Origin of the sequence: Paracoccus sp. PAR01 (assembly GCF_014851995.1) — a bacterium.
Taxonomy (GTDB): Bacteria; Pseudomonadota; Alphaproteobacteria; order Rhodobacterales; family Rhodobacteraceae; genus Paracoccus; species Paracoccus litorisediminis.
In genome coordinates, this window is the sequence record NZ_JACVAW010000014.1 from 56,255 (window position 1) to 107,196 (window position 50,942).

A 50,942-nucleotide genomic window follows, 5' to 3' on the forward strand; every position below is an offset into this window, starting at 1 on the left:
ATCGTTGTCGACAGGGTCTTGTTCAACCCGCGGCTTGTTCCGATCTCGGATTCCAGCGGCTGGTCCACCCCGATATCCACCTCGGAATAGCCGATGACGGCACGAGGGTCCCAGATGCCATCGGCCTGGGTGTTTTCATAGGACAGGGCGTAGGTACGCCGATCCGTGTCATAGCGGCGCAGGGGGAACGGTCGGCCGTCACCGACGAAATTCGCGCGATAGGGGCGCAGGGCATCGTCCTGCATGCGCTGGCCGGATAATTCGACGCGGTGCCCGCTTTCGGTCTCATAGGCCATCTTCAGCAGGCCGCTTTGCAGATCCGCCGCCGAGCCGGCGACCGTATCACCGGCGCCGGTTTCGTAATCATCGCCCGTCGCGGCCTTCAGATAGCCCAACCACTCAAGGCCGTCGTGGCGTCCGGCGATCGTGGCCGAGCGGCCAAAGGTCTTGCCATTGTCGGCATAGGACAGGCGGACATTGCCCCCGATGTTCTGATCCTCGGCCAGAATGTCGGCGGCATCGACCGTTTTCATCACCACGGCACCGGCCATCGCGTTCGGGCCGGCATCAGCGGCCGCGACCCCGGCATCGACGCGAACGAACTTCATCAATCCCGGATCGAAGGCATTGGCCGACACATGGTGGAAGATGCGGTTGTTCTGCAGGACGCCATCGACGGTGACCGAAAGGTTCAGCATGTCCACGCCGTTGACGTAGATCTTCTGCGCCACCGGGATCGCGCCGCCGACGGAAACCGATGCAATCCCCGCGAACAGATCCTTGAGATCGCCCATGCGGGCCCGGTCCAGCTCGGCATCCGCAACATATTGGCTGGTACCGCGATCGGCAGCATTCCCGTCATCGTCACGCGCCCGCATGATCAGCGGGTCCAGAACGATAGCACCGCCCGCGGTTAATTGTTGTTCAGAGGTTTCGCTTTGCGCCAATGCGGGCATCGGCAAGGTCGCCAGCAGCAAGACGGCTATCGGAATGCGTTCACGCGCCATTATCAATCTCCTGTAGGTTGATTGGCTTGGAACGCGGTTCGTGGCTATCCACCGCCCCTAACATGGCGAGATAAAACATGCAATTGCATGTTAAGGTGCGACCTGAGCGTCTGCGGGACGCTTCGGCGCACCACATCCGCCCGCTAACTCTCTCTGACCGATGGAACTCTGGGTTTCATCATATGCCTGTCCACGTTCAGATCCGTCACGGCATGGTTTGCTGCGGGGTCGTGCCGGCTTTCATTGTCCAGTGCTGGCCCAGATAGTGCCGTGAACTGTTCATTTATCGGAAAGGGGGGCCTGCCTCGGAGTTTCACTCACATGGCATCTGCCTCGGTTTCGCCTGAACGGAGCGAGCTGCGAAACGGGATGTCACCGTGCGAAGGCACCAGCCCTCGCACGGTTATAGTAGATCAGAAGGCGCGCGACAGGGTCAGCGTCGCTTCGCGGCCTTCGCCTTGCGCACAGCCATAGCCCGCCGCGCTGCAGGTCGCATAATATTCCTCGTCGAACAGGTTGGTGACGTTCAGCGCGACCGAGTAATCATCCCAAGTGTAATGCACGGCCATGTCGGCCAGGACATAGGAGTCGACCTCGCGGCTATTGGCATTGTCGGCCCAGGTCTTGCCGACATAGCGCAGGCCACCACCAAGGCTCAGGCCTTCGGCGGCACCGTTGAAGTCATATTCAGCCCAAATCGAGGCGGAATGCTCGGGGACCATCGCGGGCTCATTGCCCTGATCGCCGTCCTCGGAGCTGAGCACCTTCGCGTCGATATAGCTGTAGCCCGCGATCAGCGAGATCGCCTCGGTCACCTGACCACGCGCTTCAAGCTCAAGTCCGCGATGGCGGACCTCTCCGGTCTGGATCTGGAAGCCCGAATTGACCGGGTCCGAGGTCAGGACATTGCTCTTTTCGATATTGTAGAGCGCCGCCGCCAGTTGCAGTTGCGTACCGGCGGGCTGGTAGCGCAACCCGACCTCAAGCTGCTTGCCCTCGGTCGGCTTGTATTGCTCACCGCCAAAGGTCTGGCCAATATTGACCGTGAAGCTTTCGCCATAGCTGGCATAGGGCACGAAGCCGTTGCCCAGATCCCAGGTCGCGCCCAGCATGCCGGTGGTAGCATTGTCCTTCTGGGCCGAGTCCATGCCCCACAGGCGATCCTCTGTCTCATTCTCGACCCACGAGCGGCGCAGACCAGCCGTCACCGTCACGCCATTGCCGAAGCGGATGTGATCCTGCGCGTAGATGCCCTTTTCGAGGACCTCGGTGCGCGCGTCGTTGAAGGCGCCCGGCTCGGTCACCGGCTGGTCGAAGTTCAGCGCGGAAAGCGCAATGACATAGCCCGGATCGGCATAACCCATGCTGCCATCGCGGATCTGCTTGCTGACATCGATGCCAAAGGTCAGGACATGCTCGGCATCGCCCATGCGGCCGCGATATTCCAGCTGGTTGTCCAAGGCCCAGTAGCGCGCCTTTTCGTCCACGGTGAAGGCCGTGTAGTTCAGGTTTGCCGGCAGCGGCGCACCCGCCGTCAGACCGCTGGAATAGAGGTGGTTGTAATCCGTCGTCTGGCGGGCATAGCGGAAGTTCTGCCGGACCTTCAGACTGTCGTTGAACTCATGCTCGGCCTGCCAGCCAATGCTGGCCTGTTCGGTCTCGAACTTGTTCCAGGGATGCTGGGTGTTCAAGAAGTCAGAAGGCAGCGTTCCGCCCGAGGTGTCATAATCCTCGCCCGCGACGGGGACCATGACGTTGGGCATCATGTTGTCTTTTTGCCAATGGGCAAGGAAGGTGATCGAGGTCTGATCCGTTGGCGCCCAGGTCGTGCTGAAGGCCAGAAGATCGCGATCATCGTCCGAGTTCTTGATCGAATTCGCGCCGTCGCGCGTCAGCCCGGTCAGGCGCCACGACAGGGTCTTGTCGGCATTCACGTCGCCCCAATCCACCGCCAGTTCCACCGTGTCATGCGAGCCATAGGACAGTTTCGCCTCGCCCAGATGGGCGAAGGTCGGGCGTTTGGTGATCATGTTGACCATGCCCGCGGCATCGTTCGAACCGTAAAGCACCGATGCCGGTCCCTTCAGCACGTCGATGCGCTGGATCATGTAGGGATCGACCTTGAAGCCGGAAAAGCTTTGCGCCTTGTTGATCAATCCGTCGCGGAAAAGTCCGTAAACGCCCAGATCGAAGCCACGGATCGAGAATTGGTCGAAACGGTCGTCCATGCCCCAGGGCGAGGCGACGATACCGGGGATATAGGCCAGCGCGTCCTCGATCTGGACCGGGTCGCGATCCTTAAGTTCCTGCTCGGTCACGGTATTGACCGTCATGGGCACTTCGGTCAGCGGCGCGCCGGATTTCAGCCCGGTCGCAGTTGTGCTGACCGTATATCCGACCCCACCCGAAATCGGTGAGCCTTGGCCCTGCAATATGACCGGGTCCAGGGTGACGCTTTCCTGCGCGAAGGCAGGCAGCGCGGTCAGCGCCGTTGCAGAAAGCAGCAGCGCAAGGCGGGGCCGCGGAAATTCCGAGGAGGACAGGAAAAGGGGCATGATGGTCCGGCCGTTTTCTCGCTCCACCCGCCTATATATGGCGCGGTGGTGCGGTGATTGCGTCTGACGGATGCGGATCCGCCGATTGCTGCCGGGGTTGCGTCGGGACGCTGCCTTGGTTTTTCACGCTTCTGTGACCCTTCGCGGGTCAAGTCAAGGCGTCTGCTCCGTCAAGGTCGCCGGATCGCCGTCCGATGCTGCCGCAAGCATCCGGGTCAGAGGCTCCAGCGCCCATTCGATAGACAATGGTGACTGGAAACTCATCGCGCCCATCATCTGGGGACTGGCCCAGATTGCGCGGCCTTCGCGCGCGGCGCGTGTATTCTGCCATGAGGGCAGGGCCTCGATCGCTGCGCGCGAAGGGGCCTCGACCAGCCAGAACAGCACATCCAGATCAAACAGATCGAAACGTTCGGGACTGATCTGGAAGCGATCCGAACCGCCGACCATCTCGTCAAAGACCGGGGGCGACTTGATCCCGAAGCTTGCAAGCAGGCGGTTCGCGCCGTCCATGCTGCGATAGCCGACGATCTGGCCGTTCTGGAAATAGGCCGCCGTACCGGACAGGCCGCGAAACTGCGGATGCGCCGTGACGGCGGCGTCGACCTTGGCGCTGATGCGGTCGATCACGGCTTCGGCCTCGGTCTCGCGTCCGGTCGCCTGCGCGATCAGTCGCAGCTCGGCATCCCAAGGCCCACCCCATAGCGGGTATTCGGCGGGTGGACCCAAGACCGGCGCGATCTGCGAAAGCTGCGCGTAAAGCGCGGCATCCATTGGCGCGAAAGTGGCAAGGATCAGGTCGGGTTGCATTTCCCAGACCCATTCCACGTCGATTTCGAAACCTTTCTGCACCTCGGGCTCGGCCCCGACGGCCTTGCGCTCGTCCTCGGCCCATGGGCCGGTCGCATAGGGATGGTCGCCGAACCAGTCATGCACGCCCACCGGCGCAAGTCCCAGTGCGTATAGGAAATCCTGCTCGTGATAGCCGACCGAGACGATGCGCTGCACCTTGTCGGGGTCGATCGTGGTCTCGCCGAAACCGTGGTGCAGGGTGATTTCCTCGGCCGCTGCAGGCAAGGCAAGGGCGGCAAGGCTGGCAAGGATCGCAAGGGCGCGCGGCATGGTCATTTCCATCGGTTCTGGTGCTGCCTTGCGCCGCCGCGCTGGGTCATTCGGGGCTAACCGCTGCGACAGGCCCGGTCAAGCCGCTTGACCCCGACACGCTGCCCTGCAATCAGGCGCGAAAGGCCAGCCCGTCGCCAGCCGTCGCGAATTTCCCCAACGGAGCCCGCCTTGCGAATTCTGCCCCGCCTCACTGTGCTTTGGCTTGCCGTTCTGGCCGGGCTCTTTGCTGCGCTTTGTCTTGGGGCGCAGGATTATCCGCCGAATGTTCTTTGGGCGGCGCTGACGAATTTCGACCCGACGGACCCGGCGCAGGGCATCATCATGGGCATGCGTCTGCCCCGCGTGCTGGCCGCTCTGGTGATCGGCGCGGCGCTGGCCGTGGCGGGGGTGGTGATGCAGGCCATGGCGCGCAACCCCCTGGCCGATCCGGGCCTGACCGGGGTCAATGCCGGGGCGGCGCTGGCGGTGGTCCTGGGGCTGTTCTGGCTGGGCGCGCTGTCACAAATCGTCGTCGCCGGGCTAGCTTTGGCGGGTGCGGCGCTGGCGGCGGTTCTGGTGCGCTATCTGGCCGGGGGCGGCGACAATACCCTGCGCCTGCCGCTGGCGGGTGCGGCACTGTCGAGCCTGTTCATGGCCCTTGTCGCGCTGATCGTCCTGACCCAACCCGAGGCGCGCAACGCTTACCGTTTCTGGATGGTCGGCTCGCTCGCCATGGCGCAACTGCCCGCGCTGGCGGTCCTTGCGCCCGTCGCAAGTCTAGGCATCGTGATCGCCGCGCTGGTCGCGCGCCAGATCGAGGCGCTGATGCTGGGTGCCGAGATGGGGCTGGCCCTTGGCCTGAATGTCGGGCGGGTCATGGGCTTTGGTCTTGCCGCCGTCGCGCTTTGCGCGGGGGCAAGCGTCGCCATCGCCGGGCCGGTCGGTTTCATCGGACTGATCGCTCCGCATCTGGCGCGGCGCATCTTGCCGCAGGCCAGCCTGACCCAGCAGGTGGCGCTGGCCTGCCCGCTGGGCGCGGGGCTCGCCATCTTTGCCGATCTCTTGGGACGCTGGCTGGTCCGGCCCTCGGAATTGCAGCTTGGCCTGATGCTGGCGATGCTGGGCGCGCCGGTCTTCATGGTCCTGATCCGCCGCATGATCCGCGAGGGCACATGAGGTTTCTCGGGCTGCTCCTGCTTCTGCTGGTCCTTGCTGTCCTGTCACTTTCCGCCGGGCGGGTCTGGCTGGGGCCACCTGCGCTTCTCGACGCGCTCATGGACCCCGAAGGTGCGGGGCGCATGATCTGGAATCTGCGTTTGCCGCGTCTGCTGGTGGGCATGATTGCCGGGGCGGGCTTTGGTCTGGCGGGCCTGACCTTCCAGACCTTATTGAGAAACCCGCTGGCCTCACCCGATGTGATCGGTGTGACGCAGGTTGCGGCCTTTGGCGCGGTGGCGGCGCTTTTTCTGGGCGCCCCGGTGGTCCTTGGTGCCTGGGCCGGAGGTTTGGCAGCGGTCGCGGCGCTGGGTTGGTTGGCCGCCCATCCCCGCCACGGCATCGAGACGCGCGCCGTCGTTCTGCAAGGTCTGGCCCTAGCGATCTTTGCCGCTGCGGGAACCGAGGCATTGATCCTGCGCATGGGCGACAGCAGCGCGGGCATGGCCATGACATGGCTCAGCGGCACGCTGAACGCTGCGGGCTGGGCCGAGGTCCGGCGCGGCATCTGGCTTGCGCCGCTGCTGATGCCGTTGCTGCTGGCGGGGCGGGTGCTGGACCGGTTGGAACTGGGCGATGACCTTGCGCGGGCGCTTGGCCTGCGTGTCGGGCTGCTGCGGGCGGGGCTTGGTCTGATCGCGGCACTTGTCGCGGCCGGGTCGGTCGCGCTTTGCGGGCCGATGGGCTTCGTCGCGCTGGCCGCCGGGCCGGTCGGCAGGCTGGTTGCGGGCGGCCGTCCCAGCCCCCTTGCGGCGATGCTGACCGGGGCGGCTTTCGTGACGCTGGCCGATGTATTGGCCCGCGCATTGGCCCCGGCCGCTTTGTTGCCGACGGGGTTATATACCGCGCTCATCGGTGCGCCGGTGCTGATCCTGACCGTGCGCCGCATGGCGCGGCGTTAAAGCGAAAGGACGAACATGCCCTTCGAGATCCGCGACCTTTCGATCCATCTGGGCGGAATGCCCGTCCTGCATGGGCTGGATTTCACACTGCCGGCGGGCGGGATCACCGGTATTATCGGCGCAAATGGTTCGGGCAAGACCACGATGCTGCGTGCCATGGCCGGGCTTTTGCCGCCCGAGCACGGCTTGGTGCGCCATCAGGGTCAGGACATTCCCACGCTGCCTCCGCGCGCCCGGGCACGTCGCATCGCCATGCTGCCGCAATCGGCGGCGGCCCCGCCCGGCCTGACCGTCCGCCAGCTTGTGGCGCGCGGGCGGACGCCGTGGATGCGACCTTTTCTGCCGATGGGCCCCGCGGATCGTGCGGCGGTCGATCGCGCGCTGCAGGCCGTGGGACTGGTCGATCTGGCCGCCCGGCCCGTAGACAGCCTGTCGGGGGGGCAGCGGCAAAGGGCGTGGATCGCGCTGGTCCTTGCACAGGAATGCGACACGATCCTGCTTGATGAGCCGCTGAATTTCCTCGACCTGCCGCATCAGGCCGAACTGGTCGGGTTGCTGCGGCAGTTGGGAGAGACGCGAAGCGTGGTGATGATCCTGCATGACCTGACCATCGCCGCCCGTGTCTGCGATCAGGTTCTGGCCCTGCGCGAGGGGCGACTGGTCGCCATCGGTCCGCCCGGCACGGTGCTGTCCCCCGAGCCCCTGCGCGAGACCTTCGGCATCGGCTTCGATTGTACCACCCTGTCGGATGGTAAACCCGTGGTTCTGCCCGCGGGCCTATGAGCGCAGGTCAAAGACCCAATGCAGCGCCCGGTTCACCGCGACGGGAAGCAGGGACATATGGGTTTCCCCGGCATAGGTCTCATAAACGGCCGTGACGCCGGGCAATCGGTCCAGATCCTCGGCCATCTTGCGCGCGGCGTCCAAGGTGCGCTCCTCGGCCTTGGCAGCAAGGCGCTTATCTGCATCCTTGGCCCCGCGCTGGAACGGGGCAAGCAGGTCGCCCTCCCATTCCCCGGCGGAAAGATGCACGCGGATCTGTCGCCCCTTGGGATCGAAGGCATCGCGATGGGCCAGAAGGAAACTGTCCTCCCAGGTAATCGAGGGACTCGCCGCGATCCAATGGGTGAAGGCGTCGGGGCGGTTGAACATGAGCCAAAGCGCGAAAAGCCCGCCGAAGGAATGGCCGAAAAGCCCTTGCTGCGCGGGATCGAGCCGGGTGAGGGTTCCCAGAAAGGGGCGAACATCCTCAAGGATGAAGCGCGCCAGTTCGGCCCCGCCGCCGGTCCGGACCTCGGGCGTGCCGGGCCAGAAGGGCGGATAGGTCGCGCCGGGTGGCGGGCCAAGATCCCAGCTGCGACGGAACGGGTCATAGGCGTCCTCGGTCGGATAGCCGATAGCGACAAGCGCGCCCGGACCCAGATTTGTCCCGGAAGGGTAGGGTGCCTGCGCTCGCATCGCGTCGATCGCCGTGGCGATCACCGCATTCCCGTCGGTCATGAAAAGCGTGGGCCAGCCCGCTTCGGGCATCTCTCCGGGCGGTAGCCACAGAAACACGCGCCGGATCGCGCCGCTTGCCGTATCTGCCATATCGAACCAGCGCAGCCCGGCATGGCCCGTGCCCTCGGCGGTGATCGCCGGCAAAGCGGAGAAGGTGTTGCTATCCATGATTTCTCCTTGGGACACCGCAGTTGCGAACAGCCTTAATCCGCACTGACGTCGCGAGGCAACAGGAAGGCTTGCAATTGGCGCGAACGGCCCTTGGACGAAGCCGCCCGGCGTGCCCGAGACATTCTCTGGACACGGCCCCGAAAGGCGTTTTCGGACCTATCCGCTCCACGCGATCGGAGCCGGGGTCAAGTTTTCCAGCTTGAATACCCAGATCGTGGTCCTGCGTTTGTTTTCCGGCATGACCTGCGGGGTCGAGGAGAGTGAGCCGGAGCGTAAAATGTTTCGGGTGATCGTTTCCCCGATAAGCGCGGTATATGCAAATCCGACCAAGCCACGTTCGCTGTGAGTGATCAGTGACAGAGGTGCTGGAAACAATAAGCGCGCACGGCAATGCATGGCTACCTTGGTGACCCGGCCGGTTGCGCAGCGTGAGTCGGTCCGCAATTGCTTCCCTGTATCCGCTCCGGAAGCCAGAAAATCACTATTATAAATAATGAACGCAAATATGGTCCTTATCGGACGTAGGGATCAATTTTCCAATCTGGCGAAAATCCGGGTCCGCGCGAGTGCCGTTGAGGGAATCACAACCATGATGAGAAGATCCCTAATCTCGGCTTGATCGTTTCTTTTTTGTTTGTGGGTATTTTTGGTATGGCTGAGCCACCGGACCAGAGCAATCAGGTATTGCCAAAAGGCATGAAATAGCCGGATCCGGTCCCTCTCGATACCTAGCAATATAAGACCGTCATCACCCCGCTCGACAATATTCCGCCATGGAAAGAGATTACGGATCATACCACAGAGGTAAGCGGTTTTGCGACGGGTGACGGCCAGACACATCAGGATATCCTGACCGAACTTGAGCAGATCGACGTTCAGCGCTTGCTCGCAGCCAACAATATAGATCTCAGGAAGCGCAACTCGGACGGGCTGGCGTCGATGCGCGCCTACGTCCTTGATAAGACGCTGTCACCGGCCAACAGCTATGGCATCCTCATCGCCAAGGTCTCTGTCCATCCCGACGATAACGAGAGCACCAAGAGCCAGAGCATCAGCTATAGCCAGACGACATCGAACCTGGAGCGGCAGACGTCGGTGGCGACGAACGCTGGCGGCGGTGTCCCCGGCATCTTCAAGTTCGACACCTCCTTCACCAATGCGATCGCAACCGCTGAGCGCACAAGAAGCGTCTGGGTCTATTTTCAGGCCAGCCAGAAGATCCCCAAGGCTCGGGTGAGCATCGAGCGCGAGGATATCTCGCTTGATCCGCTTCTGGTGACGAAATTCCGCAAGGCCGCCACCGAGGGCGACGCCGAGGGGCTTCTTGATATCTTGAGGGATTGCGGTCAGTTCGTTCCGACGGTTCTGGTTCTGGGCGGCCGCTTCACACTGCACACCTCAGCCGAATTGGATGACGAATCCGCGTTCAGATCGACCGAAATGAAACTTCAAGCCACTACCGATGCCCGGTTCGAGGTCGAATCTGTACCGGTCAGTGCCGGCGGCAGCGTTGGAGCCGGCATCTGGGACAAATATGAAACCAGCATCGCCAAACAGGCGAAAGAGCTTCATATGGAGATCAGGGGCGGGACGGAATCGCTGCAGTCAACGGAACCCGGAAAGATGGGTGGTATGTGGACGGACAGCGTCGGGCCGTTCCTGCGCTGGCGGACCATCGGCTTTGCACCAAACTCGCTTATCCCGATCACCGATTTCCTGGAAAAGGACCTGAAGGCACAGTGCATTGCGCTGCTGCGTGCTTATTTCTCGAAAAAGCTGCGCTTGGCGCGGACCGGAATCGCCGGTTCGGAAGCGGACGACATCTACGGCCCCGACAATGCCATACTGCGCCGCGTCAAACGGATCACCGACATCGTGGTGGCCACGGAATAAATTTCGATGGTTTCAAATGGGCCTTCGACCTTTACCCACAGGACGGCAAACCGTCTTCGGGTTCGGTCGGCTACGAGGATGGGACCACCCTTGGCAATTGGCGTGGCGAGAAAGACAAGCTTTTCGAGCACAAGCTCGACCCGGACGAATATGTCGTCGAAATCGAGGCGGCTTGTGAGGAGGGTGGCGGCATCCACCGTATCGCCATCCGCACCAACAAGGGCCGGTATCCCAGCTAGGGCGGTTTTTTCGGACGCGACCCTTCGGCACGTCAGATAAAAAAGATCCAAGCGCCACGCGTCATCGGTTTCCACGGCTTCAAGGCCACGCTGGTTCATGGGATGGGCTTTGTTACCTGCGCTTGGGCGACGATACGCACTCGCCTGGTTTTCTGGAAAAGATGGAGCCCATCCTTTTTCCCAATCGAGATTTCGGCGCGATCTGATCGCCTCGGACCAGCAGTTAGGACTCCTAGTCGACGGCCCCGCTTTGAACACCGGGAGAGACGCATGGCTGATGTAACATACTGATTCTACAGGAAGAACACCGGACTGGACGAAGCCCAAGGCATTGTTGCCAATGGATGGCCGGATAAGGTCATCGAGGGGCTGGCGGGCAAAATTCCCCCAGTCAATGACAGGATGCCAGGTATCCCGACGACGTTTCCAAGTCTGTCGAGCGCGATCGTGACCGCGAGCAAGAGCAGCCCGAATAACACCTTGCTGCATTACGAAGTACCCAAGGGCATGGAGCGTTTCATGCGCGGTGCGACCTCTGATCTTGTTCAGGCCGTGGGTACGGACAAGAATATGGGAATTGAGCGCTTGTCGGTCATTGACGACGATCATCTTGAGGTTCGCCACATTCGGCAGAACCTTGGCCGCAATGGTGCGGTCTCCATTTTCGGAATCGACGGCAAGGAGACTTACTGGAGCAAGGTACGGCCTATCCGCCGGAGGAGGCCCCACGGCAGAAGTCCTGGGCTCTGATGGCGACTGTCGAAGCAAAGCTTTACGTCCACAGGCCCACTGCAACGGCGCGGCAGTTTTCCGTTGCCGAGATGGACGCCCTGAGCGGGCTCATTGAGAAGTGCCGGAATGTTCGACCGTGGTTGTGATGGGACGGGGACCCGAAGCGGGGCGTCCTGACGGCAGCGACGGCGCTGCGATTTTTCGACGGTTTGCCCGGCCTCAACGTCAAAAAGGGGAGTAAACGCATGTCGGGAGCGGCGTTCTGGTTCGACAAGAAGATTGACGAATATGAGCGCGCATCGGAATCCGCGAACGGCGTCCCAGCACGTGTGATCCAGATGATGACTGAAACTCAACGTGAGCGCGCGCGTCCCAGCATCCGGCAAATGTACGATGAGACGTTTGACCTGAAGCACATCAAGATGTGGTATGACTACGCGCTTTTTATCCGCGGTACGACCGATGAGATCGTTAAGGTGCTGCAGAAGGATCGTGAGAGCGGGATCAAATATTTCTCGGTTCTCGATGACACTCGTCTCGATATCCGATTTATCCGTCAGAAAGCCGGTGTTTCAACGACCGTCGCTGTCGTCGGGATCGCTGGCAAAGACACATACTGGCCTCCTAACCAAGCGTATGACTTGAATGAGGCCCGGCGCCTCAAGGGCTGGGCGCAGATGGCGGTCTGGGAAAGCAGTGAGGCCTACAGTGACAAGAAAAACAAAGTCGTCAAATTCTCCTGCATCAGCCTTGCTGATACACAGTTGATAGATGTCGTCCGGAATGGCGAAAATATCGAGCCGTGGTTCTGACGAAAGTGAGCCGATTTTAGTCTTTGGCAACCTAATTTCTGAATGTGAGCGATTCTCATGTTCGTTCTCTGAATTATTATCCTCAGGCCATTCGGGATATCGTCTCCTCCGAGTTTTTTGTTGTAGCTCCAGCGATCCTCATTAACATTCTCATATTCGCAGGTCGGGCAACCGCGGCGCTAGCCAGAAAGACAACCACTCCTACGATTACATAGCTTTATCCGAATTATTCCGTATCCGAGGCGCATTTTGACGTGGGTGGGCTGAAGCAGCTCAACAAAAGGGTAGGCGATGCCGAAAGCGGCGAAGCAGTTCACTCCCACGCATCTGAGTTTTCGCGACCTGATGAACGATATTTTCTGCCATCAGGCGTGCGCCGGGAATGTTCGGTCAGTCCATCCTTGCTCGCTCTGGATTCGGGAATGATCGTCCCCTGATTTACGCCAAGTCGTACGCTCGATGCTTTCCGCAGCCCGCAGGAATTCGTTGTGCTCCCTCTGGCGGTTGTCGGCTTCCAAGGGGTTCGCGTTGCGATGAAATTGGTTGGACACTGCCTGTAGTGGCCGCCGCCGCCCGGAAATCCGGCGTCTCCCAAAGTGGATATCACACCAGACGCGCCGCTATGAACCGCCCTGCGCGGGTGTGTTGCCCGCATTCAGCCTCCACCTCTGCCCCGCTTCCCAGAGGCTGAGGCTTTCCACCCCCCTCTTTGGATTAAATCAGACCGTCAGCGACCTCGGCTTCGTCAGGAACGGGTTATGCCCGTGTCAGTTCGTGGTCTTGCAGGTTGTCTTTGCGGGTCGGCTCACGCAGCCCGGCTACGATATTGGAGGGGATTCACATGGTGAATTCCCTCCAACAACTGTGCAGTGCGCCATCAGGACTGGACTCTCAGCACTGCTACTACCCGACAGGGCTATCTCTGATGCTGGCTTGGCGGATGTCTCTTAACCTTCAGCGTAGCGGGATTGAATGCACCGTCAGCCTGCCGCCCCGCCTTTATTCCAGGCGGCATGATATTCGTCGGCCATCCCGCGTAGCGCGCGCCCGATCTGAGCGTATTCATATTCGTTGAGATTGGCGAGCGAGGCCCGGCCCGACGGATGCTGCGTGCCAAAGCCACGCCCCGGCAGCAGCACAATTCCGGTCTTGTCCGCGATGCGGAACAAAAGCTCGTTGGGCGAGAATTTCTGCGTGATCCATTTCGCAAATTCCTCACCGTAAAGCTGCTTCGAGACCTTCTCCAGATCGACCAGCGTGTAGTAATCGACCGAGTTTACGTCATCCGGCATGTCGATGCCCAACTCGGCATAAAGCGCGGCTTGCCTACGGCGGATCACGTTCTTCAGGGCGGTCTTGTAGCTGTCATTCTCATCCATCAGCGCGAATAGCGAGAACAGGACCATCTGCACCTGCTGCGGGGTCGATAGACCCGCAGTGTGGTTCAGCGCCACGGTCCGGCTATCGGCAACAAGGCGGTCGATGAAACGCAGTCCGGGAACGTCGGTCGTGATCGAGGCATAGCGGCGCTCGAGCATGTCCTTGTCCGCCTTGGGCAGCTCCGCCAGCGCCGCGTCCAGCACATTGTGCTGATGCATCGCCACCGCGCCAAGCCGCCAGCCGGTCGCGCCGAAATATTTCGAGAAGGAATAGACCAGAATGGTATTTTTTGGACAGACGGCGAACAGCGACTGGAAGCCGTCGGCGAAGGTTCCGTAGACGTCGTCGGTCAAGATCATCAGATCGGGGCGGTCGTTCTTCACGATCTCGGCGATCCGCTTCAGGCTGCGATTGTCCAGCTTGACCGAAGGCGGGTTCGAGGGGTTGATGCAGAAGAAAATCTTGATCGCCGGGTCCTTCAGCTTGTCCAACTCGGCGTCGGGATATTGCCATCCCGCATCCGGATCGGCGTTGATCGCGACCTCCTCCAGCCCATAGACGTCCAGTTCCGGGATTTCGATATAGGGGGTAAAGACCGGCATCCCGATCGCGACCTTGTCGCCTTTCGTGACAAGCTGGTTCTTTTTCAGCGTGTCGAAGATATAGGTCATGGCCGCCGTGCCGCCCTCGACCGCGAAGACATCCACATCCTGTGCCGAGATCCGGCCCCCAACCATCTCGCGCATCAGATACTGACGGGTAATCTGTTCGCTGATGCGCAACATGCGTGGCGGCACGGGGTAGTTGCAGCCAAGGATGCCCTCGACCATCTCATGCAGGAAGTCTGAGGCGGAAAGCCCCAATTGATCGCGCACATAGCTGAGCGCGCGGCCAAGGAACTCGACCCCCTTCTGGTCCTGATTTTCGGTGATGTAGCGCTCGAAACGGCCTTCGATCCCCTCGATCTGGGGCAGGCCGCCGATGCCCTGCTGCATGTAGGAATACGACAGCTCGGATTCTGCCGCGGCGAAAAGACCCAACCGGAAAAAGGCCCGACGCGGCAGCGTCGCCATGAAGTTCGGGTTGCCCCGGCCCGCATTCAGCATCGACTGGTCGGATTTGCTCGACGCCAGCTTGATCAGCTCATCCTTGAGTTCAAAGGGGCTAAGCTGCGCGAATTGGCTGTAATCGGTCATTTCACATCTCCGTTTCAGGAATCAGACGAATGCCACGACAAGCGGGCCGAGAAGGGTCAGAAATACGTTGGCAAGAGCGTAGGTGATGGCGAAGGGCGTGGTCGGAACGGTGTTCCCGGCCTTTTCCAGAATTTCGCCGAAGGCGGGGTTGGCGCTGCGCGAACCCGACAATGCGCCGGCAAAGATGGCCACATTGTCATAGTGCAGGATGTAGCGTCCGACGAGCATGGTCAGGATCATGGGCAGGATCGTGACCACCACGCCAATCAGGAAGATCGACAGGCCATGCTCGGCGATGGTGTGAACCGCCTGCTGGCCGGATTGCAGGCCGACCACCGCGACAAACCCGGCCAGACCCAGATCGCGCAACAGCGTCGAGGCGGCCAGCGGCAGGTTGCCGACGGTCATGTGGCGGCTGCGATACCAACCGAAGGCGAGGCCCGAAAGCAGTGCGCCGCCTCCGGCCCCCAGGGTCAGAGGGATTGATCCGATGCGGACGACCAGCAGACCGATCAGCAGGCCCACGACCAGCCCGAAGCTGTGAAAGACCCAATCCGTCTTGTCGCTGGGAACGATCGACGGTCCGACCCGGCCTGCGAGCCGCTGGAGATCCTCTTGCACGCCATGCACGGTGATGATGTCGCCGGCCTCGATCACCGTATCGTCCTGCAGCACCAGCCTGCTGCCCCCGCGCGAGGCGCTCAGAACATAGATACCGTGCCGCAGATCATCGTTCCTGACCAGAATGTCCGCGACGCTATGGCCGACGAAGTCCTTGCCTGAAATCTGCACCTCACGCGTGGTCACGACCAGCTCCATCCCGTCGCTATCGGGGATTTCTGGTCCGATGCCGTCCTCCAGCGCGATGACGCTGTTGCGGCGACCGACGACAAGCACCGCATCGCCCTTCTGCAAGGTCAGGCCGGGTTGGGTACCGATGATATTGCCGTTGCGCCGGACGCGCTCAATGGTGAAGGCGCGTTCCGGGGCCGATTTTTCGACGGCTTCGATGGTTTTTCCTGCCGCGCCTTCGACGCGAAAGACACGGCCCACCAGTTCGGGCAGGGCCGGAGCCTCGCCATTGCCATAGATGCGCGCCCCTTTCAGCAGTTCGGCCTCGGCCTTGACGGCATCATCGCGGATCGAGCGCTTCATGAACCATGGCAGGATGTTCACGCAGACGATGATCGCCCCGAATGAGCCGAAGATGTAGGTCACGGCATAGCCGATCGCGACATTCGCCTGCAGGCGCTGGACCTCATCCGCGGCAAGACCCAGTTTCTCGATGGCGGAACCGGCGGTGCCGATGATCGCGGATTGCGTTAGCCCGCCCGCGGCAATGCCCGCCGCCAGACCCTTGTCCAGCGCAAAGATCTTGGCAAGGATCACCACGGTCGCCAGACCGCTGATCGCCAGCACCGCTGCCATCACGATTTCGCGGATCGACTGTCGTCCCAGTGAGCGAAAGAACTGCGGCCCGCTTTCAAAGCCGACCGCATAGATGAACAGCGCAAACAGCACCGACTTGATGCCATTGTCGATGGTGACGCCGAACTGGCTGATCAGCACCGCGACAAGCAACGATCCCGCCACGCCGCCCAGCTGGAATTTTCCGAACTGGAACTTGCCTATCCAATATCCAAGGGCAAGCGACAGGAATAACGCGATTTCGGGCGAGTGGTTGAACACACCGGACAGGAATGTCATGCGAGCTTCCTTTTACTCAATCTGACCATGCCATGCTGACCCGTTCGAAATCGACGCGGGAAGACATGGTTTCGCTTCAGCTTCAGAAATTCAGCAATGCAGTTGGCCACACGAATCCCGTGACCAATTCCGACATTTTGTCTGGCTATCTGGCGCTGTCCAGCGCCAAATAGCCAGATGGCGTGGAATAATTATTCTCTGAAAAAAACATTCTATCAAAGCATTGGCGAAATATGCCTACCAAAATGGAATGCGTCTGCGCGCCATTGGCGCAGGAGTGCCAATCACGAACAGGGGCAGGAGTTGCGGCTACAGGATAGAGAACCCTTGCCGCGGAACGACCACACAAAGCGGCGGAACAGCCGGTGTTCCGCCGTCTGGGATTACGTCAAAGCAGGAAATAGCTCTCGTTCAGATTGACTTGGGCATCGATGACGATTGCAAAATCAGCGACCCTATCGCCGTTTGCATCGCCATAGACGAAGGTGTCGCCGTTCTGTTGTTGATAGCGCAACTGGCCAGCCGTGCCCGAGAACGCAGCCGTCCCCAGCCACGAGAACGCCTGATTATCCGCGACAGTAGTGTTTGCGTCGATCGCCCTCAGGTCAATGCGATCGCCCGCGCCGCCCTGGAAATCGACGATCACGTCACGCCCGGCGATCGCCACGGTCGAGTCAGACAACGCTGCAAAGACGAAGGTGTCAGCGCCGACGCCCCCGGTGAGCATATCCGCGCCAGCGCCGCCATTCAGTTGGTCGTTGCCCGTCCCGCCATTCAGGCGGTCATTGCCCGCTGCGCCCAGCAGAACATCCGCGCCCGCGCCTCCATTCAGGACGTCATTGCCTGCACCGCCGTTCAGGCGGTTTGCGGCCCCGTTTCCGGTCAGCGTGTTGGCCAGCGTGTTGCCGTTTCCATTGATCGCGCCGGTGCCAAGCAGTTGCAGCGCCTCGACATTGGCGGACAGGGTATAACTGACGGTCGAGCGCACGGTGTCGGTACCAGCTGCAGCAGCCTCGACCACGCGATCGCTGGCCGAGTCGACCAGATAGGTGTCGTTGCCGGTGCCGCCGGTCATGACGTCGGCACCTGTCCCGCCATTCAGCGTATCGCTTCCGGCCCCGCCATTCAAAGTGTCATTGCCAGCTTCGCCGCTCAGAAGGTTCGCGGCCCCGTTTCCGGTCAGCGTATTGGCCAGCGCATTGCCCTTTCCGTTGATCGCGCCCGTGCCAAGCAGTTGCAGCGCCTCGACATTGGCGGACAAAGTGTGGCTGACGGTCGAGCGCACGGTGTCGGTGCCCCCTGCCGCGGCCTCGACCACACGGTCGCTGGCTGAATCGACCCAATAGAGGTCGTTTCCGGCACCGCCGGTCATGGCGTCCGCGCCGGTGCCGCCATTCAATGTGTCATTTCCGGCCGCTCCGCTCAGGTTGTCGTTGCCTGTCCCGCCAATGATGCTGTCGTTGCCGCTGGCCCCAGCCAGCGTGTCATTGCCTGCGCCCCCGTTGATCGTGTCGTTGAAGCGCGTTCCGGAATAGGTGTCTGCCCCGGCCGACCCGATGACGTTATGCGCTTCGGCCCAGATGAAATTTTCCAGCCGGGTTGGGTCGGCGCGCCCGCCATCATGCCCGTCGCCACCCATCAACCCGTTTGTGACCTGATGGAAGTTCCCGCGCACCCCCGACGCATTCGAGATGTTCAGTCCTGAAATCTGGATCGAGGTCGAGACATTGGTGATATGTCCCGCCGCATCGCGGGTAAACGTGTCGGTCGTCGAATTGTAGCTGTCGCCCAAGGTCGCCAGTCTGATCGAGGTCATCGTGCCGCTGAGCGTGTGGTTTGTCATGGCGTAGCTAAAATCGTTGCCATCCATGATGATGGCCTGCGTATTGCGCGGGTTTGCGGCCTTGGCCCCCAGAAGCAGCAGCTGGTCGCCGTTATACTGGTTGTTCCCGCCTAGAAACAGCGGGAATCCGGTCAGATCGAAGCGGTTTAAATAGGCGTCGAAGTCGGCGTTGAAATTCACCCCGGTCGAGGCAAGCAAGCGGATCGTCAATGCCATTTCCAGTGTCTCCTTGAGTTCAGATGGGTTGATCAGAAGCGGACGCTAAGCGTGGCATGGGCGTTGAAGCCGGGGCTGGGGTTGGCGTTCAGGTATTGCGTGTAGTCGCGGTCAAGCACGTTGTTCAGCGCCACATTGGCGCTGAAATCGTCATTGATCTGGTACTGGGCAAAGAGGTCGAGCGTTTCATAGCTGTCGCCGACATAGCCTTCGGCGCGGGCGTTTTTCTGCTCGCCGACAAAGGTCGCGCGCGCGCCCATCTGCAGGCGTGCATCCAGCGCCTTGATTCCGGCGGTCGCGGCGATCTGATACGGCGGCACCTTGGGCTGAACCCCGTCTTCCTGAGGGTAAAGCAGCACGTCGTTCAGGTCGTCGCCGCCCCGGCGCTGGCCATCCAGAAGCTGGCCGTTCAGCCCGCCGAAAAAGCGCGAGGAGTCATAGGACAGCTCAAGCTCGGCCCCGCGGATGCGGACCTTGCCGATATTCAGATATTGGATCGCGCCGAACAGCCCGTGCTGGACCAGGTTCTGGTCGATGTAATCGTCGATATCGTTCTGAAAGACCGCGAAACGGGCGCTGATTTCGTCATCATCGCGCAGCAGGCCCTGCAGCTGCGCGTCCAGCCCCGCCTCGATCGTGTGGGCGATTTCGGGGCGCAGATCGGGGTTGGGCAGGAACTCACCGCTGACCGATCCGGGGTGAAAGCCCTCGATCATGCTTTCGGTCAGGGCAGGGGGGCGCATCGCCTCGGCATAGCTCAGGTGGAAGCTGATCCGTTCATCAGGGATGTATCGGACCAAGAATTTGGGCGAAAGCCGGTCGCCCTCGACCCTGTGGCGGTCGTTTTCCAGCTCATAGGCGTCAAAGCGCAGCGCCCCTTCAAGCTCAAACCATGGGTTCAGAGCCACGCGATCCTGAATATAGGCGCCCCAGACGACCCGCGTGCCCGGAGGGGTCAGCTCGTCGCTGGTTCCCACGCGGTCGACCGTGCTGACCCGGTCGCGAAAGACATCGCCTCCGAAAGTCACCTCGTGTTCGACGCCGCCGGTCGAAACATGCGCCGTGTTATGGGCGTCGAGGCCGCTGGTCTCGATCCTGAACGATCGCTCGAACGGGCCGTTCTGAACGGACTGGTCCGCCTCGGTCCGGGTCAGGTAGGTCTTGACGCTGAGGTCCCAGAAGTCCGAGTCGACCGAAGTCCAGCGATAGCCCGCGATGGCTGTATCCACCGTTACATCGGTGTCGCGCAGGATTGACGTGCCGGTCAGGAAGGATGTGTCATAGCGACTGGCGGTAAAGCTCAGTTCATGCCCCTCGGCCGGGCGGAAGCGGGTCTTGAACAGGCCGGAATTCATGGTCTGGCCCGAGGCGACCCTGTCGCCGCCGCCCGAGGTATAGTCGCGCCGGTCAAGATAGGTCCCGCCCAGCAGGAAATCGACGCGATCCTCGGGCCGCATGGCGCCGACAAGGTTCACCGTGGGGCCGGGGCCGTTGGAATCCAGCGAAAAGCGCAGCCTGCCGCCGCGATCAGACCCGTCGGCGATGATGTCATCCGCGTCAATTGTGGTCAGGCTGACGACGCCGCCAATCGCGCCACCGCCATTGACCGTGGCACCGGGGCCGCGCGTGACCTCGACCGATTTGAGCATCTCGGTGTCGGTGTAGAATGAGCCGTTGGCACCGTGCCCGGTGCGCTGGAAATTCTGCCGCGCGCCATCGACCAGCACATTGACCCGGCCAAAATCCTGCATGCCCCGGATATTGACCGAAACGCCGGGATCGCCGCCCGATACTTGGGTGGTGACGCCCGGAATCTCGTCCAGAACCTGCGACAGATCGAGGCCGGAATATTCCAGCTGGATCTGATCGGCGCCGAGGACGGTGCTGGTGCCATCGCCGTCTCCATCGGCCTCGCTGCTGAGGACAACCGTATCCAGCCGCACTGCCTCTTGGGCAAGCGTGGCAGCTGGCGCTGCGGCAATCAGCGTGACGGTCGTGGTCAGGGTCGCAAGCCTGCGGACGGCTGCCATGGTCTGTTCCTTTTGGCTCATATGACAGGGAGGGCCACAGCCCTCCCCGCCGGTTCGCTTGATCAGAGCAAGAAGTCGCTTTGCGTGAAGGTCAGCTTGTCGTCAAAATGGATGGTGAAGTCGGTGCGGCCGTCACCATTCACGTCGGCATGGACAAGGCTCTGCCCGTTCACGTTCACAAAGCGCAGCTCTCCGGCCTCGCCCGAGAAAGCAGCGTTCCCGATGAACGAGAAGGCCTGATCGCCTGCCGTCTCGGTGTTCGCGTCGATCTGGGAAAGATCGATCCGGTCCGCGCCTTTGGTGAAGTCCCAAATCGAGTCGCGCCCGGCCAGCGATGTCGTCGAGTCGCGCAGCGAGGTGAAGACAAAAACGTCGCTGCCCTCGCCACCCCTGAGGATATCGGCACCCGCGCCACCGATCAGCCGGTCATTGCCGACACCGCCGAACAACTTGTCATCGCCCGCGCCGCCATTCAGGACATCGTTCCCCGCGTAGCCCATCAGGACGTTCGCGCCGGAATTGCCGGTCAGGGCGTTCGCCACCGCATTGCCGGTGGCATTGACTGCGGCTGTGCCGGTCAGGATCAGGTTCTCGACATTCGCGCCAAGGGTATGGCTGATGGTCGAGCGGACGGTATCCACACCCTGGCCGGAAAGCTCGATAACCCGGTCGCTTGCATGATCGACGTAATAGGTGTCGTTGCCGACACCGCCGCTCATCTGGTCAATGCCCGTGCCACCGTTCAGCGAATCGTTCCCAGCCCCGCCGATCAGCGTGTCATTGCCCGCCGCGCCATTCAGCGCGTTCGCGCCTGCCGTGCCGGTGATCCGGTTCGCGCTGGCATTGCCGGTGCCATTCAGTGCGCCACCTTGCAGCTCAAGGTTCTCGATACTCGCGGAAAGCACATGGCTGACGGTTGCGCGAACGGTGTCGGTGCCTGCATTCGCGGCCTCGGTGATCCGGTCGCCCAGATTATCCACCAAATACAGGTCGTTGCCGACGCCGCCCTGCATCGCGTCAGCCCCAAGCCCGCCGTTCAGCGTGTCGTTGCCAGCGCCACCGATCAGGGTGTCATTGCCCGCCGCACCGTTCAGCGCATTCGCACCGGAATTTCCGGTGATCCGGTTGGCCAAAGCGTTGCCAGTGCCGGATAGCGCCGCCGAGCCTTGCAGTTCAAGGTTCTCGACATTTGCGCCAAGGACTTGCGACAGCGTGGACGTCCGGACGGTGTCGTTGCCCGCGCCCGCAAACTCAGTCACGCGATCCCCGGCATTGTCGATGATATAGACGTCATTGCCCGCGCCACCCTGCATCACGTCGGCCCCAAGGCCGCCGTTCAGCGTGTCGTTACCAGCCCCGCCGATCAGCGTGTCGTTACCAGCCGCGCCATTCAGCGCGTTCGCGCCCGCATTCCCGGTGATCCGGTTGGCCAGAGCGTTGCCGGTGCCACCAATCGCCGCCGTGCCTTGCAGTTCAAGATTTTCGACATTGGCCGCCAGTGTGTGGGTGACGGTCGCGCGCACCGTGTCGGTGCCCTGACCAGCAAGCTCGACCACCAGATCGCCCGCATTGTCGACGACATAGATGTCGTTGCCGATTCCGCCGCGCAGGGTGTCAGCACCTGCGCCGCCGTTCAGCGTATCACCCTCGGGCGTGCCATTCAGAAGGTCGGCTGCGGCGGTTCCGTTGATCAACCGGCCCAGCACATCGGTAACGCCAACAGTGAAGTGCTGCGTCACAACGCCACCGCGCCCGTCCGCGACCTGAACCGCAATCTGGTGCGAGGTCGCGGTTTCATAATCCAGCGCGCCATTCACCACCAAGCGGGTCTGCCCGTTCTGCGTGACCAGGGCAAAGCGCCCACCGGCATTGTTGGTCAGGCTGTAGGTCAGCGCATCGCCATCGGCATCGGTCGCCGACAGAATGCCGATGACGGTGCCATTGGCCGAATTCTCGGCGATCCCGGTTGCGGACAGGGTGACGGTCGCGGGTGCGGTGTTCGCGACCGGGTCATCGACCGCGATGGTGATCTGCTTGTCGAATTCATTGCCCGCGCCATCGGTGACGCGAATGGTCAGGACATAGTTGTCATGCGAGAGCGGTGCCGTTCCGGTGACGCGGATTTCGTTGCCGACGATCCGGAAACGACCATCCGCATCATCGACCAAGGCGAAGCTGTGCGTATCGGTTGTCTCACGATCGGTGGCAGTCAGGCTGCCCACGACCGTGCCGGCAACCGCGCTACCGATGACTTCGGCATTGGACAGCGCCACATCGGTCGGCGTGTAATTCGCGCGGTGATTGACGAAATCATAGGTGAGGTTGTCGAAGCGAAGCAGCTCGATATTGGTCAGCGTGTCGGTGCCGGTGCCATCCGCACGGCTGTCGGTGATGACCAAGGGCGCACCGCCCATGCCGCCGCTAAAGGAATAGCTGCCGGAAGGGCCGCCGAACACGCCGTCAAAGACCGCGACATCCGTGCCTTCGCCGCCATTCAGCAGGTCGTTTCCGCCCGCGCCCTCGATCGTGTCGTTGAAGCGGCTGCCGGTATAGACGTCATTCCCGGCCGAGCCGATGAAATGCTGGCGATATTCGTCAAGCGCATCGGCATAGGCATCCAGCCGTGCCTGCGAACCGGCCGAGCCGTACATATGGGCGATGACGAAATTGTGGACCGCGCCATTCGCTTCGATCTGGGCTTCCTCGGCCGGGGTGGTCGGGCGCGCATTGGCAAATTCCAGCCCGCTGATGCGCAGCTCCGCGTCGCCACCGATGAACGCGCCGCTCGCGTCATAGCTGCCGGTGCCGCGCGTGCCATATTCGATCGTGTCGATTTCGCCCGTCACGGTATGGGTGCCGAAATAGTATTCCAGCGCCCCGTGCGTCAGGATGTAGGACGACGAGGGATCGCTGCCATAGGCCAGCATCGCCTCGGTGCCGCTGAAGTTCGTGCCATTATCAAAGACCGGCATCCCGCCGCCCGATATGCCCTGCAGGAACCCGCCGCGAATGAACGCCTCGAGGTCCATGCCTGCGCTTGCGCCCGATGCGTCGATGGTAATGACCGGCGGCTCGGTCACGGTGACGGTCAATGCCTGCTGGTAGCTATTGCCCGCGCTGTCGGTGACCAAAACCTCGATGTCATAGCTGCCATCGGTCAGGGGCGCGGCGACACGCACTTCGCCGTTCTCGATCACGAAACGGTCCTCGGCGCTGTTCACCAATTCATAGGTATAGGTGTCGGTGGTCTCGCGATCCGTGACCGAAATCGCGCCGACCGTCGCGCCTACAGCGGCGGTCTCGGCAATGCTGGCATTGCTGAGCGCCAGTCCGGTGGGGGTAAAGTTGGCGCGATGGTTCACCAGATCATAGGTCAGATTGTCGAATTTCAGGATCTCGACATTCGTCAGCGTATCGGTGCCGGTTCCCCCGCTCGGGTCGGTGATGACCAAGGGCGCACCGCCCGTGCCTCCGGTGAAGGTATAGCCGCCCGGACTGCCGAAATTGCCCTCGAGCACCAGCGTATCGGTCCCGGCGCCGCCGTCGATCGTGTCATTGCCTGCGCCCGACTGGATCAGGTCATTGCCCGCGCCGCCATTGATGATGTCCGCGCCCGCGCCACCGTCCAGCGTATCGTTTCCAGCCCCGCCATCGATGGTGTCGTTCTGGGCGGTGCCGGTAAAGCTGTCGGCATGGTCCGAGCCGATGAAGTTCTGGGCATAGCCGGAAAGCAGGTTGTAGACCGCGCCCGCATTGCCCGAGGACGCCGCGCTATGCATGTCCATGACCGGGTTGGACACCGTTGCCGAGGATGCCCCGGTGCCGGGGGCAACATCAATGTCCAGTCCGGTGATGACCAGTTGCGTGTCAAGACCGGCGATGCGGCCCGCCGCACCGTTGCCTTCGGTCGCCGTGGTCTGCCCCTCGATCCAATTGCCGAAGGTCAGCCCGTCAAGCTGGCCCGACAGCGCATGCGGATAGGTGTTGCCATAGCGGATCCAGTCATAGGCCAGATCAGTGCCCTCAAGCACGAACACGCCCTGCGACCCCGGGAAGTCATAGGCGGCCTGAGAGCCGCTGACCGCCTGAGGCTGTCCGTAGAACGGCGTGAACTGACCGCCGTAAAAGCTGAATGAGCCCGCGCCCGAGACATAATCGCCAATAAACGTCGCCCAGTTGATGCCCGCAGTTGCGGTCGAGGCGTCAATCGTAATGCCGCTGCCGGGTGCTGCGGCTGCCGCCGCTGCGATCGGAGCGAGGTTCGGTTCGGTGCTCACGTCGAGAATCTCCCTATGCCCCTCGGGGCCGGATTTGGATCTGTGATGTTCAGGAATTCGAATGGTGCAGCGCGCAAGCGGCCATGCCGTGGCAACGGAGGAGGGCATCGTTGTGCCCCACCCGGCTGTCGGTCATGTCTTGAAGCGATCCATGCTTCATCGGCCCCTCTCACACGAAGCGGATGGCCTTGCGGCCGTCATTTTGCTCTGGGTGAGCTGACCGTGATCCAAAGCCGATCGGCTGTGATCAGGGGCCGAAGCCTGCCTATGACGTAGGGAATGCCAATGTTAACAAATTCAGTCAAGTATGACTCGTGCCGACTTCGGGCTTTGGCGGGTGAATTACGTCATTTGCACGCGTCGATGCGTGGTAAAGTGACTGCCGCCTCGATTTCGTCGCTCCCGCCTGCCTTTTGGCTGCTCAAAGACCAGTCGTCCCTGAGTGGCATCGCCGGAACCGTGGCCCTCAGGAGCCCTTCAGCAAAAACTGCACGCCGCGCCATGGCCCGCAGGATGACGGCGTGACCGGGGATGGTTGAGTCAGCCGATCACGAACTTTTCCAGATATTCGTCGGAATAATCTGTCTCAAGCTCGACCCAAACCGGCAGATGATCCGACATCTCATAGGTCACCCATTGCGCGTAGGATCTTTGAAAATCCGCGTGAGGGGCTTCGCCATGCGCCCGACGATGCGCCGCGACAATCGGAGCGTAATGCGCGATGTTCTCTAGGTCGGTCTTTCTGATCACGTTCCCAGGATCGGCAGGGGCGCCAGGATCGGGCATCTTGGCCGGGCCATAGACAGCATTGCGCCAGTCGAAAGCTCCGGATCGCAGCAGGCGGGTCTTGCGGGTGCTCGCACCACGCACGGTATAGGCTATCTGGTCAAAGGGTTTGTCGCCGCCAAGATTGGATGGCGGCACCGGTGCCAGCTCCATCCTGCTATTCCTGAGAGCGGCCATGATGGGATCGTTCACGTCCTCGATATTCATGTCACCAAGGAAGATGAACACCTGATCTTCGACCTTCGCGCGCTTGGCAAGCGCGTCGGTGACGGCAGTGACCTCTGCAGCCCGCAGCGCGTGGTCATTGCCATAGATAATGTGCGAAGAGCATAGGGTGAAACGGAACCATCCAGCCTGAAAAGCCGCAAAGAATGGCGTTCTGGAAATCTGGTTGCCGCTTGGAAGCACGCTTTTGGGGATCACGATCTCGCCGATGATATTGCGGAAGATCACCTTGTCGGTGTTGTAAAAGAACGCCATGCGCTCATCGTTTCCACCCTCATGGTCGCTGACATCGGTCAGGAAATATTCCCAGTTCGGCCCAAGCAAGGTCTTCAGCCGTCGGATCGGCTCCAGATTTGGTCGCAGTTCCTGCAAGGCGCATATGTCGAAGGCGGCAATGATTTCCGCGATGTAATGGATGCTTTCGGGAAGCCGTGGCAGCCCCCCGTCAAATGCGCGAAGGTTCCAGGTGCCGACGATGAGTGAATCAGAGCGGCGCCCCCTGACAATCCGAAGATTCAGGTCGTGGCGAAGGGCCAGAAGCCTCTGCGCGATCCACTTGTGCTTGTCGGGATAGTTCGGGTCGGGGAACTGCCTGTAGTCGTTCAGGTCCTGATAGAATGGCATGGCAATCCTACTCGCTGAAATGAAGCAGACGGGAAGATCCGGGCGCGACTCTTGGGCTATTGTAGCAGGATGTTGGGGATGGTGGCTGTCGATACAGCATGAGCTTCGATTGGGGCTCAGTCGACACGCGGCATTCATGGACTTGTGTGCCGCAATGTTGCCGACCCGCTCAGGAGGGTCGGCAACATCATCTGTATTCGTTACGCTTTGTCGCCAATGCGCCGCAAGATGCCGACTGCGCAGATCAGCGAGCACGCCAGCGCGCTGGCGAACAGGCCATGATAGCCAAAATGCCCGGCGATCTGGCCACCGATAAAGCCCAGCACCATGCCCACGCCCGCATCCATGCATTGAAACAGGGTGAAATCCACGCCGGCCTGACGCGGATCGGACCATTGCATGAAACGGGCGTAAAGCGCGACAAAGCCAAAGGCGAGCCAAGCGTTCGAACCGATCTGCGTCAGAACGGCCAATGGTCCCAAAGGCAGGGCCATTCCTGCCGCCACGGCAAGGCAATAAGCCAGCACCAGTGCCTGCCCGGCCAGCGCGATCATCAGCACCGGCAGCGTCCCCAGACGGGCGACCGCGACGCCACCCAGAACCGCGCCGAGCAAGCCGACGACCAGGCTGCCTGCGGCGCTGTAAAGCCCGACCTCGGTCAGGGTGAAGCCCTTGTCCACCAGAAACGGTCCGAAAAAGCCCAGCGAGGATTTCATGGCAGCGACGTAAAGCGCCGTGATCAGCAACCCACGCCGCAATTCGGGACGGGACAGCGCCGCGCGCAGGCTTGCGCCACCCGCAGCCGGTTCGCTTCGCGGCGCGGGTTGGCGCATAAGCAGGAACGGCAGGGTCCCGATCAGGCACAGCCCCGCCAGAACGGCAAGGCCCGCCTGCCATCCCAGTCGATCAATCGCGACCAGAACCAGCCCGCCGCCCAGTGCAGCGCCGATATAGGCCCCACCGACCTGCATCATGTTGGCCCAGGAATAGGCCGATGGCGGGAAAGCCTCGACCGCATGGCCGTCGCAAGCGATATCGACGGTTGCCGTCACGGTGGCGATGACAAAAAGCGTCGCGATCAGAGGGGCAAGGGCCGATGCAGTTTGCCCCGACAAGGCCAACAGGGCGGCAAGGACCAGCCCGCCGCCACAGGCGATCATCGCCTTTGTTCGCGGGGCGCGCCCCGCAGGACGCCGCCAACGCTCGACCCACGGGCTCCACAGGAATTTCAGCGTCCAAGGCAGAACCAGAAGCGACAGGAAACCCAGTTTCTCAAGGGCCATACCCTGCTCGCGCATGACGGCGGGCAGGGCGGACCAGATGAATCCGCCCAGCACGCTCTGGGTGACATAAAGCCCACCCAGAGTTCCCAGTGCCGCCGGCAGCGCAAGACGGCGCGCAGTCATCTGCATCTTAGAAGCGACGCGACAGGCTCAGGTCGAACATGCGCGGTTCGTCGCGATAGCACCAACCGGCGGTGCAGGTCTGCCCCTCGCGGTCGAACAGATTGCGGACATTCAGTTGCAATTGCGTCCCCTCATAGCCGAGGCCGGCAAAGTCATAGGTCGCGCCAAGGTCGAAATAGGTCCGGCTGGCATTCTCGATCGTGTTCAGATCGTCGCCATAGCTTTTGCCGATATAGCGCATCCCGGCCATCAGACCGACATTCTCCAGCGCGCCAGCCTCGGGCTCGTATTTCACGAAAAGCGACAGCGTGTCATTCGGAACGCCCGAAAGTTCGTTGCCCTTGGTGCCGGGGCTGCCTTCGTTGATCTCAACCTTCATATGGGCGTAGGATGCGATCAGGCTGACGCCATTTTCAAGATTGCTCATCGCCTCAAGTTCGAAGCCGCGCGAGGTCAGGTCGTATTGCAGGCCGCGATTGCGCCCGTCATCGCCCACGACCAGCACCATGCCATTGTCCTGATGGATGTCGAACAGCGCGGCCGAGATCACGGTGCGCTGATCGGGCAGGGCGTATTTGATGCCGATCTCTTTCTGCAGTGCTTCGGTCGGATCGGCGGGACTGCCGGTCGGGTCGGAACTGTCGGCATAGACCTGCGCGACGTTCGGCGCGAAGGAGCTGGCGATATTGGCATAGGGCGTCACGCCGTTCTGCATCTCGTAGGAGACGCCCAGACGGGCGGTAAAGGCCTCGTCCTTCTGCTCGCCGGAATTGACGGTCGAGGTGCCATAGACGGCGTCGGCATAATCGGTATCGACCCAGTCATAGCGGGCCGACAGCGAAACCGTCAGGGCATCGCGTTCGATCTGATCTGCGAAATAGATGCCGGTCTGGACCTGCTCGCGCGAGGCATAGAAGGGCACGTCCAGCGCCTCGTTGGCGGCCTGACCAAGGGCCGTTCCGCCGTAATCCGCACTATATTCGCCGCGCGTGTAATCGGCCCCGAAGGCCAGCGTATGCTGGAAGTCGCCGGTCGCCAGCTTGTGCTCCAGCATCAGGTCGAGAACGTGGGATTTCGCGGTCTCGTGGTAGCGTTCCCAATAGCCGGGAACCAGATCGGGATAGGTCCCGTAGCGCGTGCCATAGCGCATGTCGGCCCGCACCTTGGTCCAGCGGTAGCTTTGACGCAACTGGGTGTCTTCCGAGATGTCCCAAGTGTATTCGTAGCCGATCCGGAATTGCTCCAGATCGAAACGGTTGTAGTTCGGATCGCCCGCCGGGGCGTCGGTCACGTCAAGATCCGAGCCAAAATGGTAATAGGCCACGGCGCCGGTGCGATCCTTGGCATATTCGGCGCTGAGCAGCAGCCTTTGGTCGTCGGACAAACGGAAGCTGATCGAGGGCGCAAGCAGGATGCGGTCATCGGCATAGCCGTCGATATGGGTGTCGGCATCGCGGGCCAGCGCGACAAAGCGATAAAGCGTGTCGCCTTCGGCATCCAGCGGGCCGGTGAAATCGACGGCCGCCTCGACGCGGGCATAGCTGCCATAGCTCAGGCGGGTTTCGTGATAGGGCGTGTCCTTGGGGCGCTTGCTGACCAGATTGACGATGCCGCCGGGGGTGCTGACGCCAAACATCGACGAGGCCGGGCCTTTCAGCACCGCGATCCCCTCAAGCGTGTAGGGATCGTTGCGATACCAGGCCGAAAGACCGTTGAAGCTGCGCAGCCCGTCGCGGAAGACGCCCGTCTGATAGGCCGGGAAACCGCGCAGCCAGAACGAGTCGTAGCGCGTGTCATAGCCGTAATTTCCCGGCGTTGCCGAGGCCGTGTAATTCAGCGCCTCAAGCATGGTACGCGGTGCCTGATCCTGTAGCTGATCCTGCGTAATGACGCTGACCGCTTGCGGCAAACGCTGGATCGGGGTCTCGACACGCATCGCCTGACGACCGGAGATGGCGATATAACCGTCCTGCTGAAGCGTCTCGTCGCTTTCTGCCTCAAGAACCACCGTGTCAAGCTGGACGGGCTCTTGCGCGTGCAGCATGCCCGAAAAGCTGACGCTGCCAAGCAGCAAGATAAGGAAATGTCTGGGATTCATGGAAATGCCTGTAGTTTGAAACGCCCGTCCTTGAACGGGCGTTGGTGTGATTTGCCGGGACCCTTAGTGAAAAACTAAGGAATGTGAATATTAGACGACAAATAAAGTCAGGGATGTGGCGCGAGCGCGACGGCCGACAGGAATCCAACTGGGGAAGTCGCCGGGTAGCGGCTATCGCGCGTCACTGCTGGCGGGGACGGCTGTTCCGATCGGCCCGATCTCTTGTAAGAAAGAGGTCGCGTTCATTTCCAAGCCTGTCGCGATAGATTTCTCGACGCTTGAATGGAGCGCCGCTAGCCGTGCCGCAGCGCAACCACCAGATCATGGAAGCGGTCGCCCTGAACGATGACATGATCATGCAGCGCCTTGGCCGCGCCCTCGGCATCGCCCGCGCGGATCATTGCCACCACGGCATCATGTTCGGCCAGCGACCGGGCCATTCGATTTCTGACCTGTAGCTGCATCCGGCGGTAGGGTTGCAGCATGGCGTGCAGACGCGACGCCTCTTTCTCAAGAAAGGCGTTGTGCGCGGCGCGGTAGATGCTGTGATGGAATTCCGAGTTCTTGGCGTAATAGCCCTCGACGTCGCCTGCCTCGGCACGCTGGCGGCAGGCGTCATGGGCGCGTTCCAGTGCCTGCATCTCGGATTCCAGAATGCGGCGGGCGGCAAGACGACCGCAGGAGGCCTCGATCTCGGCCATGACCTCGAAGCGTTCGGCCAGTTCCTCGGCGCTCCATTCGGTGACGAAGGTTCCGCGCTTGGGAAAGACGCGCACCAGACCCGATGCCTCCAGATGGTGCAGCGCTTCGCGGATCGGGGTCCGTGAGCAGTCGAATTCGCGCTCCAGCGCCTCGGGATCGAGGCGGGCGCCGGGCGGATAAAGACCTTGCACAATGGCGTTTTCCAGCGCGTTGCGGATGCGCAGCGTGTTCGGAATATTCGCCATCTCTCACCTTTTACCTGTTCGTCATCCCATCATAGCCCACCCGGCCGGTTTCATCCATCCGAGTTTATGTTATATACATTAAGAAACGTCAAACGTATAACAAATGCGGGAGGGGATTCGCGTCGAACGTGAATCCGTGGAGATTGCAAGGAGGGAGGAGCCGCGCATGAGTCCGCATTTTCTATCAATTTACGCTTTGGCCGCGATGTTTGTCATAGCCACGATCTGGCCGATCAACATGGGCGTGCTGGCATTTGTCGGCGCGTTTCTGGTCGGGACGCTGCTGGCCGGGCAAAGCACCAATGACATCATCGGCGGCTTTCCGGGCGGGCTGTTCCTGACGCTGGTCGGGATCACCTGGCTGTTCGCCATCGCCCAGAACAACGGCACCATCGACTGGCTGGTCCGCATGGCCGTCCGCGCGGTCAAGGGCCGGATCGCGGCGATTCCGTGGATCATGTTCGGCATCTCGGCCATGCTGACCGCCGTGGGCGCCGTCAGCCCGGGTGCAGTCGCCATCGTTGCGCCGATCGCGCTGGGATTTGCCTTCCGCTACCAGATCTCGCCCTTGCTGATGGGCCTGATGGTGGTGCATGGCGCGCAGGCGGGGGGCTTTTCCCCGATCAGCATCTATGGCGGCATCACCAATCGCGTCGTCGAAAAGGCCGGTCTGCCGCTAAGCCCGATGACCACTTTCGCGGCCAGCTTCACCGTCAACGCGGCGGTGGCCCTGATCCTGTTCATGGTGCTGGGTGGGCGCGCCTTGATGCGCATTCGTCAGGACATCGAGCCGGTCAAGGTTCCCCATGTCCTGATCGCCAAACCCGCGACCGGTCCGCAGATCTTTGGCGACAGCGAGGCCGAGGCCCTGTCCCGCCGCATCGGCGAAGAGGCCGGCGGCTCATCGAACAAGCTGGTCGCCGAGGTCGAAGAGGGCAACCATCCCGACGGCAACCTGTATCAGATCGTTACCCTGCTGGGCCTTGCTGCCTTGACGGTGCTGGTTCTGGCCTTCAAGCTGGATATCGGCTTCGTTGCGCTGACCATCGGTCTGGTGCTGGCGCTTTGGGCGCCGACCATGCAGAAACGCGCCATGGCGCAGGTGGCCTGGCCCGAGATCATGCTGATCACCGGCGTTTCGACCTATGTCGCGGTTCTGCAAAGCATGGGCACCATTGATTTCGTCGGCGACAGCGTTGCGGGCATGGCCTCGCCCTTGCTGGCGGCATTGATGTTGTTCTTTATCGGCGCGGTAGTGTCTGCTTTCGCCTCATCCACAGCGGTGCTGGGCTCGCTGATCCCGCTGGCGGTGCCCTTCCTACAAGGCGATACCGGCGTCGGGGCCATCGGCTTCATCGCCGGGATGGCAGTCGCCTCGACCATCGTCGATGTCAGCCCGTTTTCCACCAATGGCGCGCTGGTTCTGGCCAATGCGCAGGGCATCGACAAGCAGGTCTTCTTCCGCAAGCTGCTGAACTATGGTGCGCTGGTCACCCTGATCGCTCCGGTCGTTTTGTGGCTGCTCTTCGTCGTGTTGCCGGGATGACCCCGGCAACCATCCCCTGAACCAAGGAGATCGTGATGAAAACCGAAGCGCCCCGTTCCAGCCGTCCCGCCTTTCTGGGCGAGCTGTTCGAGTCCCTGACCGAGCGCGGCCGTCGCCTGCTGTGGCGTCGCGACAGCGTGGACGCGCCGCAGCCGCCGGAACTCTCGGAACTGGCCGAGGCGCTGCTGTCGCGCCGCGGCGAGGCCTCGGGCGTGGCGCTGGCGCAGGGGTTGCTTTCGGCCTTTGACCTTGCCGGGCGCGATGCCCGGCTGGGTTTCCTGCGGGTGCTGGCTAAACGCTTCGGTCCCGATCCGGTGGCGGTCAAGGCGGCGCTGACCGCTTTTGAACGCGACCCCGAAGCGATGGAGGACCTGCATGCCGCCGCCGAACCGCGCCGGCAGGAGCTGATGCGCCGCCTGAACCTTGCGCCGGGTGGCACGGCGGCGCTGGTCCGGATGCGCGAGGAATTGTTGACCCATCTGCGTAGCCAGTCTGATCTGAAGCGCGTCGATGACGATTTCGCGCATCTGTTCGCATCGTGGTTCAACCGGGGGTTCCTCGTGCTGCGTCATATCGACTGGAACACCCCGGCCTCGATTCTGGAAAAGATCATCCGCTACGAGGCCGTCCATGCCATCCAGAACTGGGACGACCTGCGCAATCGCCTGCAGCCGACTGACCGGCGCTGCTATGGCTTTTTCCATCCGCAGATGGTCGATGAACCGCTGATTTTCGTCGAGGTCGCCTTGACGAGATCCATCCCCGATAACGTGGCCGGGCTGCTGGACCTCAAGCGCCAGGCGATCGAGGCCGAGCAGGCGACGACTGCGGTCTTCTACTCCATCTCGAACACCCAGCGGGGGCTGGCCGGGGTCTCGTTCGGGAATTTCCTGATCAAGCAGGTGGTCGAAGAGCTGAAGGCCGAGCTGCCCAATGTCCGCACCTTCGTCACTCTGTCCCCGGTGCCGGGTTTTGCCGCATGGCTGGCCGTGCAGCGCAAGGACGAGACGTCCGAGATGATCGACGCAGATCAGCGCATTGCCTTTGCGCTTCTGGACGAACCGGGCTGGCACAAGGATGCGACCAAGGCCGAGGCGCTGCGCGCGCCGCTGATGGCTGCCGCAGCCAGCTATTTTCTGCGCGCCCGCGACGCCAAGGGCCGTGTGCCCGACGCCGTCGCGCGCTTCCATCTGGGCAATGGCGCACAGCTTGACCGTCTGAACTACCTCGGAGACATCTCTGCCAATGGGCTGAAGCAGTCGCATGGGGTGATGGTCAACTACCTGTATGACCTCAGCCGGATCGAGATGAACCACGAAGCCTTTGCCGAACGCGGCACGGTGACTGCCGCGCCGGATGTGCAGCGCGCGCTGCCGAACACGAAATGAAAGGAACCATGATGAGCGACAACCTTTTCGACATTTTCGCACGTGGCATTTCGGACCCCACGACCACCGCCATCGAGACGATTTCCGGCGAGCGCATCAGCTATGCCGACCTGATCGCGCGCACCGGTCGCATGGCAAACGCGCTGGTGTCGCTGGGCGTGCAGCCCGGTGACCGCGTTGCGGTGCAGGTGGAGAAGTCGGTCGAGACGATCATCCTGTATCTGGCAACAGTACGGGCCGGTGCGGTCTTCCTGCCGCTGAACACCGGCTACACCCCGACCGAGATCGAATATTTCGCGGGTGACGCCGCCCCCGCGATCTTCGTCTGCGACCCGGCGAAGGCCGAGCAGCTTGCACCCGTTGTCGGTGATGCGCGGCTGCTGACGCTGGGGGCGGATGGGCAAGGCAGCCTGACCGATGCCGCCAGGGACATGGCCGAGGATTTCGCGACCGTGCCGCGCGCGTCGGATGATCTGGCGGCGCTGCTTTACACCTCGGGAACGACGGGACGGTCCAAGGGGGCGATGCTGACGCATGGCAACCTTGTCTCAAATACCACGGCGCTGCGCGAGGCCTGGGAATACGGCCCCACCGATGTCCTTATCCATGCCTTGCCGATTTTTCACACCCACGGGCTGTTCGTCGCCACCAACGTGACGCTGTTCTCCGGCGCGTCGATGATCTTCCTGCCCAAATTCGACGTGGACCGCATCTTCGAGGGCATGGCCCGCGCGACCGTGCTGATGGGTGTGCCGACCTTCTATACCCGACTGCTGCAAGACGACATGTTGAATGCAGAGACGACGTCGCGGATGCGACTGTTCATTTCGGGCTCAGCTCCGCTGCTGGCCGACACGCATCGCGAATGGCGGGCGCGGACCGGCCACGCCATCCTTGAGCGCTACGGCATGACCGAGACGAACATGAACGCCTCGAACCCCTATCACGGGGACCGTGTGGCGGGGACCGTCGGCATGCCTTTGCCCGGCGTCGAGATCATCGTGACCGATCCCGAAACCGGTGTGGAACTGCCCCGGGGCGCGATCGGCATGATCGAGGTGCGCGGTCCCAACGTGTTCAAGGGCTACTGGCAGATGCCGGAAAAGACGGCCGCCGAACTGCGCGAGAACGGCTTCTTCATCACCGGCGATTTGGGACGTTTCGACGATCGCGGCTATCTGCACATTGTCGGACGCGGCAAGGATCTGATCATCACCGGCGGCTACAACGTCTATCCCAAGGAAGTCGAAACCGAGATCGACGCGCTGCCGGGCGTCACGGAATCCGCGGTGATCGGCCTGCCGCATCGCGATTTCGGAGAGGGGGTGACAGCCGTGATCGTGGGTCCTGCGCCTCCGTCCGAAGGCGAGGTGCTGGCGGCACTTGAAAAACGGTTGGCCAAGTTCAAGCTGCCGAAGCGCGTGCTGTTCGTGGATGACCTGCCGCGCAACACCATGGGCAAGGTTCAAAAGAACCTGCTGCGCGACCAGTTCGGCGGGCTTTACGACTGAACGCATGAGACCGGCGGAGGCATGACACAGTGCCGCTTCCGCCGGTCCGGCAAAAGTAGCGCCCCTTGGCCCTTGGCGGATCAGCCATCTGGCTTGATCCTGAGGAGGCCCGCGACCAACCGTCACGACCGCGTAGGGCCTTGGACGATTTCCGACTGCGGCATCTTGGCCTACTGCATGTCTGCAATAAGGGTGCTCATCCTGCACTAGGCTGGGGAACGGCACCTCACGGCATCCTCGCGCTGCGTCATCCCGGGACAGAGGCTCTCCCTGCAAGGCGCAAAGAAAACCCAACCCGTTCTGCCACGCACTAATTTCTCGCGGTCTTCGTACCTGCCGGATAGATGAATCCGTTGACCGGGTATGTCGAACCCAGTTGGCCGGGCATACTTTCAACTCGAACCATGGACCAATCGTTTTTCGGCGAGACATCCACCGCCGTCATATCGATGGACACCTTGTTACGGTTCCAGTTGGCGTGGCTGATGAGAATCTGCCGCTGGTTGATGACCTTTGAGACGACGGCGACATGGCCGTTCGGGTTCTTTCTGGTCGCCTTGAAGGACAGAACGGAGGCCGGAACAGGTGTGACGCCCCGATTGTAATGGCCTTTTGCCTTGCCCCACCAGTCCTTGGCGTTTCCAGAAATATCAATCCCGCTTACCGTCCGCGCGAATGGAACGCACCAGACCCTGCTGCCACGGTGCTGCTTCTGCTTCACTTCGAGAAGGGCAAGAGACATGCGGTCCGGCGAGATCCGCCCAACTGACACATCGCTGTTCTTGCTGATCCTCGCACCGACCTCGACGTCGGATGTGGATCTGTCAGTTCGTACTGCCTGCTCCGTGCATCCGGCAAGCGCCATGCACAGGGCAAGTGTCGCGGAGCAGGCCAGCCTGCGTCCCCGCCAATCGATCATCTGGAAGCCCTCGTCGTTTTTTCTTGATTACCTGTTGGTAACCCGAGCTTCATAGCCGGGTCGGCTTCCGTATCTCAATGGAATGGTTCAACAAGCTGCTGCCATCGGCGTCCTTTTGCCGAAACCGCAGGTCGCGATAGGCGGCGATCCATCCTGACACTGCGCCGCAAGACGAAGACATTTGACATGATGCCGAGCGAGGGGTTGGCTATTTCCAATAACGCAGGAAGGTCCGGGCCTGATCTTCGGATCTAGATGCCGCAGCAATCACGGCATCGGTATTCGACTCGTCCAAGCCGTCGATGAAATTCAGCGCGTCGCGATGCAGGTCTGTCGCCGCGTTTTGGTCGGGCGGCGGAACTGGTCAACTCCTCCAACGGTTCAGCATTTCAATTCGGAGGGCACCGCGATTGCTGACTGCGCCGACACGGACAATCGCGACCCGAGTTCAGCCGGGAGTTGCTGCAAAACCGAAACAATACGCTCGAGCCAAAGGAAGATACGGATGCTTCCTGAAAATTTGAGCCACGCCGCAAGGACGCTCGCGATGACCGGGGCTGTTCGTCCCCGACGCGGCACCGACACAGGATATCGCGGACATGATCTATTCTGGCGGACCATCCTGCTAGGCGTCTTCGACGCACATGGCCACATTTCGGTGGGGCTACCCTCCTGTCCGCCAACCTGCTTTCGCCTCTCGATGGTGAGGTCAAGCATATTGCGAGCTTACAGACCAGCTGAAGAACTGAACCGAAAAACGCCGATACGGTGAAGGAAGCCAATCTGATCCTTGTGTTGGCCAAGACCCGGTCTTGATGCCGCATCCAGCGTGCCGGACTTGTCAGCCACCAGCCCGGCCATATGGATGCGGGGATTCCAAGGCGCTAGAGCCTGCTGGCATTTCCGCCGAAAGCAAGGCCTCGACCGGCGGCAAAATCCTGCGCGGAGCGGCTGGCACGGCCAGCGGCGCGCTCGAGGAGAACGCCTTTTATAGCGCGATGACCAAGCTTATCAAACCGCTCGGCACCAAGGGGTTCGAAGCGTATGCCCATGCCGGAGAGGAGCTTTGGACCAACTTTGGAATACCACGGCCAAAGAAAGCCGCTCGGTTCCCGAAGCCACGGAAACCCTGAAGAAAGCCGCGGATGGGAGGCTTCAAGATCGACGTGCTGACCTATCCCAACGCGCTGGTTGATCGCGACTAAATCGCGGCCATGGCTCCAAGGAAGTAAGCGTCCGGTCTAACTGCTATCCGTTCCAGTGCCATGGCAGCAGTTCATCGACCTTGGTGATCTTGTAATCCGAGATGCGCGCAAGGGTATCGGCGAGCCAAGCTTGTGGGTCGACGCCATTTAGCTTGGCCGTTTCAATCAGGGTGTAGGCGATGGCGGCGGCCTTGCCGCCTGCCTCGGAGCCGACAAAGAGGTAGTTTTTACGGCCGAGGGCGACGGCGCGCGTGCCACGTTCGGCAGCGTTGTTGTCGAGTTCGAGGATGCCGTGGTCGAGGTATGGGCGCAAGCGTTCTATTCTGGTCAGAGCATATCGGCTAGCCGCGGCCAGCGGGGATTTGCCAGAGATCGTGGTGAGTTGCATGGCCAGCCATCGCTCCAGGTCGTCGAAGACCGGGGCCGCATGGGCGCGTCGCAATTCGGCGCGGCGGTCAGGTGGCGACCCTCTGGCCTGTTTCTCGACGGCATAAAGCTGCGCGATGCGGCCAATAGCCTCTTCGGCGATAGGTGAGCCCTGTGATCGGTGGATGTCGACGAATTTGCGCCGCACATGGGCCATGCAGGCGACCTCGCGGATGGCGCCGGAGCGGTAGAGATCCTCGAATCCGGCATAGCCGTCGGCGTGCATCCAGCCGCGGAAGCGGGCAAGGTGATCCTTGGGGTGCTGGCCTTTCCGATCTCCCGTGAACCGATACCAAGCCGCCGGTGGCGCGGTGCCTTCCCACGGCCGTTCGTCGCGGGCATAGGTCCAGAGGCGTGCCGTCTGGGTCTTTCCGGTGCCGGGGGCCAGCATGCTGACCGGCGTATCATCGGCGAAGATCGCCTCAGCCGACAGGACATGTCGACCGATGGCCTCGGCCAAGGGTTCCAGCAGGGCCGTGCTCTTGCCGACCCAGTCGGCCAGCGTGGAGCGATCCAGGTCAAGACCTTCGCGCTCGAAGATTTGGCTCTGGCGGTAGAGCGGCAAGTGGTCGGCATACTTGCTGACCAAGACATGGGAGAGGAGGCCCGGCCCCGGGCGACCGCGCTCGATCGGGCGCGAGGGCAGTGGCGTCTGGACGAACCGTTCGCAGCACGAGCAGGTCAGTCGAGGGCGGACGATCCGGTTCACGATGAAGCGCCCGGGGACGTATTCCAGCTCTTCCGTCACATCTTCCCCGATCCGGCGCAGGCCGCCGCCGCAATCGGCACAGGCTTCGGAGCCAGGGGTCAGTTCCACTTCCATTCGCGGGATATGATCCGGGATCGGACGACGCTTGGGTTTGTCCTTTTCCTCGATGTCGGGCAGCTTCATCCGCGCCGTCATCGCGGCGGCAGCGATCTCGCTGGTCTCAAGGGCAAGCTGAAGCTGTTCCGCCGTCTCGGATGATGCCCCGAACCGATGGGCGAGGTGCCCGGCCAACTGATGCCGCAGCTTCTCGATCAGGATCGCTTGCGCCTTCACCTCGGCCAGAAGCCGCGCGGTGAAGCCGCGCAACTCCTCGGGGTCTTCCGGCAGGGTGAGGGCTTGATCGAGCATGCAAACAGTTTATCCAACTGTATTCATTGTGGGAATCATTGATTGCAGGGCTGGTGGACTATCCCGCTGCCAAGGGGCGCCACGTCCGTTCCGGGGCCCGCCAGTCGATCCCCTCCAGGAGCATCGATAGCTGCGCCGGCGTCAGTGCGACTTTGCCCTCCTTGGCCGCGGGCCAGACGAACCGGCCCTTCTCCAATCGCTTCAGGAACATGCAGGCCCCCTGGCCATCTCACCAGATCACCTTGACCAAGTCGCCGCGACGGCCGCGGAAGACGAACAGATGCCCGGCGAACGGGTCCTGCTTCAGCACCGCCTCGGCCTGCGCGGACAGTGCCGCAAAGCCCTTGCGCATGTCAGTGACGCCCGCCGTCAGCCAGACCCGCGTGTTGACCGGCACGGGGATCATGCTGTCAGGCCCCGGATCAGGCGCGCCAGGACATCAGGATCGTAACTGCCGGTGATCCGCAGCCGATGACCGCCCGCAAGCTCGACCTCGATCAGCTCCTGCGGACGTGTCGGCTCGCTGGTTACGACCAGATCATCCTTCCTGACATGGTCTATGATCTCCACGGGCAGGAAGGCGGGGGTAGCCGCCACTGCCGTTGTCTCAGGGGCATAACGCGGATCGCGCAGCCACTTGAACACCATGTTGGCGTTCGCCGCATAACGGCGCGCCACCTGCGCAACCGAAACGCCTGGAGCCGTCGTCTGGAGGCAGATCGACCGCTTCTCTTCGTCCGACCAAAGCCGCTTTATCCGACGCGCCACGCTCGCACCATAGTGTCCACCATCTACAGCGGACACTATCTCCCACGCTCACCGCGCGGCAGGGCAGTCAGACCGGACGCTTACCCAAGGAGTATAGCAATCGCTTCCGCGTCGCGGGCACCAAGCTGACCATCGACGGCTCGCCTTAGAACTTCACGGCGCTCAGAAACCGGCCCTATTCCGCGCCCGTGGGTTATATCCGCGGGGATATGCGCGCTATTCCGCCGCGACGATGGAACAGACCGTGGACGTGATGGACTGGGCCTATGCAAGGGCATTCAGATCATCTTGCATGCCAATGGCGAAGGCGCGTCCGACATGCTAATCGCCGCAGTCTACGCCACAACCAAGAAATATGGCCCGGCAGACCACCGCCCGGTGATCATCCATGGCCAGTTCCTGTGCGAGGCGGCGGGATACCTTCGCTTCGCTCTATCCGGTACACAACTTCTATTGGGGGGAATGGCACCTCGACCATACCGTCGGGCCGGAGTTTGTCGAGAACATCTCGCCGACGGGCTGGCTGGTCAGACGTGGGATGTCAGCAGCCATCACGACGCAACGATGGCCATGCCCAACAGCACGCGCTTCCTTGACGCCACGGTGACGCGGCGCTCGCGCGCGGGCGACATCATCGTCCCGGCCCAAAGGGTGGATGTGACAACTGCGCTGAAATCCACGACGATCTGGCCGGTCTGGCGGCATTCCGAAGCTGCGTCCAAAGGCTCGATCGAGACCAGCAAGCTAGCTGATTTTGTGGTCCTGTCCGACATACCAACCACCATCGCCTCCGGAACCATCGACACGATCAAGGTCCAGACCATGAGATGGTCTACAAGGCGAGGTCAAAGTAACGATTGTAGCGAGTTGCAATACCGGAATCGGGGCCGCGGCTGCTCGATGAGGTGGCGTGGATATTGTTGCGGGCGAGGGCGCGGCCGATAATGCCGATGCTGTTCATAGTTGCCCTCCTCTAATGGGTCAGGCGGTCATCGACCATCCGCGACGTTCTCGGCACCGGCGAGAAAGGCGACCGCGCTGACGATCTCGGTAGGCTGGCCATAGTGGCCAATGGTCGTGCCGGGGCCGACGGTTTTTGCCACCCTACCGTCGGCGGGGTTCATGTCGGTATCAGTGGGGCCGGTATGGACAGTGTTGATGGTGATCCCCTTTGCTCCCAAATCGCGGACAAGGCTGCGGTTGAAGCCGGAGATCGCGCCCATGGTCAGGGTGTAAAGAGAAGCCGTCGGAAAGGCCGCATAGCGCGTCACCGACGAGCCGATTTGAATGATCCGTCCGCTAGGCTTTATGTGGCGCGCGGCTTCCTGCGTGGCGACGAAAACCCAGATGACATTGACGGCGATCATGCGTTGATAGGTCTCGAAGGGGATTTCCTCGATCGGGCCGCCAAGGCCAAGGCCGACATTGCTCACGAGGATGTCGATGTTGCCAAAATGCGCCTGTTGCTTGTGCCTGATTAGTCGGTAATCATTTGTTCTTGCTTCAAGAAATCTGGAAAGATTCGTCAAAAGCGCCAAGGCCGCGAGTTTCTGCGAGGCCTTTCGCTGCCGCCGTGAGCCGAAATGGCGCGATGCTGGAACGCAATCTGGGCCTGCGCCTGTTCCACCGCTCGACCCGAAAGCTGGTCCGGACCGAGGCGAGCGAGCATTTTCTGCAATCCATCGGCGGCAATCTCGATGCGCTGCAAGCGGCGATTGCGGATATCTCCTCGGGGGCGTCCAAGCCTGCCGGGATGTTGAAGGTCGGCCTAAGCCCGACGTTTGGGGCGGATTTCATCCTGCCGCATTTGCCGGACCTTTTGCGGCACTACCCGCGGATCCGCCCGGAATGGCATTTCGAGAACCGCCATCTCGATCTGGCCACCGAGGGCTATGATACGGAAATCGGTGCGGGCTTCGACCTGACGCCCGGCATCGTCGCCGCGCCGGGCTACATGGCGGGGCGGCCTAGCTGACCGATCCCGATGACCTGTCACGACTGGACGGCATCGTCATGCGGTCGCTTCGCACCGGCGACGTGCGATATTGGGCGATGCCCGATGCCGCCGAGGACGGCCATGCTGCCCCCGACCGTCACCCTGCACGATCCCGCCGCGACGCACGAGGCGGCGAGGCTTGGCCGTGGTGTCGCCTTGCTTGCCATGCCCGATATCTTGCGCGACCTTGAAAACGGCAAGCTGATGCGCCTGCCCCCGCAATGGTGCGCCGATGAAGGGGCGATTTCGCTCTGCTACGCCTCATGGACCCTGCTTCCAGCCAAGACGCGAGTTTTCGTCGATCTTGTCACCGAGACCTTCCGCCGCGACAAGCTGGCCGAAAGGTTTGCAAGCAATCTGGGGGAATGATGTTTCCGCGTTTATCAGGATACCACGTATCAACGTGCAGCGGGGTGCTCGGGAAACGACCATGACGGCTTATGTCTATGTCCTAGGCTGCCACGGCCCCCATGGCTATCGCACCTATGTGGGATGGACGCTGGACCTTGAGCGGCGGTTGGCCGAGCACAATTCCGGCGGCGCAGCGGGTGCCAAATCCACTCGGGGCCGAAGCTGGAGCCTGATATATGCAGAGCGTCTGGCGACGCGCAATGAGGCGATGAGCCGCGAGTGGCATCTGAAGCGCGACCGAAGACTGCGCCGCGAACTGGCTCGAACCGCACAAGGGTTTTCCCATGGTGGCAGTGCCCCTTGCGATCGCCCGGAACCAGCCGCCAGTACTTGGCGGGCCACGCGCAGGAGGGTTTGATGCAAAACGATCTTGGCAGCAGACATGTCATTCTGTCGGGTTGTTCGGGCGGAGGAAAATCGACGCTTCTGCTTGAACTCGGAAGGCGTGGTTATGCGACGGTTGCAGAGCCTGGCCGAAGGATTGTCACGCAAGAGATGCGCGGCAAGGGCAGGGCGCTTCCTTGGATAGACCTCGAAGCTTTCGCGCGGCGGGCAATCGACATGGCTGTCGCGGACCGGGAAGGGATGCAGGGCGCGAAGGGCTGGGTTTTCTTTGATCGGGGCATCGTCGATGCGGCCGTGGCGCTGGAACATGCGGCAGGAGTACCCGTATCCGACACTCTCAGCGGCGTTGAGCCCTTTTGCAGGCGGGTCTTTTTGACCCCGCCTTGGCCGGAGATATTTACCACGGACGGTGAAAGGCAGCATGAGATGGAGGACGCCATCGCGGAATACCACCGGCTGATCGATGCCTATGACCGCCTCGGATATGATCCGATCATCTTGCCGAAGATCGATGTCGAAAGACGGGCGACGTTCGTTCTTGACCGTCTGTCGTCAGGACGCGCCCATGCCGAGCTTCTGCCTGCGGTCCGATGACGCATGGCCATTCGCAGGTGAACCTGACGGCGGCCTGTGCGTTTGATGGCTGGATTATTTCACGGAGACCATCACGATGACGTTGAAAGAGAAATTCTCGTCCGAGGATTGGGCAGCGGTACTTCAGGCGCCGATGCTGGTCGGGCTCGCGGTGACAGCGGCGGATCCGGGCGGGCTTATCGGCGCTGTGCAGGAAAGCGCAGCGGTGGCAAGCTCTGTCCAGAAGGCCGGTGAAGGGACGCTCGCCGCCGAGATCTCGGCAGCCTATCGAACCTCCGAGGGCCGGAGTGCCGCGACCGACGGTGTGAAGCCATTGGTGAAGGGCAAGAAGCCCTCGGAAATCTCTGAGGCGGCAATCTTGCGGGTAGGTGAGATCGCGGCGCTGGTTGACGGGGCCTCTCCTGAACATGCGGCAGAGTTCAGGACTTTCCTGATCGACACCGCTACCCGCGTTGCCGAGGCGGCAAAAGAGGGCGGCTTCATGGGCTTTGGCGGTGAGGCTATTTCGGAAGCCGAGCGTAAGGCGCTGGACACCCTGCGCGCCACATTGCAGCTTCAAGCGTGACATAAGCCGGGTCGCCTGTAGAAAGTAGCGGGCGTACCGGCCTTTGATGATCGGCTACAGCAGCGCTGGTATCTGAGTGCATTACACCGGCGCGGGTCGGGGAAGGGCCTTATGCCCGCGCCCCCGGCTCGGCGCGGTCAGGCTTAGGCGTGGCACGTCTGAGGTACCGGGCGGCAAGCCGACGACATGCAGGAAGGCATTGAGGAATACGCCCGGGTTGTAAAACCGACCTCCCGGGCAATGCGCAATGAATTGCTGGCCGAATTGCAGCCGTTCCTGCGCCTTGGCCACACGCAGACATTGGGCGTAAACCGTTGCGTCAGCCTGATTGCCTTCGGGAGGCGCAAAAGACGATGCGCTCCTCACGCCCGGCATGATTGGCCAGAAATGCAAGCCGCGCCTCCTTGCTGTGAACGACCCACCAACTTCAGGCCTAGGTGGGTATATGACATCAACCCGCCCAACGGGGTGCTGTCACCACAGTCAATCATATCGGCGGGAAAGGTGCCGTCGCAGATCGACGCCAATATCGTGCCTTCGGCGTGGCGATCCCGCAGCCCGCACGCTAGCGGTCGGCGGTTCTTGGGAGTGATTGGCGGCGACTAACGGGTAACATCGAACTTTCGGGCATATCGCTAGTGATGAAGCGGGCGCGGATGGCGAAAAGAGGGTGGCCGCCGTGCTTGGTCTACTATGTGGCATAGAGGCAAGCGGCACGCCGAGGGTCGGTGGTAAGGATGAACTTCCTGTTCATTGCCACCACGGCCATGGCTGACGAGATCACCGTCATGTCCTGGGGCGGCACCTATGGCCAGAGTCAGGTCGAGGCTTATCACAAGCCCTTCGCCGCCCAGACCGGCATCAAGGTCGTCTCGCTCGACAGCGATAACCCGGCGATCCCGATCAAGGCGCAGGTCGAGGCGGGCAATGTCACCACCAATGTCGCCGATGTCGAATATGCCGACGCGATCCGGCTTTGCGACGAAGGGCTACTGGAGCCGATCGATCCGTCGATCCTGCCACCGGCACCCGACGGCACCCCGGCCAGCGAGGACTTTCTGCCTCAGGGTCTGTCCGATTGCGCAGTCGGCTCAATCGTCTTTTCGACGATCTTCGCCTATGACAAGACAAAATTCCCCGAAGCCAAGCCGCAGACCATCGCGGACTTCTTCGACACCCAGAAATTTCCCGGCAAGCGCGGGATCAAGAAGGTACCCAAAGCCGTGCTGGAAATGGCACTGATGGGCGACGGTGTGCCGGCAGATCAGGTCTATGCCGTGCTGGATACCGAAGAAGGCATCGACCGCGCCTTTGCCAAGCTCGAAAGCATCAAGAAGGACATCGTCTGGTGGGAAACCGGTGCGCAGCCGCCGCAGTTGTTGGCCGATGGCGAGGTTGCGATGACCATGGCCTATAATGGCAGGATCTTTGGCGCTGCCGTTTCCGAGGGCAAGCCCTTCGAGATCGTCTGGGATGGGCAGGTCTACGAGTATAACCTGTTCGTCATCCCGAAGGGTGCCGAGGACCAGGACCAAGCGCTGGAATTCATCAAGTTCGCCACCGACACGCAGCGGCTGGCGGATCAGGCGAAATGGATCAGCTACGGTCCGGCACGCAAGTCGTCGGCCGGTGTCGTTGGCCTCTATCAGGACGGCAAGACCGAGATGGCTCCGCATATGCCGACCAACGCGGCCAATATGCAGAACGCACTTGGATCATCCTACGAGTTCTGGGTCGATCATGAGGCAGAACTGGCGGAGCGCTTCAGTGCATGGCTCAGCCTGAGCTGATACGACGAGGCGCAGAGTCGAATATACCCCACCGTCCCTCCTGAACGGTTTTTCAGAGGTTCTGGCCGACAGATTCAGCCAACAGTGTGTGTCGGCCTTTACGGGTGTGTTAGCGTTGTACGTGGTTTTCCTTAGATGAAAGAGCAACCGTTTGTTTGCTAAGCCATCAATTCACTTAACATAATCTTGATTATACTTATAGGCAGTTGTACTTGTGGAAGGTCTATTTTGAAGTGCGGCGGTAGAACTGTTGCGCAAATTGGGGAACCGCCGCGGTTCCCCTTTCCCTTTTCCCACCACTTATCCGCAGCCACGGCGACGGGGATGCCGAAGACTATGATCGGGCTCATTACCGCAACGCGCGCCTGATTCTCTACGACCTGCATCCGAAATCACGCGCTATGAGACGCTGCCGCAAGAGCGTCGGGCAAGCTCATCCAATCGGCGGGAAAACGATCTGCAGATCGTTTTCCGCCCCTCCTCATAACTCGACGTGGCTCCAGCAATGATAATCACTATATCGCCGCCAGAGTGCACGACCGCCCTCAGCATCTCGCTTCGCGCTCTGGCGGTCGTCGACTTCCATCGTGACGCGTTCCTGCGGGGCGGAATGATCGCCTAGACACCCCTGCCGACGATCATGGCAGGTGCATGTATCGAGCATCGTCGGTGGTGACCGTGGCAATACGCTCGTTCAAGTCGATCTGGTGCAGAAACTCGGGCAGCTTCGGATTCGGCGTCTCAACCGCCGTTCGCCCGCGCGCCACGACGGACGTCCGCGTGTGGCTCGGGGTCCCAATCAACGACGCGGCTATAGGCCCGGTGCGAACCGGTGTCCCTGACTTGCTGCCGTCAGTGTGCGATCCTCTCACCGTGACCTTGGCAATCCGTTAAGGTCGTCAGTGGCCCGGATGGTTTGTCATTGTGCTGCTGCCCGTCAGGCTTCAGCGGTTCTCAGCATCGTGCGCCATGCGGTTGGCTAGTACGATCGATATGACCTTGAGTAGCTTGGTCCGGATCATGCCACCCAGCCAGCCGCCCCCGGAATCAGACCGCTGCGGGTGCCGGTCACCCCACCGCTCCGAGATAGAACAGTCTGCGGATGCGGCGATTTCTCATCTTGGATATCGACTCCAATCGCTCCTTGCCGACGCGCGCAGCTTCGGCATCAGGTCCAGAGAAACGCGCCATCAGCGCCTGTCTCCTGCGGCAGGTCAAGCGTCAGCGCCAGAGCGAGCTGATCATCCGGCGCAAGATTGGGGAATGTCTCGCACAGCATCGCGAAATCGCTGGATTCCCCGCCCATCGCGACCTGAGCCATTGCCGGAACGGATGCTGGCTTTCGGATCACCTCAGCGTATCCGCTGCAAAGATTACATGCGAGTGCTGTTCACCAGCGCCATTTTGCCGCTCCCGGCCCCGCCTATACCCAAGCAGGGCCGGTCGAGATTGCCCAGACAGGCGAGTTCGGCCTGCCTGCCGACCAAAATCCGGCCGACCCGCAAGGCATGGGGAGTGGCACTCGGAGGATCTCCATGCCTGCCCTTGGATACTGGCATACAACCTCCTGAGCATTCAGACTTTATTTCACATAAGTTCTATTTTCCTGCAGCACCCGGAGCCTGCCGCTGTCGAATGGATTTGATAAGGTCCAGGCAGTGCGGATGCGGAATGCCCCCGGCAGACCCACATGCCGCATCGCCTGCCCCGGGCCGGTCATGGTCAGGGGCTGGGCCGACATCTCTCCGGCGGGAAGTTGCGCCAAATTTGAATCGTTGATTCTGATCCGCGCATGAACCGGAGCGATCCGGGCAGCGGTCAGGTTGAAGTCAAAGGACGAGAACCGCCAGCCCATCACCGGATGCTGACTGACAACGATCTGCTGACACAAAGCCTCGACCGCGCCGCATTCGGGCGAGTTCATAAGCCGCCTTTCGAAGCCGTTTTGCTGATAGTCTCCCGACCAGATCGCCTGCCCTGTGGGCGAAGCGACATGGTAATCCGAGCCGGTCATGCTGAGCCGTCCCATCCGCTTGTTGTAGCCATAGAAGCCAACACCGACCAATTGCGGCACGCGGCTGTTCAGGTAGAGATTGGGCAGATAGCTGAACAGGCCGGGAATGCCGTCGATGGCGACATGGTTGATGGCGATGATCGCCTCAAGGTAATCCGGATAGCCGGTAAAAGCCGGCTGGGCCGACAGTCTGACCCCGATCTGACGATTGGCCAGCAAGGCCACGGGATGGGTGCCCGGCGGAGTTAACCCCTGCGCGTGCAGGCGCATGCCCGGTGGCAGGACTTGGGACAGCGCCGCCGCATCGACGGCGTGAAAGCTGAACCAGCCGTCGATGCTGCCGGTCGCAAAGAACGGGGTCAGTGGCCAAGGCGCGGTCGGTGCATAGGGGCTGGTCAGGGATTGCGATGCGCCGGGGATGAAGTCGGGGCCAAGATCGGTCTCGCCCACGATCTCGATCGGGCGCCCGGTCAGCCCGCGCGCGGCCATCAGCCCCGAGATGGTGGCAGCCTCGACACAGCCTGCATTGATGCCGCAGCGGGTCCAGTCTCCGGCCAGGAACAGGTTCGAGAAGCCGCAATCATCCGGGGCCAGCCGGTATTCCACGCTGCCCGGCACCGACAGGACATAGCGCTCGGAGCCGTAAAGATTGCGGCGGTAATATTGCGCCGCCCATCGCGCATCGTCATCCACCGCCCCCGGCGCATGCAGGATCGAGGCGTCAAAACGACCGTCCCGCACTGCGCCCGGCCACATGCGGATCAGGTCACGATCCGCCCAGGCGCGGGTGTCCGCCGCAATGGTGGCGCGGTCGGCGTCGTCCGTACATGGGCTGCAGAAATAGGCAATCGACATCGGTCCCGGCGCAGCCCAACCCTCGCGCGGCAGCAGGTCGCTCATGTCGGCCCAGGTATCCAGCGGTTCCGAGAAACTGGTGATGACGGTGCGCAGGTCCTCGGGCGCGCCCGGAGCAGTGCCACCTGCAAGTGCATTCCAGCCCAGATCCTGTGCGCTGCGATCCAGCCATAATTGCGCGGCATGGGTGGCGACCGTCCGCACCTTTTCAGTCATCGTCCGCCAGCGCGGCGACACCGCAATCAGATCGCTGGCCAGATACGAGAGTGACCCCAGCGAGGCACCCAGCACCACCAGATCGAAATCCCGCCCCTTCTCCAATCGCCAGGCCCGACCTTCGGGCGGGGTCTTTTCGCATTCGAAATCCGGTGCCGCATTGGCCAGCGCCTCACCGTCTTCCAGCCGATCCCACAGCGGTGCCGAGGGCCAGCAGGGCAGCTTCGCGACATCAATCAGCGGATCGTAGGTGTCGCCCTTGGGCCGGGCTTGCTCGACCATCTCGATTGCGGCGATGTCATAGGCTGTGGCGTCTGGAATCAGTCTTCGCGCCGCATTGAAGAAACAAAAGCGCGCGCCGCGCTTCTGCAGCAGTTGATAATAAGGCGCAAAGATCGTGTCGCCCATGCCCGCCTGCATGCGGTAGAACAGGTGGCCTTTATAGGTGAAGGCCAGCCGCAGCAGGCCGCGGATCGCGGTCCCCGCACCCATGCTGCGCTGCGCCGTATTGCCGCCTGCAAAGCCGAAGACATAATCGTAGCAGCCCCGGAACAGCGCGGAATAGACCGCCTCGCGCGAGGCACCGTGATGCAGCAGCCAGTCGCTGATTTCCCAATCGTCGATGGCATCGAAACCGGCCTTGAAGCCGCCTTCGGCAATCATCCCCCGGCAAAAGGCCAATGTCAGGCTGATGATATAGCCCGTCCGCCGCTGGTCATCGTCAAGCGCCGCGCTTTGGCGCAGGCTTGTCTGCCAGTCCTGCGCCTCTCCCACCAAGGCCGAGAACAGCGCCATCTCTCCGGCATCAAGAAAGCGCAGGTCGCCCGGTAGCCTATCGACCAGATTGCGCAGCAGATGCAGCGGCGAGGCTGCCTCGGCCGTGAGCCCAAAGGCCGACAGATCCGGCAGATAGCGCTGCGCACGCATCGGAGCGGCAGGCATCCCGCTGCGCTCCAGCAGTTGCGATACCTGTGCCAAGGCCAGCCTGAGAAACCCGAAAGGTGTGGGCAGCGCGCCGCCCGAACCCGGCACCAGATCGTTCGGCTCAAAGTCGAACCGCCAGGGACGCAGGACCGGATTGCCGCTTTCGTCCCTTGCCTCATCGGCAATGAAGAAATGGCTGAGGCCGACAAAGGCATCCTCAAGTCGCGCCAAAGGCGCATCAGACGCACGCAGCCCCTCGGACACCAGTTCTTCATAGGCTTGCCGCATCAGGCGGAAGGAATTGTCGTAAAAACCCGCCCAGATATGTAGACCGTGCTCCTCGATCCGCCCGCTTTGGGACAGATTGCGACCGCTCGCGCCCTTGCCACCCAGACGCCAGCCCATCTGATAGATCGTCAGTTCGAACCGGTCCTGCCAGTCGGGCTGGCACGTGATCGCATAGGCCGTGGTGATTGCACCAACCCCACCGCCAATGATGGCGACTTTCTGCTTCATGCCGTCCCCTATGCAACTGGGCCATGACCGCGCCATTCGAAGGAGTGAAGCGCGCCTGCTCTGCGAAGTGAATATCGACAGCGACGTGGATTATAACATTTTGTATAAATAGACTTAACGAAAGTCCCGCAGCAAGAGACTTGCTACTTTGATTTTGGCTTCGTCGCGACTTACACAGCAGAACGTCTTCTTCAGCTTATTTCGGCTGCCTTATCTGCACGTTAATCGCACGAGTAGATCAAACGATCCGGGCGACGTTTGAAAGCGCAGACAGCACTGGCCGATTAGCACCGTACAAGGCCGTTGCCAGTTCCTTATAGAACCGTGCGCGATCCGTTAAAAGGCGGCTGCACGACACGTCAAACATCACCAACCGAAGATCTTCGGGACTCGCTGCGGCCTTTAGTATGATTGGCGGCACGGCCCCGATCAGCATTACACGGCGACCAATTTAGTACGATGACGGCCGATATATGCCGAGTGACTTCGCCGCCGGTGGAGTGGCAGATCAATGGATTTGACACACTCGGCCAGATCATCGGCATAGCTATTCATGCTATGAAATGCAGCGGATGGCCGCCCCCTGTTAAAGACGCCACCCGTAAACCAGCCAAGGTACCAGATCCTAGAACAGACCTTCATTTGTGATGGCGGCCTGATTGGTCGGACGCGACTTCATCCGCCCTTGCTGCGTGTCGAGCCTCTGGGGAGCAATGTCATATCCTCGGCTCAGAGCAGGATGACGAACCGATAGAAATCCGCCGCCATCGGCACCCCCCAAAAAAGGTAGTCGCTGGTCATCCCCTTGGATGGAAGATCGAGATGTCCAGTTATGATGCTGCTCTGCCCCCTGAAAACTGGACCGTTTGAAGCTGGAGTTTTCGGCTAACCTTCCCCGGCTGGGAGAGGAGCTGAAAACGATGAAGGCATCGAAGTTCACGGAAGCGCAGAAGGCGTTCATTCTGAAGCAG

General features: G+C 61.6%; 39 protein-coding genes and 2 pseudogenes (1 of these 41 cut by a window edge). 16 read left to right on the plus strand and 25 right to left on the minus strand.

Going from position 1 to position 50,942, the window contains the following annotated elements:
* From IB235_RS18060 to IB235_RS18070, 3 genes are all read right to left on the minus strand, one after another.
* Positions 1-1,007, minus strand: partial view of a TonB-dependent receptor domain-containing protein gene (locus IB235_RS18060; protein ID WP_192337874.1) — the 5' portion only. 967 nt of this gene lie to the left of the window's left edge; the window shows 1,007 of its 1,974 coding nt (coding positions 1-1,007); its start codon is at positions 1,005-1,007; its stop codon lies off the left edge, out of view.
* A 413-nt stretch (positions 1,008-1,420) separates the two neighbouring features.
* Positions 1,421-3,562, minus strand: a complete 2,142-nt coding sequence (locus tag IB235_RS18065) for a TonB-dependent siderophore receptor (RefSeq protein WP_192337875.1) — start codon at positions 3,560-3,562, stop codon at positions 1,421-1,423.
* Positions 3,563-3,715: 153 nt separating this feature from the next.
* The gene (locus tag IB235_RS18070; RefSeq protein WP_192337876.1) at positions 3,716-4,684 is read right to left on the minus strand and encodes an ABC transporter substrate-binding protein; all 969 of its coding nucleotides are present in this window, start codon (positions 4,682-4,684) and stop codon (positions 3,716-3,718) included.
* A 171-nt stretch (positions 4,685-4,855) separates the two neighbouring features.
* Between IB235_RS18070 and IB235_RS18075 the strand changes: the two genes are divergently transcribed.
* The 3 genes from IB235_RS18075 to IB235_RS18085 are packed head-to-tail and all read left to right on the plus strand — an operon-like array spanning position 4,856 to position 7,566.
* Complete coding sequence (locus IB235_RS18075) at positions 4,856-5,842, plus strand: iron ABC transporter permease (RefSeq protein ID WP_192337877.1); 987 nt, start codon at positions 4,856-4,858, stop codon at positions 5,840-5,842.
* A complete protein-coding gene (locus IB235_RS18080) occupies positions 5,839-6,783 on the plus strand; it encodes an iron ABC transporter permease (protein ID WP_192337878.1) in 945 nt (314 codons plus the stop codon). Before IB235_RS18075 ends, IB235_RS18080 begins: the two co-directional genes overlap by 4 nt.
* A 15-nt stretch (positions 6,784-6,798) precedes the next feature.
* Entirely contained in the window at positions 6,799-7,566 is a 768-nt protein-coding gene (locus tag IB235_RS18085; RefSeq protein WP_192337879.1) for an ABC transporter ATP-binding protein, read from the plus strand.
* Here IB235_RS18085 and IB235_RS18090 read toward each other — a convergent pair.
* Positions 7,561-8,451, minus strand: coding sequence for an alpha/beta hydrolase (locus tag IB235_RS18090; RefSeq protein ID WP_192337880.1), 891 nt, complete (start codon positions 8,449-8,451; stop codon positions 7,561-7,563). The genes IB235_RS18085 and IB235_RS18090 overlap by 6 nt on opposite strands.
* Positions 8,452-8,982: 531 nt before the next feature.
* Entirely contained in the window at positions 8,983-9,294 is a 312-nt protein-coding gene (locus IB235_RS18095; RefSeq protein WP_192337881.1) for a hypothetical protein, read from the minus strand.
* Positions 9,295-9,393: 99 nt separating this feature from the next.
* Between IB235_RS18095 and IB235_RS18100 the strand changes: the two genes are divergently transcribed.
* Positions 9,394-10,347, plus strand: a complete 954-nt coding sequence (locus IB235_RS18100) for a hypothetical protein (protein WP_192337882.1) — start codon at positions 9,394-9,396, stop codon at positions 10,345-10,347.
* Here the strand turns inward: IB235_RS18100 and IB235_RS18105 are convergent.
* Positions 10,278-11,195, minus strand: a complete 918-nt coding sequence (locus IB235_RS18105) for a hypothetical protein (protein WP_192337883.1) — start codon at positions 11,193-11,195, stop codon at positions 10,278-10,280. The two genes, IB235_RS18100 and IB235_RS18105, sit on opposite strands and share 70 nt — an antisense overlap.
* A 368-nt stretch (positions 11,196-11,563) precedes the next feature.
* Between IB235_RS18105 and IB235_RS18110 the strand changes: the two genes are divergently transcribed.
* A complete protein-coding gene (locus IB235_RS18110; RefSeq protein WP_192337884.1) occupies positions 11,564-12,130 on the plus strand; it encodes a hypothetical protein in 567 nt (188 codons plus the stop codon).
* A 980-nt stretch (positions 12,131-13,110) separates the two neighbouring features.
* Here the strand turns inward: IB235_RS18110 and IB235_RS18115 are convergent.
* A complete protein-coding gene (locus tag IB235_RS18115; RefSeq protein WP_192337885.1) occupies positions 13,111-14,706 on the minus strand; it encodes a bifunctional aspartate transaminase/aspartate 4-decarboxylase in 1,596 nt (531 codons plus the stop codon).
* Positions 14,707-14,727: 21 nt separating this feature from the next.
* Entirely contained in the window at positions 14,728-16,413 is a 1,686-nt protein-coding gene (aspT, locus tag IB235_RS18120; RefSeq protein ID WP_192337886.1) for an aspartate-alanine antiporter, read from the minus strand.
* Between the two features lie 32 nt (positions 16,414-16,445).
* On the opposite strand from aspT, the gene IB235_RS18125 reads away from it, so the two are divergent.
* On the plus strand, positions 16,446-16,586 hold the full coding sequence (locus tag IB235_RS18125; RefSeq protein WP_192337887.1) for a hypothetical protein: 141 nt from the start codon (positions 16,446-16,448) through the stop codon (positions 16,584-16,586).
* A gap of 215 nt (positions 16,587-16,801) precedes the next feature.
* Here IB235_RS18125 and IB235_RS18130 read toward each other — a convergent pair whose 3' ends face one another.
* The 7 genes from IB235_RS18130 to IB235_RS18160 form a co-directional block, all read right to left on the minus strand.
* Positions 16,802-18,472, minus strand: a complete 1,671-nt coding sequence (locus IB235_RS18130) for a calcium-binding protein (RefSeq protein WP_225612454.1) — start codon at positions 18,470-18,472, stop codon at positions 16,802-16,804.
* A 32-nt stretch (positions 18,473-18,504) separates the two neighbouring features.
* Positions 18,505-20,502: a TonB-dependent receptor domain-containing protein gene (locus IB235_RS18135; protein ID WP_192337888.1), complete on the minus strand. Its 1,998-nt coding sequence runs from the start codon at positions 20,500-20,502 to the stop codon at positions 18,505-18,507.
* A gap of 62 nt (positions 20,503-20,564) precedes the next feature.
* Positions 20,565-24,779, minus strand: coding sequence for a beta strand repeat-containing protein (locus IB235_RS18140; RefSeq protein WP_370576934.1), 4,215 nt, complete (start codon positions 24,777-24,779; stop codon positions 20,565-20,567).
* A gap of 540 nt (positions 24,780-25,319) precedes the next feature.
* A complete protein-coding gene (locus IB235_RS18145) occupies positions 25,320-26,669 on the minus strand; it encodes an endonuclease/exonuclease/phosphatase family protein (RefSeq protein WP_192337890.1) in 1,350 nt (449 codons plus the stop codon).
* Entirely contained in the window at positions 26,615-27,820 is a 1,206-nt protein-coding gene (locus IB235_RS18150; protein ID WP_192337891.1) for an MFS transporter, read from the minus strand. Before IB235_RS18150 ends, IB235_RS18145 begins: the two co-directional genes overlap by 55 nt.
* Positions 27,821-27,827: 7 nt before the next feature.
* Positions 27,828-29,918 (minus strand): TonB-dependent siderophore receptor, encoded by a 2,091-nt coding sequence (locus tag IB235_RS18155; RefSeq protein ID WP_192337892.1) that lies wholly within the window; start codon positions 29,916-29,918, stop codon positions 27,828-27,830.
* Positions 29,919-30,211: 293 nt separating this feature from the next.
* The gene (locus tag IB235_RS18160; RefSeq protein ID WP_155041185.1) at positions 30,212-30,865 is read right to left on the minus strand and encodes a GntR family transcriptional regulator; all 654 of its coding nucleotides are present in this window, start codon (positions 30,863-30,865) and stop codon (positions 30,212-30,214) included.
* Positions 30,866-31,031: 166 nt separating this feature from the next.
* Between IB235_RS18160 and IB235_RS18165 the strand changes: the two genes are divergently transcribed.
* The 3 genes from IB235_RS18165 to IB235_RS18175 are packed head-to-tail and all read left to right on the plus strand — an operon-like array spanning position 31,032 to position 35,310.
* The gene (locus tag IB235_RS18165; protein WP_192337893.1) at positions 31,032-32,411 is read left to right on the plus strand and encodes an SLC13 family permease; all 1,380 of its coding nucleotides are present in this window, start codon (positions 31,032-31,034) and stop codon (positions 32,409-32,411) included.
* A 35-nt stretch (positions 32,412-32,446) separates the two neighbouring features.
* Positions 32,447-33,799: a malonyl-CoA decarboxylase gene (locus tag IB235_RS18170; protein WP_192337894.1), complete on the plus strand. Its 1,353-nt coding sequence runs from the start codon at positions 32,447-32,449 to the stop codon at positions 33,797-33,799.
* Positions 33,800-33,810: 11 nt separating this feature from the next.
* Positions 33,811-35,310, plus strand: a complete 1,500-nt coding sequence (locus IB235_RS18175) for a malonyl-CoA synthase (protein WP_192337895.1) — start codon at positions 33,811-33,813, stop codon at positions 35,308-35,310.
* 310 nt (positions 35,311-35,620) lie between these two features.
* Here the strand turns inward: IB235_RS18175 and IB235_RS18180 are convergent, their stop codons facing one another.
* From IB235_RS18180 to IB235_RS18195, 4 genes and pseudogenes are all read right to left on the minus strand, one after another.
* A complete protein-coding gene (locus tag IB235_RS18180; protein WP_225612455.1) occupies positions 35,621-36,229 on the minus strand; it encodes a CHAP domain-containing protein in 609 nt (202 codons plus the stop codon).
* Between the two features lie 1,248 nt (positions 36,230-37,477).
* Positions 37,478-38,977, minus strand: coding sequence for an IS66 family transposase (locus tag IB235_RS18185; RefSeq protein WP_192337896.1), 1,500 nt, complete (start codon positions 38,975-38,977; stop codon positions 37,478-37,480).
* 58 nt (positions 38,978-39,035) lie between these two features.
* Positions 39,036-39,383 (minus strand): annotated as a pseudogene (gene tnpB / locus IB235_RS18190) (IS66 family insertion sequence element accessory protein TnpB).
* Positions 39,380-39,781 carry a transposase gene (locus tag IB235_RS18195; RefSeq protein ID WP_192337897.1) on the minus strand — a complete coding sequence of 134 codons (402 nt, stop codon included), beginning with the start codon at positions 39,779-39,781 and terminating at the stop codon, positions 39,380-39,382. Before IB235_RS18195 ends, tnpB begins: the two are co-directional and overlap by 4 nt.
* Before the next feature lie 282 nt (positions 39,782-40,063).
* Between IB235_RS18195 and IB235_RS25890 the strand changes: the two are divergent.
* Positions 40,064-40,501: pseudogene (locus tag IB235_RS25890) on the plus strand (amidohydrolase family protein); the annotation flags it as partial.
* 76 nt (positions 40,502-40,577) lie between these two features.
* On the opposite strand, the gene IB235_RS25605 reads toward IB235_RS25890, so the two are convergent.
* Together IB235_RS25605 and IB235_RS18205 are read right to left on the minus strand one after the other, a co-directional pair.
* Positions 40,578-40,706, minus strand: a complete 129-nt coding sequence (locus tag IB235_RS25605; RefSeq protein ID WP_255524371.1) for a hypothetical protein — start codon at positions 40,704-40,706, stop codon at positions 40,578-40,580.
* A 28-nt stretch (positions 40,707-40,734) separates the two neighbouring features.
* A complete protein-coding gene (locus IB235_RS18205; RefSeq protein WP_192337899.1) occupies positions 40,735-41,283 on the minus strand; it encodes an SDR family oxidoreductase in 549 nt (182 codons plus the stop codon).
* Between the two features lie 53 nt (positions 41,284-41,336).
* Between IB235_RS18205 and IB235_RS25235 the strand changes: the two genes are divergently transcribed.
* The 5 genes from IB235_RS25235 to IB235_RS18225 all read left to right on the plus strand — a co-directional run bounded on the left by IB235_RS25235 (position 41,337) and on the right by IB235_RS18225 (position 43,656).
* Complete coding sequence (locus IB235_RS25235; RefSeq protein ID WP_225612456.1) at positions 41,337-41,720, plus strand: LysR family transcriptional regulator; 384 nt, start codon at positions 41,337-41,339, stop codon at positions 41,718-41,720.
* Positions 41,721-41,822: 102 nt separating this feature from the next.
* Positions 41,823-42,110 (plus strand): LysR substrate-binding domain-containing protein, encoded by a 288-nt coding sequence (locus IB235_RS25240; RefSeq protein WP_225612457.1) that lies wholly within the window; start codon positions 41,823-41,825, stop codon positions 42,108-42,110.
* A 61-nt stretch (positions 42,111-42,171) separates the two neighbouring features.
* On the plus strand, positions 42,172-42,510 hold the full coding sequence (locus IB235_RS18215; RefSeq protein WP_192337900.1) for a GIY-YIG nuclease family protein: 339 nt from the start codon (positions 42,172-42,174) through the stop codon (positions 42,508-42,510).
* Positions 42,510-43,091 (plus strand): AAA family ATPase, encoded by a 582-nt coding sequence (locus IB235_RS18220; RefSeq protein WP_192337901.1) that lies wholly within the window; start codon positions 42,510-42,512, stop codon positions 43,089-43,091. Before IB235_RS18215 ends, IB235_RS18220 begins: the two co-directional genes overlap by 1 nt.
* Before the next feature lie 76 nt (positions 43,092-43,167).
* Positions 43,168-43,656, plus strand: coding sequence for a hypothetical protein (locus IB235_RS18225; RefSeq protein WP_192337902.1), 489 nt, complete (start codon positions 43,168-43,170; stop codon positions 43,654-43,656).
* 81 nt (positions 43,657-43,737) lie between these two features.
* On the opposite strand, the gene IB235_RS18230 is transcribed toward IB235_RS18225, so the two are convergent.
* Positions 43,738-44,049 (minus strand): hypothetical protein, encoded by a 312-nt coding sequence (locus IB235_RS18230; RefSeq protein WP_192337903.1) that lies wholly within the window; start codon positions 44,047-44,049, stop codon positions 43,738-43,740.
* A gap of 344 nt (positions 44,050-44,393) precedes the next feature.
* Here IB235_RS18230 and IB235_RS18235 point away from each other — a divergent pair, with 344 nt between their 5' ends.
* Entirely contained in the window at positions 44,394-45,446 is a 1,053-nt protein-coding gene (locus IB235_RS18235) for an ABC transporter substrate-binding protein (RefSeq protein WP_192337904.1), read from the plus strand.
* A 1,168-nt stretch (positions 45,447-46,614) separates the two neighbouring features.
* Here IB235_RS18235 and IB235_RS18240 read toward each other — a convergent pair.
* The 3 genes from IB235_RS18240 to IB235_RS25245 form a co-directional block, all read right to left on the minus strand.
* Complete coding sequence (locus IB235_RS18240; protein ID WP_192337905.1) at positions 46,615-46,797, minus strand: hypothetical protein; 183 nt, start codon at positions 46,795-46,797, stop codon at positions 46,615-46,617.
* Between the two features lie 231 nt (positions 46,798-47,028).
* A complete protein-coding gene (locus IB235_RS18245) occupies positions 47,029-49,971 on the minus strand; it encodes an NAD(P)-binding protein (RefSeq protein WP_225612458.1) in 2,943 nt (980 codons plus the stop codon).
* A gap of 625 nt (positions 49,972-50,596) precedes the next feature.
* Positions 50,597-50,942 (minus strand): hypothetical protein (locus IB235_RS25245; protein WP_225612459.1); only part of this gene is annotated, 346 nt, incomplete at its 5' end.

What these genes read in the sequence shown, in the direction of transcription:
- IB235_RS18085 (WP_192337879.1), top strand. Translation starts at nt 6,799, where the DNA reads ATGCCCTTCGAGATCCGCGACCTTTCGATCCATCTGGGCGGAATGCCC.
- IB235_RS18155 (WP_192337892.1), bottom strand. Translation starts at nt 29,918, where the DNA reads ATGAATCCCAGACATTTCCTTATCTTGCTGCTTGGCAGCGTCAGCTTT.
- IB235_RS25240 (WP_225612457.1), top strand. Translation starts at nt 41,823, where the DNA reads ATGCTGCCCCCGACCGTCACCCTGCACGATCCCGCCGCGACGCACGAG.
- IB235_RS18220 (WP_192337901.1), top strand. Translation starts at nt 42,510, where the DNA reads ATGCAAAACGATCTTGGCAGCAGACATGTCATTCTGTCGGGTTGTTCG.
- IB235_RS18105 (WP_192337883.1), bottom strand. Translation starts at nt 11,195, where the DNA reads ATGATCGTCGTCAATGACCGACAAGCGCTCAATTCCCATATTCTTGTC.
- IB235_RS18080 (WP_192337878.1), top strand. Translation starts at nt 5,839, where the DNA reads ATGAGGTTTCTCGGGCTGCTCCTGCTTCTGCTGGTCCTTGCTGTCCTG.
- IB235_RS18245 (WP_225612458.1), bottom strand. Translation starts at nt 49,971, where the DNA reads ATGAAGCAGAAAGTCGCCATCATTGGCGGTGGGGTTGGTGCAATCACC.
- IB235_RS18135 (WP_192337888.1), bottom strand. Translation starts at nt 20,502, where the DNA reads ATGGCAGCCGTCCGCAGGCTTGCGACCCTGACCACGACCGTCACGCTG.
- IB235_RS18160 (WP_155041185.1), bottom strand. Translation starts at nt 30,865, where the DNA reads ATGGCGAATATTCCGAACACGCTGCGCATCCGCAACGCGCTGGAAAAC.
- IB235_RS18095 (WP_192337881.1), bottom strand. Translation starts at nt 9,294, where the DNA reads ATGTGTCTGGCCGTCACCCGTCGCAAAACCGCTTACCTCTGTGGTATG.
- IB235_RS25235 (WP_225612456.1), top strand. Translation starts at nt 41,337, where the DNA reads ATGCTGGAACGCAATCTGGGCCTGCGCCTGTTCCACCGCTCGACCCGA.
- IB235_RS18090 (WP_192337880.1), bottom strand. Translation starts at nt 8,451, where the DNA reads ATGGATAGCAACACCTTCTCCGCTTTGCCGGCGATCACCGCCGAGGGC.
- IB235_RS18175 (WP_192337895.1), top strand. Translation starts at nt 33,811, where the DNA reads ATGAGCGACAACCTTTTCGACATTTTCGCACGTGGCATTTCGGACCCC.
- IB235_RS18130 (WP_225612454.1), bottom strand. Translation starts at nt 18,472, where the DNA reads ATGGCATTGACGATCCGCTTGCTTGCCTCGACCGGGGTGAATTTCAAC.
- IB235_RS18115 (WP_192337885.1), bottom strand. Translation starts at nt 14,706, where the DNA reads ATGACCGATTACAGCCAATTCGCGCAGCTTAGCCCCTTTGAACTCAAG.
- IB235_RS18215 (WP_192337900.1), top strand. Translation starts at nt 42,172, where the DNA reads ATGACGGCTTATGTCTATGTCCTAGGCTGCCACGGCCCCCATGGCTAT.
- IB235_RS18150 (WP_192337891.1), bottom strand. Translation starts at nt 27,820, where the DNA reads ATGACTGCGCGCCGTCTTGCGCTGCCGGCGGCACTGGGAACTCTGGGT.
- IB235_RS18180 (WP_225612455.1), bottom strand. Translation starts at nt 36,229, where the DNA reads ATGATCGATTGGCGGGGACGCAGGCTGGCCTGCTCCGCGACACTTGCC.
- IB235_RS18170 (WP_192337894.1), top strand. Translation starts at nt 32,447, where the DNA reads ATGAAAACCGAAGCGCCCCGTTCCAGCCGTCCCGCCTTTCTGGGCGAG.
- IB235_RS18165 (WP_192337893.1), top strand. Translation starts at nt 31,032, where the DNA reads ATGAGTCCGCATTTTCTATCAATTTACGCTTTGGCCGCGATGTTTGTC.
- IB235_RS18100 (WP_192337882.1), top strand. Translation starts at nt 9,394, where the DNA reads ATGCGCGCCTACGTCCTTGATAAGACGCTGTCACCGGCCAACAGCTAT.
- IB235_RS18070 (WP_192337876.1), bottom strand. Translation starts at nt 4,684, where the DNA reads ATGCCGCGCGCCCTTGCGATCCTTGCCAGCCTTGCCGCCCTTGCCTTG.
- IB235_RS18110 (WP_192337884.1), top strand. Translation starts at nt 11,564, where the DNA reads ATGTCGGGAGCGGCGTTCTGGTTCGACAAGAAGATTGACGAATATGAG.
- IB235_RS25605 (WP_255524371.1), bottom strand. Translation starts at nt 40,706, where the DNA reads ATGAACAGCATCGGCATTATCGGCCGCGCCCTCGCCCGCAACAATATC.
- IB235_RS18065 (WP_192337875.1), bottom strand. Translation starts at nt 3,562, where the DNA reads ATGCCCCTTTTCCTGTCCTCCTCGGAATTTCCGCGGCCCCGCCTTGCG.
- IB235_RS18185 (WP_192337896.1), bottom strand. Translation starts at nt 38,977, where the DNA reads ATGCTCGATCAAGCCCTCACCCTGCCGGAAGACCCCGAGGAGTTGCGC.
- IB235_RS18225 (WP_192337902.1), top strand. Translation starts at nt 43,168, where the DNA reads ATGACGTTGAAAGAGAAATTCTCGTCCGAGGATTGGGCAGCGGTACTT.
- aspT (WP_192337886.1), bottom strand. Translation starts at nt 16,413, where the DNA reads ATGACATTCCTGTCCGGTGTGTTCAACCACTCGCCCGAAATCGCGTTA.
- IB235_RS18235 (WP_192337904.1), top strand. Translation starts at nt 44,394, where the DNA reads ATGAACTTCCTGTTCATTGCCACCACGGCCATGGCTGACGAGATCACC.
- IB235_RS18125 (WP_192337887.1), top strand. Translation starts at nt 16,446, where the DNA reads ATGCTGACCCGTTCGAAATCGACGCGGGAAGACATGGTTTCGCTTCAG.